Raw genomic sequence first — 57671 nt, forward strand, 5'->3', positions numbered from 1 at the left:
TGCAGTCAGACCGCGACTACAGCGGCTGTGCCCTGGCTGGCTCCCCGGACTCTTTCGGTTGCGGTGGCTCCGCCACTCTGCCTTCCGGTTTCTTCTCTCCGTTTGACGGAAACTACTACACCGTTTCCGGTGATCAATTCGTTGATTGGGATGGCAGCTACTACAACTACGGCCCCCTGAACTACTTCCAGCGTCCCGACGAGCGCTGGACTATGGGCGTATTCGGCCACTACGACATCAACGAGAAGGCCACTGCCTACACCCAGCTGTCTTACGCTGATGACCGCACCGTGGCACAGATTGCGCCGTCTGGTAACTTCTTTGTTACCAACAGCATCAACTGTGACAACCCCCTGCTGTCCGACCAGCAGCGTGACCTGATCTGCACCAGCGCAGGCCTGGGTCCGGACGATGATGCTCCTTACTACATCGGACGTCGTAACGTTGAAGGCGGTCCGCGCCAGGATGACCTGCGTCACACCACCTTCCGTGGCGTATTTGGTCTGCGCGGCGACCTGAACGACACCTGGGCTTACGATGTATATGCTCAGTACTCTGAAGTGAGCATGGAAGAGACCTACCTGAACGACCTGTCCGCAACCCGCATCGGTCGCGCGATTGACGTTGTTACTGACCCGGCGACTGGTGAGCCGGTATGTCAATCCGTTCTGGACGGCAGCGATCCGAGCTGTGTGCCCTGGAACATCTTCCAGGAAGGTGGCGTAACCCAGGAAGCTCTGGATTACCTGGTACTGCCCCTGTACGCCCGCGGTACCACTGAGCAAGAGATCTACTCTGGCTACGTGACAGGTAATCTGGGTGACTACGGTGTGCAAATGCCGACTGCTGACACTGGTGTAGCCGTTGTCATGGGTCTGGAAAGCCGCCGTGAAGCCCTGAACTACAGCCCGGACAATGGTTACCAGTCAGGTGACGGCGCTGGCCAGGGCGGCCCGAGCAAGCCGGTAAGCGGTTCCCTGAGCGTTAAGGAAGCCTTCACCGAGATGAATGTACCGCTGGTTTCCGGCAAGCCTGGCGCCGAGTACCTGGGTCTGGAACTGGCATACCGCTACTCCGATTACTCAACCGACGTAACCACCAACACCTACAAGGTAGGTGCTGACTGGCAGCCGATCGAAGACGTTAAGCTGCGTGCCAGCTTCCAGTCCGCCACCCGTCACGCCAATATCCGGGAACTGTTCACCGGCCAGGGCATCGCACTGTTCGACATGGACTTCGACCCGTGTGGCGGTGAAAACCCTGAGGCGAGCCTGGCTGAATGTCAGAACTCCGGCGTAACCGAAGCTCAGTACGGTAATATCCCGAACAGCCCGGCCGGTCAGTACAACTACATCCAGGGCGGTAACCCAGAGCTGGATCCGGAAGAATCCGAAACCTACGCACTTGGTTTTGTTTACACTCCGAGCCAGATCGACGGCCTGAGCGTGAGCCTCGACTACTTCAACATTGAAGTAACTGAAGCAATCTCCGCTGTTGATCCGGGCTTCCTGCTCGACCAGTGTATTGCTACTGGCGACAGCTCGCTGTGCGGTCAGATCGACCGTGGCCCGAATGGTAACCTGTGGATTGGCAGCGCTGCCGTTGTCTCCACCAATGTAAACATTGGCTACTTCGAAACTGCAGGCGTTGACATCAATGCCAACTACGGTTTCGAGATGGGCAGCATGGGTACCATGGACCTCAACTACATCGCCACTTACCTGACCAAGTATGACCAGCAGGAAATCGTTGGTGCAGAAGTTGTCGACTGTGTTGGTAACTGGGGCGGTTCCTGTGGCCAGCCTACTCCGGAGTACGTCAGCACTCTGCGTGCAACCTGGGGCACCCCGGTCACTGGCCTGGATGTAACTGGTGCTTGGCGCTACATTGGCGAAGCTCAGGACCTCGGCGCGAACGAGGCCAATTTTGATGCCATGAACTACTTTGACGTGTCAGCAGCCTGGGCTGCTACCGACACCCTCACTGTTCGCAGTGGTATCAGCAACGTCCTGGACGAAGAACCGCCTCTGACCGCTGACGCGGGTGCAGGCATCTACGGCAACGGCAATACCTTCCCGGGCGTTTATGATGCCCTGGGTCGTTACGCCTTCCTGGGCCTGACTGTAGATTTCTAACAACAACTAGATAAAATCACAGTCTCTAGCGCGGCGGGTTTCCCGCCGCGCTTTTTTTTGCCCTCAAGATTTTTTTTCCTGCCTTATTTCGCGATATAGTTATCGCAAACATCATCACTTAGCACACCATCAGGTAATCCCGAAGTATGCCTAAATCGTCGCAGAACCAGACCGATCAACTGTTCATCGAAGCACGTCAGGCAATCTCCCAGGGGCGCCCACGGGCGGCTATTGAATACGCCCAGAAGGCCATCTCGATTGACCACAGACAGTCTCGCCTCTGGCATCTTTTGGCAGACGCGATCTCTATCAGCAAGGGCCCGGCCGCTGGAATTACCATCCTTGAGTCAGCGCTCCAGGATCACCAGGATATACCTAATGCCGACCGCGCCTCCCTACAGATTCATCTCGCATCCAGCTATTTGAAAACCAGCGATCTCGGCTCTGCTGCCACCAGCATAGACCTGGATCTAGTCACCGCACTGGACGACCCGAAGCTGGCGGCGAGAGCTGGCTACCTGCTAGCCCTTTGCGAAGAACATAGTGGAGCACTGCGAGCGTTTGAATGCGCGCTCGCAAAAGACAAGGAAAACCCGGAGCTGCTTTTCAATGCGGCGGCGGCCCACCGTTCAATGGGCAACCTGAAAGCAGCTGAGAAACTTTACGACCAGGTAATCAAGCGAGCCCCGGACAGCTATCCCGCCTACTGGCTCAGGTCCTCGCTCCGAAAGCAGACCCCGGGAAATAATCATATCGCCGCACTTCAGCGAGAGCTGGCTAAAGATTCTACCTCCGTTGAAGGTCGAACCCACCTGAATTTCGCCCTGGCCAAGGAGCAAGAAGACCTGGGTAACTATAACGAGAGCTTTGCAGCTCTCAGTTCAGGTGCCCGCCTCAGGAAATCTGAGTCGCAATACAATGTCGAGGGGGACATCCAGGCGATCGACACCATCCGCAGGTCATACAGTGCCGAGCTATTAAGCCAAGCCCCCGGAGAGGAAAACCGTGCAGGCGAGGGAATAATCTTTATTCTGGGAATGCCAAGGACAGGTTCAACCCTGGTCGACAGAATCCTGTCCAGCGATGGGGCAGTTGACTCCGCCGGAGAACCCGACACATTTGCGCAACTTTTCTACCGTGACGCCATGCAAGCAGCAGGGATCAGAATACTGAATGCGGAAACCCAGCTGAAAGCCATTGAAAAAAGCACGGAAATTGATTTTGCGAAGCTGGGAATCAACTATCAGGAGATGCTATCAAGGAGAGCAAAGCACAAGAAGAGTCAATATATCATCGACAAGAACCCCAGTAATTTCCTTTACCTCGGGGCAATAAAGCTCGCCCTTCCTGGGGCAAAGATCATTCATATCCAGCGTAACCCTATGGATACCTGTTACGCCATATTCAAGACACTCTTCAAGAGTGCCCATCCGTATTCGTACGATCTGGCAGATCTCGCCGAATACTACAGTGCATATGACAGCCTGATGAAGCACTGGCGCAGCACAATCGGTAACGGCTTCCTCGAAGTTCGATACGAGGATCTGGTGCAGGCCCCGGAGGCCACATCACGGGTTCTTATGGAATACTGTGGCCTGGAGTGGCGGGAGTCATGCCTGCAATTCCATAGCAATAAAGAAAAGGGCACCGCAACTGCCAGCGCGGCCCAGGTGCGCAGGCCTATCTATGCCGATTCCGTGCAGCTCTGGGAGCGATATGCAAGCCAGCTAGAGCCGCTGAAAGTGATTTTGGAGAGAAAGGGTCTGCTATGAGCAAACACCGCACCCAGCCGGGAATTAGGGGAAGCCACTGGCCAGATCAGTGATCTTCCCCAAGCCCCTGCAGGAACTTTCGGTAATGGACAAAACGCCCCGAAGAACGCTGGTAGAGGGGTTTACGAACCTGCCAGATACTTGCCGTTCGCACATGCCCCTCGCTGCGAGTAAAGTCCAGGCAGGCATCCTCCCAATCCAGCCCAAGGAAACCCAGCACCCTGCCAAGCACATCCCTTGGGGACTGGACAAACTCCTCGTAATGAACCTCTTGGATGCTATCGGGAAACAGGGATTTCCAATAATCCATGAGGCGAACCTGCTGCCGGTAATAATGGCCAATGGACTCCAGGTCAACAGAGTAGCTCATCCCGCCACCCAGTTGCTGAAAATAAATCGACAGGCAGTTATCCAGCACTCCCCTTCGCGTCCATAGGATTTTCGCTTCGGGAAACATACTCTTGATCAGGCCCAGATGCAGGAAATTGTCCGGGCGTTTGTCAGTAAAGACCGATGGATTCCCGAGCCGCTCACGCACAAACTCTTGGTATTCCTGTGCCGTGTGCCGCAGGAATTCCTCCCCCCTTTCAGGCAAGCTCAAGGGGTACGCATCCCCCAACTGTTTCACCAGGCGAGGAATAAATTCGAGCTCGCCACCGGCACGTACCCGCGAATGACCTGCTAGTACACGCTCCAACAAAGTTGATCCAGAGCGCAGCATACCGCAGATAAAAACCGGGGCCAGGTCCGATATCACCGGCAGGCGGCCGTACCATTCCCGGTCGAAGGTGGCGATGATACTGTCGACAAGCCGCTCCTGAGCCACAGGATCGTAGGGCCGAAAGCGTCGGCGACCAAGGTTATTGGCCGACTGATATGCAGCGAAAGCGGCGTCATACTCCCCACACTCATCCAACACTTTGCCAAGGGCAAAGCCCAGCTCTTCCCTCTCCAACGGCGGTACACCTTCCTGCTGCAAGGCACGCCTTAGCCTGGTGATCAGAGGGTCATCAGCCTTACTCGTATCATTAAGGTAAGCTAGCCGACTGAGCGCGGGAAAATAATTTCCGTCGATAGACAGGACTTGTTCATAGAGCCTCCTGGCTGCATCCTTGTGGCCGCGCTCCTCCTCCAGGGATGCCAGGTTAAATATTGCGGGAATATAGTCAGGGTTTACAGACAGGGCATGCTGCAGGCACTTCTCCGAAGCCTCCTGATCCTGCAGCTCAGAGTAGACAAGCGCCAGGTTGTTATACACTTCCTCCTGGCTAGAAACACCACGCTCGATTGCCAACTCATAAGCAGCTGCTGCCTCGCGGTACTGTCCAAGCTTTTTAAGCTGCCGCGCCATATTAAACAGGCTGTTTGGCAAATTGGCATTTATCGCCAGCGCCTTTCGGTAAGCGGCAATACTGTCCTCTGGAAGGCCAGCAGCATCACACTCCGAAGCCAACCTCAGCAGATAGTCAAGGGAACGGGGATTGATATCCAGCAGGTCGTGAAGAGTCTTTATCGCTTTTTGTCGCTGCCCAGTGTGCAGATAGAGCTGGCAGAGTTCACCGAGTACGCCTTCGCGCTCCATACCGGTCTCGAGGAGCTGAAGATAACAGGTCTCTGCTTTCTCCGGACGAGAATTGGCAATGGCTTCTCTAGCTTCCTTGAGAGTCGCGATAAATACTGCTTGATCCATGAATTACCCGTCGAGTGGAAGACTCCCAATTTAATAAACAAGAGCAATTTGCTGGCGGCAGTGCGATTCAGGGAACAATATACTCTAAAAGCCTGAATTCGCTGGCTGCCGCCTTCAAGTATCAACCTCCGGCGGGATTTCCCTGCACGGATCTCCTGTTCGCGTTCCCTACCATCGTCTTAGAGCCCCTGGCCATGTTTCCCCACTGCTCAGCGGTCATACAGGCCTCCTGCTTAAAACGTGACCCGGTTATCTGTCGCTTCTTGCAGAGAAGTCGATCTTTCGGATTGGCAGAGCTGGCACCCGGCGGGCCCTGCATTTCACCAGGACTCGACAATTCAGCGCCGGCATCGCTCCCCCCCGGGAGTGGTGCTGGCGCATGCGGTAACCAGGAAGCCGGTCAATGCCAGGCAAGCTGCTCTTCTTATAGGCACTGAGACAACTCCTTATTGTTACCACTTGATATGAACATATGAAGGGTTAGATTCTATACGCTTGCAGTACACCAAGTACACAGCGCTATACGAAGCTTTTTCGGTATACTGTGCAAGATATTTGCTTTCCCTTTCCCGACGCAAGAAGGATAACCATGGATGCCTTTACCGCCTTTTTGACATTGCTATTCGTTATGGATCCACTGGGAAATATACCGGTGTTCCTGGCAGCACTGAAAAATGTCCCGCAGCGCCGACAACTTTTTGTGATCATGCGAGAACTGATCTTTGCGCTGATCGTTTTACTCGTGTTTCTTTACGGCGGCAGATTTGTACTGGCCTGGCTTGGACTGTCGCAGGAAGCTATCCGTATCGCCGGGGCAATCATTTTGTTCCTGATTGCGATTCGCATGGTATTCCCCAGCGAGGGCGGCATCATGGGTGAACGACTTGACGGGGAACCTTTCTTTGTGCCACTCGCAGTCCCCCTCGTCGCGGGCCCCTCTACCATGGCTATCCTGATGCTGATGACAAACAGCGAAGGCGAACAGCTAATGGACTGGACGCTGGCACTGCTCGGGGCCTGGGGCGTGTCTGCGGTTATCCTGCTGGCATCAGCGCCATTGGCAAAGCTCCTCGGCGGACGCGGGTTGATCGCCGTGGAGCGGCTGATGGGCATGGTACTGGTTATGCTCGCGGTACAGCTGTTCCTCGATGGAGTGAAACAAAGCCTTGCGTAATATAAACAAGTGCAAGTGCCCTCATGATTTGCACTGAATTCACCGGAGCTGGCCCGTTGCGGCAGCTCCGGCAGCCACACTGCTCAATCATCAGCCAATTCGACAAACCGTTTTTCTTTTTGCAAAACAAAGCAATCATCCTAAAAAAAATCTCTTCTTAGTATGAGCTTTCGATTTTAATCATTTTGCAACACACCCATCCTACCCGGCCGCCCACTTTTTGCACCACTCGAACAACATTTCACCAGCCCTCACCTGCCAACATCACTCCCGCATAGTCAGGTAAGTTCCATTAATCATTTTGATACATTAAAGTCAGCTCGCGCATTAAGGGCACGAACCGCACAAGGTCATGCAAATACCTTGTAGCGCAAACCAAGCCGCCTCAGAGCGCGGCGCCAATAACGGCAAGCAGTCCTCACTGTACGGGGTGCCGTTTAGATCATTCGCCTCATAAGGCTGAATCACTATAAATCCAACGATTCAAAAGAGGATTTACAATGAAAAAGAACCTCCTGTCAGTAGCTGTTAAAGGCGCTGTTGGCCTTACCGCAGCCGCAGTTATGGTTCCCGTTATGCCCGCCTTCGCCCAGGGAGACGCGACCCTGGTTGAAGAGCTTGTTGTGACTGGCTCGCGCATCAAGCGCACAAATTTCGACCAGTCCGCCCAGGTTGTCAGCATGGACCGCGCCGATATTGAGGCAACCGGCAGCCTGATGATCTCCGACACCCTGCGTGCCACCCCGCTGAACTCCCTGGGCTCCTTCAACGAGCGCTCGGGCAGCTCCGCCCAGTCCAACGCCACTGTCGACCTGCGGGGACTTGGCTCCCAGCGCAGCCTGGTCATGGTTAATGGCCGCCGCCTGCCGGGCTCCCCGAACCTGGGCGCCGCATCCGTCAACCTGAACATGATCCCGATGACCGCCGTTGAACGGATCGACATCCTGGCTGACGGTGCTTCCGCTGTTTATGGCTCCGATGCGGTTGCCGGTGTTGTCAACCTGATGATGCGCGAAAACTTTGAGGGCCTTGAGTTCACTGCCCGTCGCGGCGAGCGCTCAAACGACGACGGTATTGAGGAGTCCTTCGGCTTCATTTCCGGTATCACCAGTGATCGTGGCAACGTAACCTTTGCCGCTGAATACAACCGTCGCGACCCGATCTTCGACGCTGACCGTGACTACACAGCAGCCTGGGTTCGCGATAATAATGGCGACGGACGTATCGATTCCTACCTGGATACCGATGGCTACTCCTACTACGGCAAGTCCATCCAGATCTCCGATCCGAATACCAAGTATTACGACATCCAGGCCGCCAACAGTTGCGGCAACGATTCTGCTTTCCTGGAAACCGGCGCCCTGGCTTTCAACGAGCCCGAAGGCACCCTGTGTAACTACAACTATGCGAACGTCGCGGCCAACAAAGCCGAGCTTAACCGCGTCAATACCTTTCTGAGCGCAAATTACGACATCTCTGAAAGTGTCGAGTTTTTCACCAACATCCTGTTCTCGAAGGTAGATTCATTTGGCCGTTATGCACCGCCGGCTGCCAAGTGGGAAGACATGCCAGCCGACTACAGCGACGTTCCGTTCGATGTTGACGCCCTTCTGGCCAGTGGTGACATCACAGAAGACTACGAGATCACCGGTTATTACCGCTGGACCAATATTGGCCCGCGCGATAATTTCGTCACCGACACCCAGTACGATTTCACTGCAGGCTTTCGCGGCGACCTGCCCAATGGCATGAGCTACGAGACTTACGCCCAGAAAGGCCGTTACGAGTCCAAGGAAAACGGTAATTACTACCTGTCGTACCCGGGACTGGACTATGTTCTGGCCGAGGGTATTGACCCGCTTTCCGCCGAAGGCGCAACCAACATGCGCGCTACCACCAGCCAGGACAACTTCACTTCACTGTCCAAGGTCTACGGTCACTTGCAGTTTGACGCCGGCGACTGGTTCGGCGCCGGTGAGACCATCGTCCTGAGTGGTGCCGAGGCTTACCAGATTGAATACGCAAACCAGTACGACGCTGCCTCTGAGGCGGGCCTCGTAGGCGGAAGCTCTGGCAACTCCGCCGCTGGTGAACGCGATGTCGCCGCGGTGTTCGCAGAAGCAATCATTCCGGTCACCGATATGATCGAGATGAATGCGGCTGTTCGTTACGATGATTACAGCGACTTCGGCTCGAACGTTGCGCCGTCCCTGTCTGCCACATACAACGTGACCGACACTCTGAGCCTGCGTGCACGCGCCGGTAAGGGCTTCCGCGCCCCGGCTCTCGATGAGCTGTACGGCCCGTCTGCCTTCTCCGCAGAAAGTGCTACCGATCCGGCGTCCGGCGTTTCCCGCCAGTGGGACACCTACTACTCCACCAACGAAGACCTGGACGCGGAAACTTCCACTTCTCTGTCTATCGGCGGTAACTGGGAATTCGTCAGCGGCTGGAACCTCGACGTGGGCGTTTGGAACGTGGAAGTTGAGGACGTAATTGTCCAGCCTTCCACCCAGGAGATCTTCTGGGCTCGTGCTGGCGGTGTGGAGCTGGATCCGTCTACCGGTATTTATATCACCGGCTCTGGCGCTGATACCGAGGTGTTCTCCAAGACCACCAACGCGGGTATCCTGGACGTTACCGGTGTAGATGTGAAACTGGATGGTGGCTTCGACACCGAGTTCGGCATGATCACCGTAGGCGGGCTGGTCAGCCAGCAGCTCTCTTACGAGAAAGATGCCTTCTATCTGGGACCGGTACAGGACGTTTCCACCTTTAACCTGTACCCTGACATGCGCGGCCAGTTTATTCTGGGCTGGAGCATGGGCATGCATGCTGTTGACCTGACCGTCGACTACGTCGCTGCTCATGATGAGCTCACAGAGATCGCTGACAACGGCACCCTGTCCAAGAGCGGTGAAGATCTTGATGACTGGACCACCCTGAACCTGTCCTATCGCCTGGACACCGAGTCGCTGGGCTCCATCAAGGTCGGTGCCCGCAACCTGACCAACGAGGACCCGGTACTCGACAAGGACGGCAAGTACGCTCGCGAGCACTTCAACCTGTACGACAACACCGGTCGTATGGTTTACGCCGAGTACTCTGTTGCCTTCTAAGGCACACAGTGATTCTTAAGATAACTTAGGAAGGAAAAGGGCCAACTCAGTTGGCCCTTTTTTTTGGAAACTTGTGTATATCTATGCGCTTGCACCCAAATACTGTCTCCCTTAATGAAAAAAGCCCCCTGCATATGCAGGGGGCCCACGTTGAAACAATTACTCCTGACCGCCTTTATCAACCATCAGAAATCATAGCTGACTCCGGCAGTTACATAACGCCCGAGAACGTCATACAGACCAATTGCACTAAATGAGTTCACAGCAGTCGGCGGCTCCTCATCAAAGACATTACGGACAGACAGGCTGGCCCGCAGGTTGTCGTTGAACTGGTAACCCAGGTAGGCGTTATTCAACCAGTAATCCGGTACAACGGGGATGTCACGGGACTCAGGCGTATCGTCGTTGTCGACATTGGCCTCACCAATGTACTGCGCCTGCCAGCTGGCGGTCAGGTTATCAAGGTTGTATGCCAGGCTGAACTGCCCCTGCCACTCCGAGAAACCGATCTCGCCAGCGTCGACTTCAAGGTCCTTGCCAGTAACGGAGAACTGCTGTTCTTTGATGTGGAACGCTTTCATACCAACATCAAAAGAGCCCGGGATACTCCAGTTGGCCAGGTCGAAATTATAGGTCAGATCGGACTGGACACCGCGGAAGTTGTAAAAGCCAGCGTTGCGGAAGCCAGTAGTGAAATCCACGACCTGGAAGCTCTCATCGCGGGTAAAGTTATCACATGCAGCATTATCCTGGTCACCGTCGTAACAGGCTTCCATCAGCACCGTCAGCGACAACTTCTCAATTGCATCTTCGATGTCAATGTTCACCCAATCGACTGTCAGCTCGAGACCTTCTGCAAACCCGGGAGCCCACACAAAGCCCCAGGTAGAAGCATCAGCACGCTCATTCAACAGGTCCGGATTACCACCGGTGAAGCCCTCTTTGGAGGCATTCACAATCTCAGACTGGTACGAGTCGGGATCGTATGCGTAACCCGCTGCCGCCGCTTCCGCCTCACAGTTTGCACGACGCTGGGCAGGATTCTCGCCTTGCCCCACATAGCGCTCATCACAAGGATCATTTGCAGATGAGAAGGTCTCAGACAATGGCAGCAGAGCCTCGGTTACAGCCGGTGCACGAATCGACTCCGTTACGTTACCGCGCAGTGTCAGTGCGCCGACAACCGGAATATCGAACATAATGCGTGTACCAATACTCCAGGTGTCATCCTCACCAGCCTGGGAGTGATCCACCGTACGCCAGGCACCCTCAATCTCCATACCTTCCAGAGCGGGCAACAGATCCGCTGGGAGCACCGGGATTAACGCTTCGGTGTAAAATTCCCTGGTGTCGAAGCCACCGGAGAGCGGTGAAAGTGCGGCGCTCCGGCCGAGCCCCTGGCGCATGAAATCGTCGGGACGGAACACGGAGAATTCGTCTCGTATTTCATAGCCGAAGCCCATGGAAAGTGGTCCCGCCGGAAGGTCAATCACATCACCATTGGCGTTCAGGCTGATAATCTCCTGCTCCAGGTCCCCCCAGGTAACCGCTTGGGTAGTGACATAGTTGATCGCTGCCTGGTCGGTAACCGTACCCATTACATTTAGCGGCACACAATCTGGATCACCGGAAACACACACGATATTGCCGTTGGCGTCGGTGGTGACATCGATAGCCTTTTCGTAATTAGCCTGTACCAGCTGTGTTCTAGTTGTCGTGGAAGAGCTTTCACCCTTGTTGTAGGTAAATTCCCAGTTCCAGCCCCTCCCGGCCAGGTCCATATCCCCTTTAAGCCCCAGGACATAGCGGAACATCTCGTTCTCACCACCGGTACGGCCACTTTGCGATAAATCGTTCATACCCTTGTGCAGGTAAAAAGTGCCCCCTGCAGGCACATCATTCGCCATTAGCAGCTCGCGATCACGGGCATTCAGGTATGGATTATCAATAGAGAGCGGCAGGGCAGCCGCGTCGCCACCAAATATGCCGGACTGGTAGAACGGCTGGGCGTTGGGATCACTGGACTCCGCGGTGTAGTAGTTGATCTCGGCAAAGGCCTGCATGCTATCGCTCAGGTCGTAGTGACCCATGGTATTAAACAGGTTGCGCTCGATTGGCGCACGAATCGAGTCGTAATTCTGCAGCAGCAGGCCGTCACCACCAATAAAGTTGATGATGTTACCGGATGGCTCACCGATATTGATCTGGGTCAGGTGGCCGTCGCTGCCAAAGCCGATCGGGTTGCCATCCTCGTCTGTCATATTCTGACCGATTGCGAACAGGGGCAAACCACCCGTGGCTGTGGGGATGCCTTCTTCCGTCAAAACGGCAATTGATCGCCCTTTGTCAAAAATCTTGTCTGGTATTCCGTCATCGGCACCCTGGCTTTCCGGATTCTCGAAGAAGTAGTAGTAATCACCGGTAAAGTCACGGTCGTTCATAAGTACGGCATCAGCCTTGTTGTACTCATAGCTTGCCACTACATTACCTCGGCCATTCGAAAAATTCTGACCGATAGTGATAGAGGCCTTGTGGTCACCTGCATCGTTTTCGCCATGGGCAAAACCACTGGAAAACTCGGTTTCTACACCTTCAAAATCATCACGCAAAATTACATTGATCGTTCCAGCAATTGCATCTGAACCATAGATCGGCGCACCGCCCACAGAAACCACATCCACGCGTTCAATCAACGCAGTCGGCAGGGAGTTCAGGTCAACCTGAAGCCCGCCAGTCGCACCAAATGCAGTGGGGGCATTGGCAGCAACTACCCGCCGGCCGTTCACCAGCGTCAGCGTACGCTGGGAGCCCAGGCCATAAAAGTCAGCGAAACTCTGGCCAACGTTATTCGGGTCTGATTCAGCAAGGCTGGTACCTGACGGAACCATCATCGGCAGACTGTTGAGGGCGTCAGCCACATTGGTATAGCCATTGGTATCGAGGAAGTCCTTATCAAGGCTGGAGGCGGGCTGCATGGTGTCATAACCGGCACGGGCAATCCGGGACCCCGTCACATACACCTCTTCAATCAGCTCCCTTTCACCGGCCTTCTTGACGCCTTTCTTCTCACCGGAACTCATGTCTTGAGCCATGGCTGGCAACATAGCCACAACTGCGGTAAAACCAATGGCAGCCCTGATTGCGCTCACGAGATTTTTTTTATGCATAGAAAAACCTTTCCATTTGTTTTTTTGTTATGTGGCAATTGTACTAACGTGCTATCTCAAACCATGACAGTAATCAATGGCCGCTTTAAATCGCCAAACAAACAAATCATACACCCGCACAACTTTACTTAGCCACCCTACTTTTTATTAGCGATATAACCTGTAAAAAATAGACATCTCCAATATTCAATTAAATTTTCGTAAAACTTTTATTAATTTAATTAACACTAAAATTCCATGCAGAGACAAGACACTGGCAGAGTGACAACTACAGCCTTACTTGCTGCTGAAGTTTACAAACAGGATGTCATTGCCAATGATGAGAAAAAGAGGAAACCTGGTAGGACCCGGCGCCAGAAAATATAGCTGCTGTCCGCTCTGAATCTACAGCTCCTTTTAACCATGACCGGACACTCGGAACTTATCAGGCAGAGAAAACATGATTTTAGTAGCGGGGGGAAGCAGTGGCTCGCCCGATGGATTAGGCTGGCAAACCTGGCTGCAGGGCCCCCTCAGGGACATAGCCATTTGACATATGTCTTTTTTACCCCTGGGATGTTAAGAAGAAGTGTGCATCCCGGATCAGCGCCCGAGACAATGGCCGGCGGGGTATCGAATTGCCTGTTGATCCGCAACTCTCCGGAGCTGGACTTGTTGCAGGCTGGACGGTAGTCCGCGGGTTCGGCCAGCAGCAGTCTCCGTTTATTGTCAGGAGGCACTCATGATTTCATTTGGGGAGGGCACCGGCGCTCTGCAGCTTCAGGTAATGGAAGCGGTGGGTGTAATCTCACCATCGGGAGTGCGGCAACAATATCGCTCTCGCACTGCGCGAGTGGCCCGGTACTTTGGAAACATAACTCCACGACCCCGTGCCCGTTGCGCGGGCCGCACTGCAACAGCCGGGGACGCGGTTATACCCCACGATGTACTGGAGCCGTGTGGTCTATCCCCCGGAATCGAGCAGGCACTTCGCCGCGGGGAGCCTCGCTCCAGCCTGTATTGCAAGAGCACCTGGCCTGCTGCCGCCTGCGGGATCAGGATGTCGCCAGGCTCATCAGGGGGGCGGGTCCGGATTGCCAGTGTGGAAACACTCAGCCACGCGATGACGATGAAAAAAGCGGGCAATGAAGAGGGCTTCCCGCAATTCAACCACCCGCTTTAAGCAGACTCTCAAAATATCATCGACAAAGCCGGGCACCCCGATCTGCCAAAAATTCAGAATGGCATGACACCGTCGGGACTGACTCACCTCCACCAGGGATGCCCCAGCGGTGCCTGCCCTCGCCCTTAAAACTCAAACTGTAGCTCGCCACGAGATATGGCCCTGAGTTTCCGTGCGTATGCATTTTCAGTACTGGGGTTGTCAGCCAGGAGGAATGCCTGGGTGAAGTGTTCGCGGGAGTCTTGTACATCCCCCAACCTCAGGCTGGTAAGCGCCATAAGGAAATGAAAGCGGTGATCATCCCCATGTTTCCACAACGCGCGCTTGAGCTGGTGGCGCGCCTCCTGATACTCCCCACTCTCAAAGGCATAGCGTGCCTGCTGGTAGAGGTAATAAGGGTTTCGCTCCCGGTGGTAACGCGCCCGCCGGGCATAGTCATCAGCCAGTGCCGTACGGCCATCAGCACGGTAAAGCCGCTCCAGGTTACTGGTGGCCACCAGGTGACCTGAATCCAGCAGCAGGGTCTGGCGATAGCTCTGCTCCGCCTCATTCATATGCCCTGCCCGGCTGTACAGCGCCCCCAGGTTTGACCAGAGATCAGCACTGGCAGGCTGCAGGTCGATAGCCTTTCGCAGGTACAGGAACGCTGATTCTATGTCCCCGGCCTGCATCAGCTCGACACCGCGATTGCTGTAAAACTGGGCAAACGCCTGGCGGTCGCTCAGGCGGCGCTGGTCATACACCGGATCGTAGGCCTCCAGGTTGAAGTCGACCACCCGGCGGCCGCGCTTGCCTTCGGACACCATATTGATGTGCCGGTAGACCACGAATGTCTGCTCCTCGGCACTGTCCCAGACCGGAGGCACGTCCACCTCGTTAAAATAGGCATCCGCCCCGAGCTGTCGCGTCATGGCCACCATCATCAGGGTAAACGCCAGGCAGTTGCCTCGCTGCTGGTGGTAAGTGTCGCTAGCGCCCAGGGTACTGTTCGCATCGTATTGCACGGCAAACTCCTGCTGCCCGAATGCGCGGATCAGTGCCGCCAGGCGTGCATCCGGTCGAGCCCCCGGCGCGACCCCGGCCAGGTAGTCACGCATTGCAGGGGACAGTGCCAACAGGTCGTGGTCCGGCAGGCGATCAATGCTGACCGGCTGCCCAAGGATGGGCTCCCCAGAGAGGACAGCGGAGATATCCCGAGGCGGCTCGGGTTCAGGCAGGCTGGCACAACCCGCGAGGACCAGCAAGGCAAGGAAGATCAGTGGGGTTCTCATGTCATTTTCCCCTGTCATAGAGCAGCCATACAGCATTTAACACCAATTCTCGCGGATTTGAATAGCCGAATGCCAAATTGGGCGGTTTCAATTGCAACGAGTCGCCTGCCTACAAGAGTGCTGTTAAACTGCGATGGCTTGTTTTGGAAGTCTCCGTGACACCTTCTGCGCCCCCCCGGCCAGGCTGGTGCTCCCGTGTGACTGCCGATAACCACTGCAGACTGAGGAGTACCATGCATCCACCAGTAGTCGTCGCGATCGCGACCAATACTGACGGATCGGTCGGGTTTTTCCGCCGGTTCGCGCTGGCTCGCTCCCGGATACTGCCATTCAACAACCGGCAACCGGTCCGGCTATGTGCCGGCCCCGGGTCTCACGCCTAAAGCTATAACAACTGGAATTTCAGGTTATGTCGTCCAACACACATCAGAACAGCGATGGCTTCTTTGGCCATCCGAAAGGGCTCTCGACCCTGTTCTTTACCGAAATGTGGGAGCGCATGAGCTACTACGGTATGCGCGCGCTGCTCGTACTGTTCATGACCGCGAGCCTGCAGGAAGAAGGCCTGGCCTTCACCGTGGCGGCCGCAACCGCCATCTACGGCCTGTACACCGGCGCGGTCTATTTCCTCGGCCTGCCAGGCGGCTGGATTGCTGACCGCCTGCTCGGTGGGCAGAGGACGGTCTGGTATGGCGGCATCATTATCATGTGCGGCCATATCGTGCTCGCCATCCCCAGTGACAGCACCTTCTTTGTCGGCCTGATCCTGGTGGCCTCCGGTACCGGCCTGCTGAAACCCAACATCAGCGCCCTGGTCGGTCACCTGTACGCCTCCGACGATGTGCGCCGCGACAGCGGTTACGCCCTCTACTACATGGGCATCAATATCGGCTCCGTACTCGGCTACATGATCTGCGGTTACTTCGGTGAGAAAGTCGGCTGGCACTGGGGCTTCGGTGCCGCTGCGGTGGGCATGGCGGTTGGCCTGATCCAGTACCGCAAGACCATCGGCAACCTGGGCGATGCCAGCCTGAAGCCGGAACATCCGATGACCCCGGCGGGCGAAAAGAAGGCCTGGAGCACCATCTGGGCGATCGTCGCCGCGGTGGTGGCGATCACCGCCCTGACCATGACCGGCATCATCTCCATCAACCCGGTTGCAGTCGCTCAGTATGTAGCGATCGCCTTCACCCTGATCTTCTTCGTCTACTACGCCTACATCTACTTTGGGGGCAACCTGAACGAGTCGGAGAAAAGGAAGCTGTGGGCACTGTTCCTGGTGTGTATCGCGTCCGCCTGTTTCTGGGCCGGTTTCGAGCAGGCGGGTTCCTCCCTGAACCTGTTCGGCCGCGACTATACCGACCGCATGATCGGCTCCTTCGAGATCCCGGCCTCCTGGTTCCAGAACGTCAACCCGATGTTCATCATCATCCTGTCGCCGTTCTTCGCCGCACTGTGGATCAACCTGGGCAAGCGCATGATCACCCCGTCCTACGGCATGAAGTGCGCCGTCGGCCTGATGATCATGGCCAGCGGGTTTATCGTCATGTTCTTCGCTTCCCAGTACGCGGCCGAGGGCCTGAAAGTGGCACCCTACTGGCTGGTGACCACTTACTTCCTGCATACGGTGGGTGAGCTGTGCCTGAGCCCGGTGGCCCTGAGCGCCGTCAGCAAGCTGTCCCCGCGCCGCTTCGCCGGCCAGATGATGGGCGTGTTCGTACTGACCTACTCTATTGGCAACATCATTGCCGGCCTGCTGGCAGGTAATTTCGACCCGGAGAACGTCTCCGAGCTGCCGAACCTGTACCTGCAGATCGCGGTATTCAGTATCGGTATCGGCGCCGTGATCGCGCTGATCAGCCTCAAATCCAAGAAATGGGAAGGCCACAGCGAGGTGGCCCAGCCGGTGGAGCCGGCCGAGACCGCCGCCAGAACCACCTCCTGACCCGGATACCGGGCAAGGAGCGACATTCTGTCGCTGCAAGCGAGGGCCGCTGGCAACAGCGGCCCTTTTTTATGGCCAGTCCCCAGTCATCACAATCGCCCCCTCGTACCAGCAGGCCACAGGCAGGCTGATACTAATGAGTGAGCAGCGGAGCACTGGGATGACTATGCCCCCAGCCTGCAGGGGCCGGGGCAGTCAGGTGAACAGGTGAAGGTTCAGCCAGATAAACCGCAGCCCGATCACAAACAGCAGGCCGCCGAAGCAGTTCTTGAGTAGCGGTGGGGACAGGCGGTGGGCCAGCAGCGCACCGAAGCGGGCGAAAATTGCGCTGGCGAGCACAATACCCAGAAAAGCAGGCCAGTAGATATAACCGGTACTCCAGTCAGGCAGCAGCGGGGCCGAGGAGCCCTGAACCGCGAAACTGATCGCGCCTGCCACCGCAATGGGCAGTCCACAGGCGGCGGAGGTGGCCACGGCTCGCTGGATCTGCACATGGCAGCGGGACAGGAAAGGTACGGTCAGCGAGCCCCCACCGATACCGAAGATCGCCGACGCCCAGCCGATCACGCCACCCGCACCACTGAGTATCCCCCCCCCGGGCAACCTGCCGCCGTCCTCGGGCAGCGGCACCGAGCGCAGGCCGTCCAGCCACATTTTGCAGGCGATGGCCACGGCGAAAATACCGATCAGCATCTGCAACCAGGCCCCAGGCAACAGGTGTGCGGTAACGCCGCCGAGCCAGGAGCCCAGCAGGATGCCCGGCGCCATCAAGCGGAACACGCGCCAGTCCACCGCCCCCTTGAGGTGATGCGTGCGAATAGAGCTGACAGAAGTGATGACGATGGTGGCCAGTGACGTAGCCACTGCCATATGGGTGAGAATCTCCGGCGAGATGCCCTGGGCGGCAAACACCAGCACCAGCGCCGGGACAATGACCAGTCCCCCACCAACTCCAAAGAGGCCGGCGATGGTGCCAGCGACCGCGCCCACGGCGAGATAAACCAGAAGTGTTTCCATTACTACCCTCCCCTCTTAAATTCCTTCTTGTGGGCCAGCTGGCTGATGTGAGCGGGAACAGGCCGGTCTCCACCACGCGAGCCGGGCGATCGCAGGATTGTCCCTGGTTATCGATTAATTTCCAGCCAGTCGAAACCCTGCTGCTGGCAGGCGAATATACAGTTGTCGACCTGCTCTGCGGGGACCGCCAATGCAGTCCGTGCCAGCTCGACGGTATTGTTCTTTTCACTGATATGAGCCACCACCAGGTGCTGCAGTTGCTCGTGGCCGACGCGCTGCAGGAATCCCGCAGCCTGCTGGTTGCTGAGGTGACCGTAAGCACCGCCCACACGTCTTTTGAGTGAGGGGGGATACGGCCCCTGGGCCAGCATCAGCGGGTCGTGGTTGGCCTCCAGCACCAGGGCGTCACAGCCACTGTAGTGCTCCTCAACGTGCGGGGTGACCGTCCCCAGGTCGGTAAGCAGCCCAAGGCTGCGGCCATTTCGGCGGAAGACGAACTGCGCCGCCTCGCGGGCATCATGGGGCACCGCTACGGGAGTAACCTCGATATCCGCTACCGCAAAGGGCCGGTGCCCCTCGATCAGGTGGATCTCTGGCAGCTTGCCGATATCCCGGGCCCGCAGGGTGCCCGGCGTCAGGTAAACGGGGAGCTTGTACTTGCGCGCCAGCGGCGCCACCCCGGATAGGTGGTCGCTGTGCTCGTGGGTGACAAGAATTGCCGACAGGTCTGCCGGCGTCATGCCGAGCCGCGCCATACGCCGCTCGGTTTCCTTGATGGTAAAACCGCAGTCCACCAGCAGGCAGTGGTCGCCACTGGCGACCAGGGTGCCATTGCCCTTACTGCCACTCCCCAGGGAAGCAAAACGGAGAGACGAACCGGCCGGCATTATTTTGCCAGCCCCTTAGATCAGGTTCTGGCGGATAGCCATCAGCAGGTCAGAGGCTCTCGCGCGCTTCAGGGGCTTGCCGCTGGTATCCCGTACCCGGACTTCCACGGCGTCCGGCGTGCTGCGCACCACGACGATATACCCGGGAATATCGGCACCGGTGGCGCCACCCAGGCCGGTCATGCCACCGAACAGGGCCGGGTCGGTGGTCGGGTCCACATTGCCCAGGAGTTGCTGCAGGGTCACCTTGGATGCCGACTGCGCCAACTTGTCCTCTTCGTCCGAGGAACCCCAGGAAAACCAGCCGCCGTCTTCCTCTCCCTCGGTCAGTTCGCGATCCTGATCGAAGGTCACATAGAAAATCCGTCGCTCTTCATCTTCCAGGTGCATGCGGTAGGCACCGGAATTCACCGCGTGGGCCACTGTTGCCCAGGCCCGGTCCATGGACAGGTCCAGAGACAGGAAGGGGTCACGGCGGGCCGGCTCGAGCAGCTGCACCTTGACGCTGCCGCCACCAATAGCCTGTGCCACCAGGGACGCCGCCGCACCGGAAGCCTCCGCAGCCAGGGCGGTGGACATCTCGTCAATCATCCAGCCCTCGCGCTCCGGGCTGGTGGATTGCTCGGGCCAGGTCACCTCGTTGCGGGGATCATCCTTGGGCAGGGAGTAGTGACGCACATGAATCTCGGTGGTGTCCGGCTGCACACCGGATTCCACCCGCAGGCGGTACTTGTCCTTGGTTTCCGGGCTCTCGCGGAAGCCCAGCCAGGTCGTTTCCATAATGCCTGCGTTGGCATCGGACCTTGCCAGCTGCAGCCCAGAGGTGCGCAGGAAATAGTGAAGCTGGGGCCAGACCTCCTCGGGCGGCTGGGAGACCAGCACCCAGCGACGACTGCCGAGTTTCTGGATCTTGACCCGGTCCAGGCCGACATTAACCGACAGCGCCTGCGGCCGCGGCACCTCGAACTCGCTCGGCTCCACGTCACCACTGCTGACCTGGGGAACCTCGTACAGCTCTTCCTGCTGCTTCGGTGTCACCCCTTCGGGCATGCGCAGGGGCGGCAGGCTGTCTGCCATCTGGTAGTCATCACTGCGATCGCGGAAATAACCGTCGTCGCCGAAAATACCGCAACCCGAAAGCGCCACGCTGGCGATACACAGCGCAGCTCCGGCAGTCAGTCTTGTCATTATTGGTTCCTATGCATTAAAGCTTGTTACGCCGGCCGGCCACTGTGGCCACCGGTGATTGCGTCTCCCCGGGGCCGCAGCCTCAGAGCACACCGGCACTGCGCAGGGCCTCGCGCACGGTTGCGTGATGTTCCGGCGAGAGCGGTGTCAGCGGCAGGCGGATGCCACTGTCGATCCGCCCCATCTCCCGCAGCGCCCATTTCACCGGGATCGGGTTCGATTCCAGGAACAGCGCCCTGTGCAGCGGCTGGATCCGCTGGTCGATGGCCCGGGCTTTCTCTGCGTCGCCCTGCAGGGCGGCCTCACATACCTGGGACACCGCTGCCGGGGCCACGTTCGCAGTCACGCTGACATTGCCGTGGCCGCCGGCCAGCATCAGGTCCAGGGCGGTGGCGTCATCACCGGAGTAGATGGCGAAATCCTTCGGCAGGATTTCAAGCAACTCGCGGGCGCGATCGATGTTGCCGGTGGCTTCCTTGATGCCCACGATATTACTGATTGAAGCCAGTCGACGCACGGTTTCCGGCTGCATGTCCACGGCGGTACGCCCCGGCACATTGTAGAGAATCTGCGGAATGGCCACGGCCCTGGCAATGGTCTTGTAGTGCTGGTACAGGCCTTCCTGGGTGGGCTTGTTATAGTACGGGGTCACCAGCAGGCAGGCATCGGCGCCACACTTGGCGGCGTTTTCGGTCAGCTCGATCGCTTCAGTCACGGAATTGGCACCGGTTCCCGCGATCACCGGAATACGGCCACCCACCTGGTCCACCACTCGGCGAATGACCTCCAGGTGCTCGTTCACGCTCAGCGTGGCGGACTCACCGGTGGTACCCACAGCCACAATGGCCCGGGTACCCTGCTCGATATGCCACTCCACCAGGTTGTGCAGGCTGTCCCAGTCCAGGCCACCATCTGCATACATCGGGGTGGCCAGGGCCACCAAACTGCCGGAAAACATCCTAACTCCTTAAATTCTACCCCGTTTGCGCGAGGAAAGGCCGCCGCAACGAAACCGGTATGTTACTGATGGCGCCCGGTCGATGCCAGAGGCGGGCCGCCCGGGGATCAACGGCGGTCACGACGCCGTTTTTTCTTGCGCTTGCGCACCCCGTCATAGATGCCGGGCTCGCCCGGTGGGCGCGTCTTAAAGCGCCGGTGCACCCACATGTACTGCTCCGGCAGCTCACGCATACGCGCCTCCACGAACTGATTGACCAGCACAGCGTCCCGCAGTTCGTCGCCGGAAGGTATTTCCTCGATGGGTGGATACACTTTGACCGCATATCCGGCGCCATTCTCCAGGCGTCGCACAATATAAGGCACCACCAGGGCCCGCCCCACACGCGCAAAGCGCGAAGTCCCGGTCACGGTGGCCGCCGGCTGCCCGAACAGGGGCGCAAATACTCCCTGTTTGATCCCGTAGTCCTGGTCGGGGGCATACCAGACTGCCCGCCCCCGCTTGAGCGCCCGCAACATGCCGCGTACGTCCTTGCGCTGGAATACCTCGGAGTCCTCACCGTGGCGCTCCCGGCCCTTGCGCTGCATGTAGTCGTATACCGGGTTCTTGTGCGGTCGGTACATGCCATCCACCGGGTGGCACAGGGACATAAACTGGGCACCGATCTCCAGGGTGGTGAAGTGCATGGCCAGCATCACCACGCCCTGTCCCCGCTCCGCAGGCCCCTGCAGGTGTTCCAGGCCCTCGATCGTGAAAAGCCGGCGCAACCAGTCACTGCTGCGGAACCAGGCCATGCCGGTTTCCATCAGTGCGATACCGTTGGACTCAAAATTGCGCCGCAACAGGGAAGCCCGTTCTTCATTAGACATTTCCGGGAAACACAGGGCCAGGTTGCGCTCGGCGATCAGGCGCCGGCTGGGCGCGAATCTCAGCATGACCCGGCCCAGCGCGCGGCCACAGGCCAGCTGCCAGCGATAGGGCAGCTGTGCCATCAGGAACCAGAGCCCGAACAGCAACCAGGTGGGCCAGTAACGCGGATGCAGCAGGCCCGCGCGAAAATGCGGTTTTTCCATGGTTCAGGGTGTACTCGCCGCCAGGTGAAAGAAAGCCGCGCATTATAGCGGATATCCGGCGCCTGTTGCGTCGCTGAGTGCCGGGAATTCACCCGGACAGGCCCCGTTGGCGCCGCAGGGCTACCAGCGCGACCCCCCCGGAAATGCCAACCGCCGAGACTGTACAGGCAAAGGCGGCAGCCATCGCTTCCAGCTGCGGCGCCGGAAGGACCAGGAGCAGCCCTTGCACTACGGCAAAGCCGGTGAGGCCGCGAGCGGGATGCGATTTTGCGGCTGGTACTCGAGGTGGGTCGGGCCCACCGCCTGCATGAAGGTGGCAGCAGCGACAGGGTACTTGCTACGCCCGTTGCGCTGCTGTGCGCATTGGGGCACCAGGGTACAGGGGAAGGGGCAGGACGAGGGTAATACTGCCCTCTCCAAGGCAACCGCTGGCGTTATAGGTAAGTCTGGGCAAGCCCGCTATAGGGCCATGCAGGCATTTACCGGGAGCGGCCTAGCCTGCATGGCATTGCAGGCGATGCGGCAATTTCATTCAGGGCTTCCTCGCCCAGCCCCCTGACTTCCGGCGTTCCAGCAGCGAACGCTGGACCGCGCCAATGGGTATCGGTACCGGGCAGAAACCCATGCTCCACGAGCAGTCCATAACGGCTATCCGCCAGGCGGCCTGAGCTTTTGAGCCGCTATCGCCGGGAACCGGGAGGCTTCTCGCTTTCTGCGGCACTCCTGCTGCCGCAGAGCAAGTCCCATGGCATCAGCCCCCGGGCAGGCCTCAATGGCGCAGCAGCGAATCCAGTTCGTCCACCACCTCACACCAGTCGGAATCATCCTCTATTGCCTGCTCCAGGAAGCGGCGCTGGTTATCCGACCAGAAAGGGGCGGCAGCAAGCTTTTCATCTCCCGCCAGGTGATGCCGTGCCAGGAATTCATCGATGGCCGCATCTTCAGACGCAAGTCCCAACTGTGCAAACAGGTCGTTGAGATTGTGATGGGTAGAAGTATCCATTGCTGCTCCATCTGACTTGGATTTACAGCGTGGTTTTACACGCCGGCGTGTCTCTGTGTACCGCGAATTTACCTGAGTATAGTGGCCTGGTTAAAGCCGTACTCTCTCCGGCCCCGCCTATCAGCGCATGAGGCGGAATACCGGCACCAGTATTGACTTGGGTCAGGACGGCTATTTTTCAAGATCTTTCGATTTCGAGCCGTCGACAGACTGATGTTTGACACAGCGCACAAGTTTGGTCGCCCCCTGGTCTCACTTTGGCGCTCTACTCCTCCCCGACGCCCCACCAGGCTGATAGTCTCGAACCCGCTGTAAAAATATAAAAAGTTTTCCAATAAAAATGCATAAAGAGGACAAACCTATGGAAAGGTACCAATTCAAGAAAACGCCGATCGCACTTTGCCTTTCGGCACTGCTGGCCAGTGCCCCGTCACTGGCGCAAACCACCCAGACCGGCGGCGATGCCGCCGAACGGGAACTGGAGCTGGTGGAGGTCACCGGCTCCCATATCAAGCGGGCCCAGATGGATGGGCCCTCGCCGGTGGCCAGCCTCAACGCCGAGGACATTGCTGCCACGGGTGTCACAGACCTGATCGGTCTCTTTAGCAAGCTGCCCATCTCCGGGCAGGGCACTTTCTCCACCCAGGCCAACAGCAGTGACGACACCGCCAATGGCGGCTCCAGTGTCTCGTTGCGTGGGCTGGGTGCCGACTCCACCCTGATCCTCGTCAATGGCCGCCGGGTATCGGTCAGCCCCTTTGCCAAGAATATCGATACCGCGTTTGTGGATATCAACAACATCCCACTCGCAGCCATCGAGCGTGTCGATGTGCTCAAGGACGGCGCCTCGGCCACCTACGGCTCCGATGCCATTGCCGGGGTGATCAATGTCATCCTGCGCGATGATTTCGACGGGATGGAACTGTCCGGCAAGGTCGGTGGCACTTCCGCCGGCGGCGGCAGTGAGAGCAACCTGAGCATGGTCTGGGGTAATGTGACTGACAACAGCAGCCACACCGTGATCGTGGATTACTTCAACCGCGAGGAAACCCTCTATGCGGATCGCGATTATGCCCGCTCCGCCAACCAGGCGGCACTCCGCCCCAATGACCCCTTCGCCACGGACTTCCGCAGCTCCGCCGGCATCCCGGGCACCATCGCCCTGGCCTCCGACCCGACAGTGCGCCTCGCGGACACTTTCGGCAATGACGTCTGTGCCCCCGAGGATATCGACGCGGCCAACAATCTCTGCCGCTACGACTATGCCCCGTTCATGAGCATGGTGCCGTCCACCGAACGGGTCAGCTTCAACTACCTCGGTCGCTACACTGTCTCCGACCAGGTGGAGGCGTTTGCCGAAATCAGCGGACAGAATTCCAAGACCACCGTCAAGGGTGCCGGCAGCCCGAGCTTCAACGAGCTGTTCATGTCCGGCGACAACCCGAACCACCCGTTCGCCGATATGCCGACACACCCATTCTATGGGCAGGACCTGACCATGCGCCGGCGCACGGTGGATATCGGTAACCGCCGCAAGGAGGTTGACTCGGACTACTTCCGCAGCGTGTTGGGCCTCGAGGGCGAGCTGGGTAGCAGCTGGAACTGGGAAGCGGCCTACAGCTATATCAAGAGTGATGCTGTCGAGCGGGGCGTGGACGGCTTCCCGAACTCGCGCCGGGTACAGGAAGCCATCGACAGCGGCCTGTGGGACCCGTTTGAACCCTCCTCCAATTCAGCCGAGGCGCTCGCCTATATCGAGACCACCACCACCCGTGTGGGCAAGTCGACCACCCGCTCTGTCGATGCGCAGTTCTCCGGGCCCATACTCTCCATGCCCAGCGGCGACCTGATGCTGGCTCTAGGTGCGGAGCATCGCCAGGACAGCATCAGCGACAATCCCGACGACCAGTTCCTGCGCGGCGACATCTTCGGTACCGAGGCCACCCAGGCCAACGGCAGCCGCGACAACACCGCCGTGTTTGCAGAACTCGCGGTACCCGTACTGGATACCCTCGAGTTGCAGGTGGCAGCGCGCCACGAGGACTACAGTGATTTCGGCACCACCACCGACCCGAAGGTGTCATTCCTGTGGTCGCCGCTGGACAGCGTCTCGTTCCGCGGCTCCTGGGGCACGGCCTTCCGCGCACCGTCGCTGTCGCAACTGGGACTGGGCCGCACCGATGAATCCCCCAACCTGGTGGACAGTATCCGCTGCGAGGCGGTGGGCAACATCAACAAGGCCTGCGAGCCGCAGGAGTACACCGCAGTCTTCGCCGGTAACCCGGACCTGGGCCCGGAGGAATCCGAGAGCTACAACCTCGGCATGATCGTCAACCTGGACGAGCAGCTGCTGCTGACAGTGGACTACTACAGCTACGATATCGAGAACATCATCGATTCCGACACCCAGTATGTGTTCAGCAACTTCGGCAATGATCCGGAAGTGGTCGTCCGCCTCCCGTCCTCCGATGAAGATGACCCGGGCGAGGTAGTGACCATTTACGATTCGTTCCAGAATATCGGTGACCTGTCCACCAGCGGCATCGACCTGGATCTGCGCTACAACCTGGACACCGACTACGGCAGCTTCGGCTTCTCCTATGTCATGAATTACATGCTGGAATATGAGGAGCTGCGCCCGGCCGCAAATGGCGGTAGCCGCATCAACCGCGAGGCTGGTGATTACGAGCTGCCGGAATTGCGCTGGACCACCGCGATGGACTGGAGCCGCGATACTGTTTCCGCGCGCCTGGCGGTGAACTTCATCGACAGCTTCGCGCAGGATGCCGCGGTGGCACAGCCGGGCATGGGTGATATCGACTCCATGACCACGGTCGATACCACGGTGAACTATTTCGGCTTCGAAAGCGTTACAGTCACACTCGGGGTAACCAATCTGTTCGACGAGGAGCCGCCAATGGATTACGCGGACTTTATGGGCTTCACCCCCAGCGTACATAGCGGTCAGGGGCGCTTCGCCTACCTCTCATCCACCTACACGTTCTGATCGTGCTAAACCACCCGGCCGGCGTGCCGGGCACCAATAAAAAAAACCGCCGTTGCCAGCTGGCAGCGGCGGTTTTTTTCTGCCCTCGCGATGACCGGCTCAGGGCGCCGGATTGGGATTGTCCGAGTGGATCGCCTCAATCGCCTGCAGCAGGTCGTCACCGAGTTCCAGTTCAGCGCTGGCGATGTCACTCTGCAGCTGTTCCAGGTTGGTCGCGCCGATAATATTCGAGGTGACAAACGGCTGCCGGTTAACAAACGCCAGCGCCATCTGCGCCGGGTCCAGTCCCGCCTCCCGCGCCAGCGCGACGTACTCTTCTGTCGCAGCGACGGCACGCGCCCCGCTATAACGCTGGAAGCGCTCGAACAGTGTCAGGCGCGCCCCCTCCGGCTTCCTTCCGCCCAGGTATTTACCCGACAGGGCGCCAAACGCCAAAGGCGAATAAGCCAGCAGGCCACACTGTTCGCGGATGGCCATTTCCGCACACCCCACCTCGAATGTACGGTTCAGCAGGCTGTAGGGATTCTGGATACTGGCGATTCGGGGTTTGCCATGTGCGGCAGAGAGCTTAAGGTATTCCATCATGCCCCAGGGCGTCTCATTGGAGATACCGATGTGGCGCACCTTGCCGGCTTTAACCAGCTCTTCCAGCGCATCCAGGGTCTCGGCAATGGCGATACCGTCATCATCGCCGTGCTCATAGCCCAGGCGCCCGAAAAAGTTGGTCTGGCGCTCAGGCCAGTGCACCTGGTACAGATCGATATAATCGGTGCGCAAGCGTCGCAGGGATTCCTCGCAGGCCGCAAACACCTGCTCGCGGCTGAGGCGCGGACCACCGCGCACATGCCCCACACCCGAGTTCGCCGCACCTCGGCCGGTTACCTTGGTGGCCAGGACAAACCGGTCCCGGTTGCCGCGGGCCGCGATCCAGGTGCCGATGTACTCCTCCGTACGGCCACAGGTTTCGGGGCGCGGGGGCACCGGATACATTTCCGCACAGTCGATAAAGTTCACCCCATTGGCCAGCGCATAATCCAGCTGTTCGTGGGCCTCGGCTTCCGTGTTCTGCTCACCAAACGTCATGGTGCCCAGGCAGATTTCACTGACCCGGAGATCGGTGGTGCCGAGCTGGCGATATTCCATGGGAGTGCTCCTGCAATTTCTCCAAAAGGGGGATTATGCAGGTTCGGGGAAGGTAAATGTAGGAGCGGCCGGCGGCCGCTCCTGCAAGAAGGTCAGGGGGAACGCGGGGTTACTTGAAATCCGCTTCCACAACGGGGCTGGTATCGGCCTCGTAATCGACACCGTTCACACCGAAGCCGAACAGCTTCAGGAAGTCTGCCTGGTAGCCCTTATAGTCGGTCAGGTCGAACAGGTTTTCCTCGGTGACCTGGGGCCACAGTTCCTCGATGCGCGCCTGGGTCTCCGGGCGCAACTCCTTGTCATCCATGCGGTAGCGATTTTCGCCGTCCAGTCGCGGACTATCCGAGTACAGCCCCTCGGTGTAGAGGCGATAGAGCTGCTCGATACAGCCCTCATGGGTGCCCTCTTCCTTCATCACCTGGTAGACCAGGGAGATATACAGCGGCATCACCGGGATAGCGGAACTGGACTGGGTCACCAGGGCCTTGAGCACCGCCACATGGGCATCAGCCTGACCCTTGCCGCTGATCTCTTTAGCCGCGCGATCCAGGTCCTCCTTGGCCTTGCCGATGGTGGCGTGGCCGTAGATCGGCCAGGTGAGCTTTTCACCGATATAGGTGTAGGCCACGGTCTTGCAGTCGTCGGCCAGCACACCGGCATCGCCCAGGGCCTGCAACCACAGTTCCCAATCCTCGCCGCCCATGACTTTTACCGTCGCATCAATCTCTTCCTGGTTGGCGGGCTCCAGGGTGATATCGGAAATCTCCAGTTTGTCGGTATTCAGGTTGCGAGCGGTATAGGACTTGGCCACCGGCTTCAGCACCGAGGAATGGAGTTCACCGGTTTTCGGGTCCTTGCGCCGCGGGGAAGCCAGGCTGTAGATCACCAGGTCGACCTTGCCCATGTCCTCTTTGATCATGTCGATCGCCTGGGCCTTTACCTCATCGGAAAAAGCATCGCCATTAATGCTCTTGGCGTACAGCCCTGCCTTGTGGGCCTCTTCCTCGAAGGCGGCAGAGTTGTAGTAGCCGGCAGAGGCGGTGCGCTTTTCCGTCGGCGGCTTCTCGAAGAACACCCCCAGGGTCTTGGCGTTGCAGCCGAACGCGGCTGTGATCCGCGAGGCCAGGCCGTAACCGGTGGAGGCTCCCACTACCAGCACGTTCCTGGGGCCATCCTCGATGGCCGGCTGTGACTTGATGTACTCGATCTGTTCACGCACGTTGGCGGCACAGCCCTGCGGGTGGGCGTTGGTGCAGATAAAGCCACGTACTTTGGGCTGGATAATCATGCCTGAGTCTCTCCCTTCAGTTCTGGGATGCGGGGTGACGGCAGCCAGCGGCTGCCATCACCGGTTATTCTGTTCCGGCGGGTGCCGGTGGGGCGCATACGACGCCCGGGTCACGGTGGCGAGTCATTCTATCGGCCCTGCGTAGCCAGTCCATAGCGGCGGCCACAACCACCCCAGCAACCTGTCCAGAATATCCCGATGGCCGGCCAAACCGGCCAAGCTGCACCGGGAAATACCTCCCCAGGGAACCGGGGTCCCGATTGGTGCAACCGTCCAGCCGGCTGCGCCCCCGAGACGCAACGATTGCGGTCGACTGACGCCCGATTCCCCAGCGGCATCACCCTCTCTGTCATCTGCCGTTGGCACACTCTGTGCACCATCAGTTTTGACCGGCCGACTATCACGGCGACGACTCGGTCGTCGGAGGCCCCGGTTTTTCACGGGCATGTTGCACGCCGACAGGCGCAATGGCCCACAGGCAGCAACGAGAGGTAAAGAGAGGTAATCATGAAATACTATTCCCGCCACTTCGTAAAACCCGGCGATCTGAACCCGGCACAGCGGCTGTTCGGCGGCCAGTTGCTGGCCTGGATCGACGAGGAAGCGGCCATCTTTGCCGGCTGCCAGATGGGCACCCCCATGGTGGTCACCAAGCTGATGTCGGAAATCAACTTTGTCAGCTCCGCCTCCTGCGGGGATGTAGTGGAATTTGGCTTTGAAGTGGTGGCCATCGGTCGCACCTCACTGACTATTCACTGTGAAGTGCGCCGCAAACAGGACCGCGAGCTGATCCTGCAGGTGGATCGCATCGTCTTCGTTGCCCTGGATGCGGAGGGCAGGCCCACGCCGCACCGGAAAGCGGGCATGACCGTTGAGCAGGCACGGCTGGCCACCGAGCGGGAGCAACGCCTGGCGAGCTGAGGCAGCCGCGGAAGTGCGCCCGCAGTTTATCCTGCGGGGGCTTCCGGCAGGGACCGGCCAGAGCGGTCCCTGTCTCCCGCCACCTCGTCCCGGTACAACGTGCCAAACAACCAGTCGCCGATCGGGTAAGTGATATTGAAGTTGTACCGCCCCATCAACCGCGGGTCGTGGTGACTGGTATGCAGCCGCCGCAACCGCGCCATCCCGGGCAGGCTTCCGACAAAAGCATCTGCGCGGGTGTGGTAGGCAAAGTGCAGCAGCTCGTAATTCAGGAAGTAGGCAAAAACTGTCGCCGCGTACAGCCAGCCCACATTGGGACCACACAGCCAGGCCACCAGGGCCCCGGACGGAACCACTGTCACCAGCAGGAAGAACACCACCAGCACCGGCGGGAACAGCACGGCATGGAAGTCGTGGCTGCCGTCGAAAGCCATTGCATCGGCATGGAAGAAACGGTGGTGGCGCAGGGTATGGCGACGATAGACACCAGACAGGAGTCGCCGGCGCCAGCCCCGGGGCGGGTGGTGCATCGGCCCCCGGTGTCCCCAGTACTCCATCAGGTTGATGTACACAAACGTCAGGGGTACTGCCAGCCACACATACCAGGCCGGGTCCTGCAGCTGGAGCAGGCACAGGATGCAGACGGCCAGGCTGGCAGTGACGGTAAATGCGAGATGTAGCCAGCCACTATAGAAGCGGCCGATATGGCGCTGGCGGTAGCGGTGGCGAAAGGAGCGGACCCGGGCCGGCACTGCGGTCTCGGGCACCGGACGGGCTTGATTCTGCAACTGGCTCATGGCGACCCTCGATTTCCATGTGCTTGTTAACGTGCCTGCCCGGGCATTGGCACCGGGCGGGCGGGGTCAGCGCATTAACTGCAGCGCGGCGGATTGTTGGTTAGCGGAGCAGTAACACAGGCTGCTGCGTCTTCAGCAGCATTTTCGCCGTCACGCTCCCCATCAGCAAGTCACGCAGGCGATTGTGGCTGAAGGCCCCCATCACCGTGAGGTCGATATCGTGCTCTTGCTGGTAAGCGGTCAGCGCCTCAACGATATTGCCCTTGAGGTTACTGGCGGTAACGGCCAGCCCGGCCGAATCCAGCTGCCTGCTCGCCTCGGCCAGCAGGGTCTCCGCCTTTTCGGGGTCGCCCACAAACACCAGGTGGCAGGATACCTCCTGGAACACCGGGCTCTCGGCGACCATCTGCAGGGCCTTGCCGGCCGCTTCACTGCCGTCATAGGCCAGCATGATCCGCCTGGGCTCGGCGAAATCCCGGTTGACCACCAGAATCGGCCGGTGCAGGGAACGCACCACATTTTCCAGCTGCGAACCCAGCCCCTGCTCGGAATCGCCGTGCTCCTCACCGCGGATGCCCAACACCAGCACGCGGATGGAGTCTTCCAGCTCGATCAGGGACTCCGCCAGGCTGTCGTGACGCTGGCAGGTCTCCACCTGCTGCACACCGGCCATGGTGGTCCGCTCCCGCGCCGCCTGCAGCATCAGCTTGCCCTGCTGGACCATCAGGCGTGCGCGCTGCTGTTCCAGGGCCGTCAGCTCTTCCAGCAGCTCCTCCTGGCTTCCCAGGCCGATGCTGCCGGTCAGGTCGGCAACCGCCGGCACATTGCCGCGCTCGATATTGTGCAGTAGCTTGAGCGGCGCACCGGTCCGCAAAGCGATCCAGGCCGCGTAGTCACACACGGCGCTGGTATGGCGGGAGCCATCGATGCATGAGAGCACCATCGGCTCGCGCGTCTTCCCATTCACCTGGTTTTCGTTATTGTTATCTAGACTCTCGGTCATCAGTGTCCTCCCAGGACCCGCTCGATTTCTTCCGGCTTGTCGTGCACACCAAAGCGGTCGACGATGGTCTCACTGGCCTCGTTCAATCCCACCAGCTCCACCTGGGCGCCCTCACGGCGGAACTTCACAACGGTCTTGTCCAACGCGTATACCGCCGAGACATCCCAGAAATGCGCCCGGCTCAGGTCGATGACAACCTTGTCCATCACTTCCTTGAAGTCAAAGGCAGCGACAAACTTGTCGGCAGAGTTGAAGAATACCTGCCCCACCACGCGATAGGTGCGGGTGGAAGACGCCTCATCCAGCTCCGAGGCCACGTACATGAAGTGGCCGACCTTGTTGGCGAAAAACAGGGATGCCAGCAGCACGCCGACAAATACACCATAGGCCAGGTTGTGGGTCCACACTACCACAATCACGGTCGCCAGCATGACCAGGTTGGTGGAGAGCGGGTGCTCTTTCAGGTTGCGGATCGAGTCCCAGTTGAAGGTACCGATAGACACCATGATCATTACCGCTACCAGCGCAGCCATGGGGATGACTGCCACCAGATCACTCAGGAACACCACCAGGGTCAGCAGGCCGACACCTGCCACCAGGGTGGACAGGCGGCCCCGCCCACCGGATTTCACATTGATCACCGACTGGCCGATCATCGCGCAGCCGGCCATGCCGCCCATCATCCCGGTAGCAATATTGGCCACCCCCTGGCCCTTACACTCCCGGTTCTTGTCACTGGGTGTGTCGGTCAGGTCGTCGACGATGGTTGCGGTCATCAGGGATTCCAGCAGGCCCACCACCGCCAGTGCGGCGGAGTAGGGGAAAATGATCCGCAGGGTCTCGAAATTGAGCGGTACTTCCGGCCACAGGAATACCGGCAGGGTATCCGGCAGGTCACCCATATCACCCACGGTGCGGATATCCAGGCCCATGTACACCGCCACGGCAGTCAGGGCAAGGATGCAGACCAGCGGCGAAGGCACCACCTTGCCGATCACCGGAATGCGCGGGAACAGGTAAATGATACCCAGGCCGGCGGCGGTCATCGCATACACGTGCCAGGTGACATTGGTCAGTTCCGGTAGCTGCGCCATGAAGATCAGGATCGCCAGCGCATTGACGAATCCCGTCACCACCGCCCGCGACACGAAGCTCATCAGGCTACCCAGCTTCAGGTAGCCGGCGATGATCTGCAGCACCCCGGTCAGCAGCGTGGCCGCCAGCAGGTACTGCAACCCGTGCTCTTTCACCAGCGTCACCATCAGCAGCGCCATGGCACCGGTGGCGGCCGAGATCATGCCCGGGCGCCCACCCACAAATGCGATAACCACGGCAATACAGAAGGAAGCGTATAGGCCAACGCGCGGGTCTACCCCGGCGATAATGGAGAAGGCAATGGCCTCGGGAATCAGGGCCAGGGCCACTACGAGGCCCGCGAGCACATCGCGGCGGATATTGCCGAACCAGTCGGCCTTGGTCGAGGAGAGCAGCATAGCGATCGGGTTCCAGGGCGGAATCAGGTAATCAGTCGGGTTAAAAACTGGTCAAAAAAAAGGCCGCGCACTCTACCACGGGCCACCTCTCCAATAAAGGTGCGGCACCCTAAGGCACACCTGTCCGAACCGATCTCTGGCCGGACAGCGGACACCTGCAGCGGACACCCACCATCCCAGGCCCCTGCCAAAAAAATAAAAATAATCCTTTATTTTCAGTGCCTTACAAAACTCTCCAGACATGGCACACCCTTTGCTCTAAAGCCCTGTAACAGTCACCTGCACACCGGTTGCCACTTACCCTGTGTGCATCCACCAAGGGCAGTCATAGCGTCAAAGGCCTGCAGGCACCGGCGCCAACTGACAAAAAACAAGCACGCAGCGATAAAGGACCAGACCAGAACAATGATAAGAGATACCTCGGGACAGGATATCCAGCTGGACACCGCCCCCCTCTGGAAACGACCGAAAACCCTGAAGGCCTGCGGCATCACCCTGCTGGCCCTGGTCCTGGTGGGCTGGGGGATCAAATCCTGGCACGACACCGGCAGCGTGGACGGCACCCTGTCCCTTTCACAGGTCAATATTGCCGAGGTACAGCGCGGCGACCTGGTACGGGACCTGGTGGTCCAGGGAAAGGTCGTGGCCGCCAACAGCCCCACCCTGTTCAGCCCGGCCCAGGGCATTGTCCGGTTTATGGTCAAAGCCGGCGATATCGTCGAGCAGGGCCAGCTGCTGGCCGAGGTGGACAGCCCGGAGCTGTCGAACCAGCTGGCACAGGAACAGGCGCTACTGAACAAGCTGACCGTCGAACTGGAGCGCCAGAAAATCCAGGCCAAGCGGCAGCGCCTGGAGAACCAGCAGAAAGCGGACCTGGCGGAGGTCGACTTGGCGGCCGCCAAACGCGAGTTGCGGCGCGCGGAACTGTCAATTGAGAAGCAGATCATCTCCCGCCTCGACTTCGAGAAAGCCTCCGATGACCTGGCCCGCGCCGAGCTTGAGTACAAGCAGGCCAGACAGAACGCCCAGCTGGAGAAAGAGGCCCTGACCTTTGAGACCCGCACCCTGGAGCTGCAGGTATCCCAGCAGAAGCTGAAAGTGGAGGAGCTTAAGCGGCGGGTCGGCGACCTGCGGATCACCTCTCCGGTTGACGGCACTGTCGGTAGCCTGGCCGTGGCGCAGCGCAGTGCCATTCCCCCCAACGCCCCCCTGATGACCGTTGTCGACCTGAGCAGCTTCGAGCTGGAGGCCGCCGTACCGGAAAACTACGCCGATGACCTGGGCCTGGCCATGAGCGTGGCCATTAACCTGAGCGGCCGGGAAGTGCCGGGTGAAATCACCGCCATCTCCCCCGAGGTGATCGACAACCAGGTGGTGGCGCGGGTGCGTTTTACCGACCACCAGCCGGAGAAGCTGCGCCAGAACCTGCGCCTCACCGCGCGGATCCTGCTGGAAAACCGTGACAACGTCATCCTGGTCAAGCGCGGCGCCTTCCTTGACCAGACCGGCGGGCGTTACGCCTGGAAGCTGACCGATGACAGTCAGGCGATCCGCGTACCGATACAGACTGGCGCCCTGGGCCTGAACCAGGTGGAGATCATCTCGGGCCTGCAGGAGGGCGACCGGATCATCACTTCCGCAGCCGATGCGCTGGAGAACGCACAGCTGGTGGCGCTGAAGCAATAAACACAGCTCTCTCAAATTGATTATTAACGACAAAGGAATTCCCACGATGCTCAAGATGCATAACATTCGCAAAAGCTACCGCACCGACACCATCGAGACCCACGCCCTGCGCGACTTCAGCCTCGAGGTGAATGAGGGAGAGTTTGTGTCCGTGACCGGCCCCAGCGGCTCCGGCAAGACCACTTTCCTGAATATCGCCGGCATGCTGGAAACCCCTACCGGGGGCGAGTACCTGCTGGATGGGGATAATGTCAGCCACCTGAACGACCGCCAGCGCTCGCGCCTGCGCAATGAAAAAATCGGTTTTATTTTCCAGGGCTTCAACCTGATCCCCGACCTGAACCTGTTCGACAATATTGACGTGCCACTGCGCTACCGCGGCTTCAACAGCAAGGAACGCCGTCGCCGCATTGAAAAAGTGCTCGAGCAGGTGGGTCTGTCCGCCCGGGCCAAACACCTGCCGTCGCAACTCTCCGGTGGTCAGCAGCAGCGTGTGGCGATTGCCCGCGCCCTTGCCGGTGAGCCACGCTTCCTGCTGGCTGACGAACCCACCGGCAACCTGGACTCCCTGATGGCCAGGCAGGTGATGGAGCTGCTGGAATTTATCAACGAGTGGGGCACCACCATCGTGATGGTTACCCACGACCCCGACCTGGCCCGCCGTGCCCACCGCAATATCCAGATTGTCGATGGCCAGGTTTCCGACCTGCAGCGTGCCGTCGCCGCAGCGGAAGCCGCTACGGCTTAAGGAGAGCGAACATGTTTGGATACTACGTTTCACTCGCGATCCGGAGCCTGCGCGGTACTCCGGTGCTGAGCGCACTGATGGTAGCCGCCATCGCAGTGGGTGTGGGGGCGTCGATGACGGTACTCACCCTGAACTACATGATGTCGCAAAACCCCCTGGCCCATAAGGACAGCGTTCTGTACGCAGTCCAGCTCGACAGCTGGGACCCCAACGAGGCATACCAGCGCAGCAGCAACGAGATGCCGGTCCAGCTTACCTACCGGGATGCCACCGCCCTGCTGCGCTCGGACATCCCCGCGCGCCAGGCAGCCATGCATCGCTACGGTTTCACGGTGAGCTCCGACGATTTCGAGCTGCGTCCCTTCAGTGGGGAAGCGCGTATCACCACGCGGCAGTTTTTCGCACTGTTCGACGTGCCTTTTCTCTACGGCGGCACCTGGGACGCTGACGCCGACAGTTCGCCGGTGCAGCAGGTGGTGCTGTCCAAAGCTACCAACGAAAAACTGTTCGGGGGCGAGAACAGTGTCGGCCGGTCAATCGACCTCAACGGCGAGCCCTTTACCGTGGTCGGCGTTATCGACAAATGGAATCCGTCGCCGAAGATCTACGACCTCAACAACGGCCCCTTCAACGAAGCGGAGGAGCTCTACATACCCTTTGGCCTCCACCGCAAATTCGAAATCTACAGCTGGGGCAACACCAACGGCTGGGCCAGCGGTGACAGCGGCGAGGGCTATGAAGGTCACCTGCAGGGCGAAAGCGTGTGGATCCAGTACTGGGTGGAACTGCAGAGCGCAGAGCAACTGGAGAACTACAGGGACTTCCTGACCGGCTATATCCGCGAACAGAAGCAGCAGGGCCGCTTCCAGCGCCCGCTGAAGTTCGCCCTCACCAGGCCCTCGGAATGGCTGGTACTGAATGAAGTGCTCAGTGACGACAACCGCGTGCTGGGCTGGCTGTCGCTGGCATTCCTGCTGGTATGTGTGGTCAATGCGGTGGCGCTGATGCTCGCCAAGTTCCTGCGCAAGGCGCCGGAGGCCGGCGTACGCCGCGCCCTGGGGGCGAGCCGCCAGGCGGTGTTCGTACAGCATGTGATCGAGAGCGGCTGTATCGGCGTGTTCGGCGGGCTGTGCGGCATCCTGCTGGCGCTGGTCGGCCTCGGCACCATCCGCCAGCTCTCTTTCGGCTATATCGACCAGGTTGCCACCATGGACTGGCTGATGATGCTGGCCGCCGTGGGCCTGGCGATTCTCGCCAGCCTGCTGGCCGGTATCTACCCCGCGTGGCGGGTCAGCCGCACCAACCCTTCCCTTTACCTGAAAACCCAGTGAGGACAGCACCATGTTGGAACTGAAACCCATGTTGTCCGCCCTTTGGCGCAACAAGATCTCGGCGATGCTGATTGCGCTGCAGCTGGCGCTGACCCTGGCGATTGTCAGCAATGCCAGCATTATCGTGCAGGACCGCATCGAGAAGATGGCTCGCCCTACCGGCATGCCCGTAGAGGACCTGATCGCGGTCACTTTCCAGCCGATCGCGCAGGATTACGACATGCACGGTGCGGTGCTCGCAGACCTCGACCTGCTGCGCTCCATTCCCGGAGTGGTGGACGCCACCCACACCAACCAGATCCCGGTGTCGGGGTCCGGATCGGCCAGTGTGTTCCACAACCAGCCCAACCAGGAAATTGGCGGCGAGGTGTCCAACTATTACGAGACCGGCCCCCACTTTATCCAGACCCTGGGCATGAACCTGGTCGCCGGTCGCAACTTCACCCCGGCCGACATGCAGGTGGTCCAGCCCAACGAGGATTCCCGCACCCGGGTGGCCATCATCACCCGGCAGATGGCGGATGCGCTCTACCCCGACGGCAATGCCCTGGGCAAGTCCTTCTACAACTCCAATGGCACCGACCCGGTAGAGATTGTCGGCATAGTCGAGCGTCACCTGGGCGCCTGGGTGAGCTGGTCCAAAGCGGGGAACGTGATCTTCTTTCCCCGGCTGGTAGAGACCAACTTCAAGCGCTATATGGTCCGCGCCGAGCCCGGCCGGCGCGACGAAGTACTGAAAGCGGTGGAAAAGCAACTCGCCGAGCGCGATCCACAGCGGGTGATGCATATCGAGACGCTGGCCGAGCGGCTCGAGCGCAGTTACATGAGCGACAATGTCATGGTCAAGGTACTCTCGGCGGTCGTGACCCTGCTTACGTTTATCGTCGCCCTGGGCATCGTGGGCCTGACAGTGTTCTGGATCAACCAGCGCCGCAAGCAGATCGGCGTCCGTCGCGCACTGGGCGCAACGCGCCTGAACATCAGCCGTTACTTCCTGGTAGAAAACACCCTGATTGCAATCACCGGCGTGGCGCTGGGCATGGCCGGGGCCCAGATCGCCAACCACTTCATGGTGTCCTCCTACTCGCAACCCGCGCTGTCGTTGCCCGTGCTGCTGGTCTGTGCGTTAATACTGGTGAGCGTCAGCCTGGCGGCCGCCCTGGTCCCCGCCCTGCGCGCTGCCAATATCTCTCCGGCCACGGCCACCCGCAGTGTGTAGTTGAGACCCTCCAGGCTCACTGGATAACGGGCGCTCGCGCCCGTTTTTTGTTTGACCGAGCGATACCGGTAATGGACAAGATCCTCATTATTGATGACAACCCCGGCGTCGTCTCCGCGCTGGAGCTGCTGCTGTCGCTGCACGGCATGGAGACAGTCAGCGCGGTCACCCCGACCGCCGGCATCCAGCTTTTGCAGCAGCACCGGGATATCCGCCTGGTGATCCAGGATATGAACTTCACCGCCGACACCACCTCCGGTGAAGAGGGGCGGGAACTGTTTTTTGCACTGCGGGAGATAGAGCCGGACCTGCCGGTAATCCTGCTCACCGCCTGGACCCAGCTGGAGATGGCGGTGGAGCTGGTCAAGGCCGGCGCGGCCGACTACCTGGGCAAGCCCTGGGATGACAACAAGCTGATTGCAACAGTTAACAACCTGCTGGAGCTCCGAGAACTCCAGGAGCAGCAGCGCCAGGCTCAAAGCCATGCACGGCGCGAGCGCCAGGAGCTTGAGCAGCAGTTCGACCTGCAGGGCATCGTCTATCGAAGTAACGCCATGCAGAAGCTGCTGGAGATGGCCACCCAGGTGGCCCGCTCGGACGTGCCGGTGCTGATCACCGGCCCCAACGGCGCCGGCAAGGAAAAGATCGCCGATATCGTGCAGGCAAACTCTCCCCTGCGCGACGGTCCCTTCCTCAAGGTGAATGTCGGTGCGCTGCCGGAGGACCTGATGGAAGCCGAACTCTTCGGTGCCGAGGCCGGCGCCTACACCGGTGCCGGAAACCGGGCGCGGGTGGGGCGCTTCGAGGCTGCCGACGGCGGCACCCTGTTTCTGGACGAAATCGGGGAGCTCTCCGCCAGCGGGCAGGTAAAGCTGCTCCGTGTACTGCAGACCGGCGAATTCCAGCGGCTCGGCAGCAGCCAGACGCGCCGGGTAAAGGTCCGTGTAATCAGCGCCACTAACGCCGACCTGGCACGCCAGATCGCCGCTGGCGAATTTCGCCAGGACCTGTTTTACCGCCTCAACGTCATCGAACTGAAGCTCCCGCCCCTGTGCGAGCGGCCCCAGGACATACTGCCGCTGGCTCGTCGGTTCCTCGGCGAAGAGGGGCAGAAACGTCTCTCGCCGCAAGCAGAAAAGGCGCTGCGGCAATACGACTGGCCGGGCAACGTCCGCGAGCTGCAGAACACCATGCAGCGCGCAGCGGTGCTGACCAGGGGGGACACCATCGATGCGGATACCCTTTCGCTACCCGAGCCGAGCAGCAGCACCAGCGTGGACCTGAGCTTTGAGCCCGACCGCGAACTGCTGGAGCGCACCCTGGCCGGGTGTAACGGGGTCATCGCACAGGCCGCGAGGGAGCTCGGGCTCAGCCGGCAGGCCCTCTACCGGCGCCTGGACAAGTACGGGATTTCCTACTGATGCGATTGCGCCTGAGCCTCGAAGCCCGTCTGTTCGCTTGCGGCACGCTGGCGGTGCTGGTCGCCGCAACCCTGCCACTGTTACTGCTGGGCATCGGCACCGGCCCACGGCTTGCCTGGAGCGCGGGCCTGGCCGCGGCGCTGGTCGCACTGGTCTTGCTGCTGCGGCTGGTGACCCGGCCGCTGAACCGGACCCTGCAGGCGCTTGAGGGCGGCCTGCTGAATTTCCGCGACGGCGATTTTTCTGTCTCCCTGGCCATCAAGGGTAGCGATGAGCTGGGGCGCCTGGCACTGCTGTATAACGACGCGGGCGAGATACTGCGGCGTGAGCGAGCCCATATCTACCAGCGCGAGCTGCTGCTGGACACCATGATCCAGAGTTCCCCCCACACGCTACTGCTGGTGGACCAGGGCGGCCGCGTCATCTATGCCAATACCAGCGCCCGCCACCTGCTGCATCGGGGCAAGCCCATCACCGGCATGCTGCTGGCGGACCTGCTGAAAACCTGCCCGCCCGAACTGGGGCGGGCGATCCGCAGCGGCGAGGACGGCCTCTACAATTACAGCGATGAAAACGGTGGCCATTCCCAGCATGTCAGCAACAGCGTCTTTGTGCTGAACGCCCAGCGGCACCGGCTGGTCCTCATTCGCGAAATGACACGGGAACTCACCCGCGCAGAGGTGCAGGTGTGGAAGAAAGTCATTCGCCTGATCAGCCACGAACTCAACAATTCACTCGCCCCCATCTCCTCCATGGCTCACAGCGGCAAGCTGCTTGCCCGGCAGCCCGACAAGCAGGAGATCCTGGAACGGGTCTTCGACACCATCGCCGAGCGCTGCCAGCACCTGACCGAATTTACCCAGGGGTATGCGCGCTTCGCCAAGCTGCCGGCGCCCAGCCGCGAGGAGGTCGACTGGAAAAAACTGATCGAGCGGATCGAGCCTCTCCACCGATTTACCCTCTGCGACAAGCTACCCAGTCGGCCGGGGTATTTCGATCCGGTGCAGATGGAGCAGGCGCTCCTCAATCTGCTCAAGAACGCTACCGATGCCGGCACCCCAGCAGGTAAGACCGAAATCGAAATCCGGACAGACCGCCACGGGCAGACAATCATCGTTCGTGATTGCGGCACAGGGATGGGAGAAAAGGTGCTGCAGCAGGCACTGTTGCCATTCTACTCCACCAAACCGGACGGCATGGGACTGGGCCTGGCACTCTGTCGCGAGATCGTCGAAGCACATGATGGCACCATCCAACTGCACAACCGGGCCGGCGGTGGACTGCAGGTAAACCTTTTTATCCCCTGGGCGGAAAATATCAGCCCCCATCGCCAGTAATGTCGTTCGCTGAAGGCCCCCCCAACCAGCGGCTTTGAACCTGACACCTTTGTATCTAACGCCGGTGCATTTAATAACGGTGAACCTGACACTGCCGCCTCTCTAGCACACTCGAGCTCCCGCGCCCCGGTTGCCAGATGCTTCCCGGCTATTTTTCATCTAACACTTTATTTCTGCCACGATTTTCATTGCGTCCTTTCTCACTCCGTGCGCCATAAGCCAGGCGGTCAAATGAGCTGCCCGCTTCCTCAAAGGCAAACGCGAGCGATTTGCAATTGCGCTGAGTTTCGCAGCCATGCGGATTGATTACTTGTTATGCCCGGCATGAACTAACCTAAAATCGGACATCAACCATTACGTCGTTTTCCGAAGAGGTTATTCGATCATGAGTGATGAAAAGCGGGATATCTCGCGACGGAAGTTTCTCAAGCTAAGCGGTTGCGCCGCCATTCTGGTTCCGGCGGCAATCATCGCCACAGACAGGGCCATGGCCCAGGGCAAGGCCAGCAAAGATTCTGTCAAATACCAGGACTCCCCCAAGGACGGCCAGAAATGCAAGGACTGCCAGTTCTTCACTGAACCCAATGCCTGCCAAGTGGTAGAGGGGGAAATCAGCCCGGAGGGCTGGTGCAACCTCTACGTCAAGAAGCAATAGGGTTCCGCCATGATCCCGGCCTTCAGGCCGGGATTGACGGCTCACCCCGCAACTTGCTTACGTCCGCGCGCGGCGGTGCACCAAACATACGGCTGTACTCACGACTGAAGTGCGACGGGCTCTCATATCCCACCCTGTAACTGGCCGATGCGGCCTCCAGCCCTTCCGCCAGCATCAGGCGGCGAGCCTCGTGCAGGCGCAACTTCTTCTGAAACTGCAGCGGTGACATACGGGTCACCTGCTTGAAGCTATGGTAGAGCGACGACTCGCTCATGTTCGCGTATTCAGCCAGCTCGCGAATTCGCAGGGGCTCGGCATAGCGCTCCTGCAGTATGCCGATCACCCGCGAGACCCGGTTTGACTGGCTGTCCGCCACAGAGAGCTTGCGCAGGTGCGGCCCCATTTCACTCATCAGTACGCGGTAGAGCAGTTCCCTGCGCACCAGGGGGGCCAGGATCGGGGCATCTTCCGGGGATTCTGCCAGGGCAACCAGCCGGCTCAGGGCATCCAGGATGCCTCGATTCATCGTCCCCGCCCGCATACCACAGGAACTCTCCTCACATTGAAACCCCTGAAAACCAGCCTCCAGGATCGGGGCGCGGTCACCCAGCTCCAGCACCAGGTCACTGACCTCGTTGGGGTCGATATTCAGCTTGATGCCCAGGTGCGGGCTTTCCGGGGAATCGGCAATCACTCTCGCGGTAACCGGCATATGCACAGAGCAGGCGACAAAGTTAAGTGGGCCATACTCAATCTCCCGGTCGCCGAACTGGACCGCTTTTTTTCCCTGCACGATAAAGCCCATGCAGGGTTCATATACTGAAGACGTACAGGAGAGGTCCGAATTGGCACGGAACATGGCAAGGCCATCGAGTGTTGTTTCCAGTATCCCCTCATTCGGCATCAGTTGCAGCATGCTGGCTGCCAGCTGCTGGCGCGCCCGCTCCATGCCGGCATCAACGACCCCGGGCTGCAGAAACTGTCTTTGCGTGGCACCCATTACTGGTTCTCCCCGGCCGGTATCCAGCCCCGTCAATTCAAGGACGGCTAGTATACGTAGTTTTGAGCAACCGGCTTAGATCAATGCAGCATTAGGCAATGACTAAACAGGATTAAGCAACACCGTCTCTTACACCGCAAAAAAGATAGGCAATAATTGCCATTTTTCAGGCCGAAAACTGCGAACAGAAACTCGCCCGCCGCAAAGGGGCAGGAGTTTCACGACAGCGCGATAGTAGAATCAGGCAATCACACCACAGTAACCGGATACCGCCGAAAAGCCTCCCCCCCCTATGGTTCACAACCTCCGGAAATGTCCCCGCAGCCCGGGAAAGGCTTACCGCCTGCCATGGGAACAGATTTCCCCCACTGAACCGAATTTCGAGGATGGAAACCCGATATGACCAAGCTCCTGAAACTTGCTTCCGCGCTCCTGCCGGCGGTGGTACTTGCCGCCTGTGGTACAGGTGAACAGGGCGGCCAGCAAGCGCCGCCCCCGGCCGTTGAAGTGGCCGAGGTACTCGAGGAATCCACCACCATCTGGGGCGACTTCACCGGTCGCGTGTCGGCACCGCAGACCGTTGAGTTGCGCCCCCGGGTCAGCGGCTATATCGAGGAGGTCGCCTTTACCGAGGGCAACCTGGTGCTAAAAGGTGACCTGCTATTCCGGATCGATCCGCGGCCCTACCGCGCCCGCGTCCGTGCAGCAGAGGCGCAGCTGGCTCGCGCCCGCAGTGACCAGGAACTGGCTGACAGCCAGGCCGGCCGCGCCACCCAGCTGCTGCAGAGCCGCGCCATTTCACGGGAGGAGCACGACCGCCGCAAGTCGGCCGCGGCATCTGCCCGTGCCGCAGTCGATGCCGCCCGCGCCGAACTGGAAAATGCAAAGCTGGACCTGGAATACACCAGGGTCACCGCACCGATCAGCGGTCGCGTCAGCCGCGCCTTCATCACCCGTGGCAACCTTGCCAGCGCAGACCAGAGCCTGCTCACCACCCTGGTATCCGTGGACCCGATGTATGTCTACTTCGAGGGCAGCCAGGAAACCCTTGTCAGTAACCAGGGTCTGGCCCAATCCGGGAATGAACCTCCCGTGCGCGTTGCACTGGGGCACTCGGTTGACTTTACCCACAGCGGCAAGGTCAACTTTGTCGACAACCGCCTCAACAGCAATACGGGCACGGTGCAGTTCCGCGCACAGGTACCCAATCCCGACGGCACACTGCGGCCCGGGCAATTTGCCCGGGTGCAGATGCCCGTGGAACAGCTTGCTAACGCCATCCTGATCAATCGCAAGGCGGTGTTGACCGACCAGGACCGCCGCTACGTTTATGTAGTGAATGCAGACAACACTGTCGCACGCCGGGACGTTGAGCTGGGTCCACAGCAGGGTGAGCTGGTACTGATTCGGGACGGGCTGGAGGATCGCGAGCGCGTGGTGGTCAATGGACTGCAGAAAATATTCGCGCCCGGCATGCCGGTGCAGCCACAACTGGTGGCAATGCGCAGCCGGCCGACGGACCGGCAGGTCGCAGTGCGCTGACCTGCCGGTGGCGCTGCCACCAATCCAGCAATGTTCCAGCCAGCGGGCGGAACTGCCGCAGCAACCCCTGATGCGCCCGAGAGAGACCGCATGAACTTTTCCCGATTTTTCGTCGATCGCCCGATTTTCGCCTCGGTGCTGTCGATCATTATTTTTGTCGTCGGCCTGATCAGCATCCCGATCCTGCCGGTCACCGAGTATCCGGAAGTGGTACCGCCGAGTGTCCAGGTAACTGCCCGCTACCCCGGCGCCAACCCGAAAACCATTTCCGAGACTGTCGCCACGCCACTGGAAGAAGCCATCAACGGCGTGGAGAACATGATTTACATGAAGTCAGTGGCCAGCAGTGACGGCAGCCTGACGCTCAACGTGACATTCTCGCTGGGCACCGACCCGGACCAGGCCCAGGTGCAGGTACAAAATCGCGTATCCCAGGCACTCCCCAGGCTGCCGGAGGATGTGCGTCGCCAAGGCGTCACTACCCAGAAGCAATCGCCCAACCTGATGATGGCGGTGCACCTGATTTCACCGGACAACAGCCTCGATGCCACCTATATCCGCAACTATGCGGTGCTCAATATTCGCGACGAACTGGCACGCATCCCCGGTGTGGGCCAGGCCGGCGTCTTCGGTTCCGGCGATTACGCGATGCGCATCTGGGTGGACCCACAGAAAGCCGCTTCCGTCGGTGTCACGGCCGCTGATATCGTTGCCGCGGTGCGGGAGCAGAATGTGCAGGTATCCGCCGGCCAGATCGGTGCCCCGCCGATGCCCATGGATTCCGATTTCCTGATCTCCATCAATGCGAAGGGCCGGCTGGAGAGTGCGAAGGAATTCGGCAATGTGGTACTGAAGACCGGCAGCGACGGTGAGATGACACTGTTACGGGACGTGGCGCGTATCGAGCTGGCCTCTTCCCAGGATTCCCTGCGCGCATTGCTCAACGGCCAGCAGGCGGTGGCCATTCCCATTTTCCAGGCGCCGGGTTCCAACTCGCTCGAGGTTTCCAGCGCTGTGCGCGCAACCATGGCCGAGCTGGATGACAGTTTCCCGGAGGGCCTGGAATGGGAAGTGGCCTACGACCCCACCGTGTTTGTCAGCACCTCGATCCAGGCGGTTATCCAGACCCTGCTGGAAGCCGTGTTGCTGGTGGTACTGGTGGTGATCCTGTTCCTGCAAACCTGGCGTGCGTCACTGATTCCCCTGCTGGCGGTGCCGGTTTCCATTGTCGGCACCTTTGCCATGCTGCTGATGCTGGGCTTTACCATCAACACCCTGACCCTGTTTGCCATGGTGCTGGCAATCGGCATCGTGGTGGATGATGCCATTGTGGTGGTGGAAAACGTCGAACGGAATATCGAGGAGGGGCTCAGGCCGCTTGCGGCCGCTCACCAGGCCATGCGTGAAGTCAGTGGTCCCATTGTTGCCATCAGCCTGGTGCTGTGTGCCGTGTTTGTACCGATGGCATTCCTGGATGGCATTACCGGCCAGTTCTACCGGCAGTTTGCCGTAACCATCGCCATTGCCACGATTATTTCCGCCATCAACTCCCTGACCCTGTCGCCGGCACTGGCCGCAACCCTGCTCAAGCCCCACGGCGCCGCCCCGGATGCCCCGGCGCGCCTGATCGAGCGCCTGTTCGGCTGGGTCTTCCGGCCTTTCAACCGCTTCTTCCAGCGCAGCTCCGACCGCTACGAACGGGTCGTCGGCCGCAGCCTGAACCGCCGCGGTGCGGTGTTCGCCGTCTACGCCCTGCTGCTGGCCGGTACGGTATTCATGTTCAACCAGGTCCCGGGCGGCTTTATCCCCACCCAGGACAAGACGTACCTGGTGGGCAGTATTCGCCTGCCGGAGGGCGCCTCACTGGACCGCACCGAGGAGGTAGCGCGCCGGGTGAGTGGGATTGCACTGGATACGGACGGGGTTTCCCACGCGGCAGCTTTTGTGGGCTTCAATGCACTGCAGAACACCAATACGCCGAACGTGGGTACCGTGTTCGTGCTGTTCGACGATTTTGCCATACGCGATCGCAGCGCGCCGGAGATTGCCGCCGAGCTCAACGGCAAGCTGGCTCAGATCAAGGAAGGCTTTGCCGTCTCGTTTATGCCGCCGCCAATTTTCGGACTGGGTGCCGGTTCCGGCTACTCACTCTATATCCAGGACCGTGCCGGTGCCGGCTACGGTGAGTTACAGGTGGCGACCAACCAGCTCGCCGGTGCGCTGAGTCAGGCCCCGGGACTGAGCTACCCGTTCAGCTCCTACCAGGCCAACGTACCGCAAATGGATGCAGAAGTGGATCGCCTGCAGGCCAAGGCGCAGGGGATCCGGCTGGACGACCTGTTCGGCACCCTGCAGTTGTATTTCGGGTCCATGTACATCAATGACTTCAACCTGTTCGGTCGCACCTACCAGGTACTGGCCCAGGCCGATGCCCCCTTCCGCGATGAGGCCGGGGACCTGGACCACCTTTACACGCGCAACCGCGACGGGGACATGGTGCCCCTCAGCACCATGGTCGAGCTGGTGAAGAGTTACGGGCCCGATCCCGTCATTCGCTACAACGGCTACCCCGCGGCCGACCTGATGGGCCAGTCCGATCCGAAGACACTCTCTTCGGGCGAGGCACTGGCCGCAGTGGAACAGGTAGCGGGCAAGGTATTACCGCCGGGTATGCAGGTCGAATGGACCGATCTGAGCTTCCAGCAGGTCAACCAGGGCAACGCCGCCATGGTGGTGTTCCCGCTCGCCGTGCTGCTGGTATTCCTGGTGCTGGCGGCACTTTACGAGAGCTGGATCATGCCGCTGGCTGTGATCCTGATCGTGCCCATGTGCCTGCTTGCCGCACTGTTCGGTGTGTGGCTCACCGGTGGTGACAACAATATCTTTGTCCAGGTGGGGCTGGTGGTGTTGATGGGACTGGCCTGCAAGAACGCCATCCTGATTGTGGAATTTGCCCGCGAGCTGGAGCAGCAGGGCCGCGATACCGTCAGCGCCGCACTGGAAGCCTGCCGCCTGCGACTACGCCCGATCATCATGACATCCGTGGCGTTTATTGCCGGTGTGGTACCGCTGGTGCTGGCCGGCGGCGCCGGTGCCGAGGTGCGCAACGCGATGGGTATCACCGTGTTCACCGGCATGATTGGTGTGACCCTGTTCGGCCTGTTCCTGACGCCGGTTTTTTATGTGGCATTGCGCCGGTTCAGTGGCCGTGGTGACAGCGGTACCCCAGGTACCAGTGAAACCGCCAGTTCACAGCCAACGCGTGCGAAAGCGCAGAATACAGTGCAGGAGGACGCCCATGCGTAAATACAGAATCGTGGCCGGCGGGCTGCTCGCCGGAAGCATGATCGCCGGCTGCGCGGTCGGGCCCGAGTATCGTGTCCCTGTGCCGGATGTCGGCGAAACGTTCGCCGCTGAGCAGGGTGATCAATCATTTGATGCGACCGCAGAGCAGCAATTCTGGCGCGGCTTTGATGATCCCCTGCTGGCACAACTGGTGCGCCAGAGCCTGGATGCCAACCAGGATATCCGGGCGGCAGTATCCCGCTACCAACGGGCGGCCTCCCTGCTGCAACTGGCGCGACGGGAGCAGCTGCCCGGGGTAACCGCGGCCGCGTCGGCGGGCGAATCGCAGCCTGCACTGGTGGATGACCCAGATGGAAATCGTCGCGAGCGCTACGAGGCCGGTATCGCACTCGATTGGGAACTGGACCTGTTCGGCCGGCTCCAGCGCGCCAGTGAGGCCCAGCGGGCACGGCTGCAGGCAGCCGAGGCCGACCTGGGCGCGTTACAGGTGAGCATGATCGGCGAGCTTGCTGCCAGTTATTTCGAACTGCGCGGTCTGCAACAGCAATTGCTGGTGGCGCAGGGCAACGTGGACAACCTGCGTGACTCGCTCGACATTGTGGAGGCGCGACTCGCAGCCGGTCGCGGCACCGAGCTCGACCGTTCGCGCGCCCAGGCACAGCTGGCACAGACCCGTGCCGCCATTCCCGAATTGCAGGGGGCGATCCGTGTACGCATGCACCGCATTGCGGTGCTGAGTGGCCAGCAGCCCGCTGCACTGGTGGACAGGCTGCAACCGGCTGCCGGCCTGCCGCAGTCACAGCCCGCGATCCCGGCCGGCAGCCCCGTGGACCTGCTGCGTCGCCGCCCGGATGTGCGCGCCGCCGAACGGCGCCTGGCGGCCGCTACAGCCGACGTGGGCATCGTCACCGCCGACCTGTTCCCCCGCCTTACCCTCGGCGCCCTGCTGGGCTCAGTCGCCGGCGACTCGGGGAAACTGTTTTCCGGCCCGGCGGAATCCCGCAGCGTGGCCCTAGGGGTCGACTGGAGTTTCCTCAACAGGGGGCGAGTGCGCGCACGTATCGATGCCGCCGGTGCAGAGGCACGGGCGGCGCTGGCCGATTACCGCCAGTCAGTGCTCAATGCCCTGGAGGAAACGGAAAACAGCCTGGTACAGCATCGGCGCAATCGCGAGCGCGCCATGCAGTTGCGTCATGCACGCTCTGCCGCGCAGAGGGCAGAGCAACTGGCCCGGGCCCGCTACGACGAGGGCCTGAGCAGCTACTTTGAGGTTCTCGACGCCCAGCGCCAGGCCAACGCAGCCCGCGATGCAGAGGTCCGGGGCCACACCGCGGAGGTGGTATCGATGGTGAGCGTATACCGGGCCCTGGCGGGAGCACCGGCGCCGGCAGCACACTACGCGCAAAACCAGGGGGCTAGCCAGCCCCCTCTCCCCTGATGTCGCAGCGCCACGGTGGTTCAGCCCCGCTTGTCGCGATCCGGTTTCGCCCGGGGAAACACCTTCACATAGAGGCGGGTAATTACCGACAGGGGGATACAGGTGACGATGATCAACAGGCTGAGAACCAGCCGCATCAGGTCACTGCCCTCCCGCATTTGCTGGCGATCCTTCAGGTAAGCGAAGTGGCAGTGGCGGGGGCCATCGATGGGGAGAAACGTGAAATCGATCACCCGCTCCAGCAATCGCCAGTAGGGCCACAGTGGCTGCTCGTGATGACCGGCAAAATACCCGACCCGGGCAGAGATTGTGGCATCTGGATTGCCGCCGGCAATCGCATTCCCGAGCTGGTCGATCGCCACCAGCACCCCACCGATCCAGCTCGGGTTCCGGGTCCGGGGCAACCCCGGGCCCGGATCGTCAGGAGTCACTTGCTGGCATTCCCTCGAAGAACTCAACACGGCCAGTTTCCAGGGAGTACTCTGCGCCAACAATAAGCAGGCCATCCTGCTCTACCAGGCGCTCCAGGATCGAGGAACCATGGCGTAACTGGTTGGCCGACGCACGAATATTGGCGCGTACCGCCCGCTCGGCAAGCTCATCGGGCGCAACACTGCTCTCCACCAGCGGCTCAACCGCCGGGCGGATACGGTCAACAATCGAATACAGATTGGGCGAGCGGGTTTCACTGGGCTGGCGCAGCTGCTCGATCGTCGCCGCGACCGCACCGCAGTTCGAATGCCCCAGCACGACCACCAGGCGCGTGCCAAATGCTTCCGCCGCGAATTCGATACTGCCGACCTGCGACGGTGCGACAACGTTGCCGGCGACCCGGATGACAAACAAATCCCCTAGCCCCTGGTCGAAGACCATCTCGGCCGGTACCCGGGAGTCTGAGCACCCCAGGACTATCGTGTGGGGCGCCTGCCCCGCCAGCAACTCACTGCGACGGCTTTCATCCACCTCAAGGGGGCTTTGCGGTTCTCCCTCGACGAACCGGCGGTTGCCCTCCTGCAGGCGGCGCAGGGCCTCATGAGCGGACAGCATTTTGCACCTCCAATCTAGTCAGTTTCTGGAACTTTCAGAGAGAGGATACAAAACTCATTCGACCTGGCGCGTCGTGCCACTGCTCACTTTTCCACTTTCCCCGGCTGCGTGACGATATCCCCCACAAGAGCGCTCGCGCCCCCTTGTAATCCAGAGCTTGCGGACAGAAAACACGCGGCACCAGCCATCCCGATAGCCAGGACAGGTAACAGTGTTACTTCGACCAGCCCTGCAAATAGGCGTGCCTGGCAGGCTCGAGGGCGAACGGGGAAAATGGACCCATACACCAGTCTCCCGTGTCCAGCTGGTAACAGTGCGTGCCGCCCTCCAGGCACTGGGCAAACTCCGGCACCACTGGATCATCCGCCAGGCAATAGCGCGGGAATGCCGGCATCTCTTCGATTGGTATCGACTGATAACTGTAGGCCTGTGGAGTTCCCCGCAGGTCATTCCAGAGACCATCAAAACTGGAACCCGCACAGCCGGAAACCACCAGGCTGGCCCCGAACAGGTACAGAATTTTATTTTTCATAGACGATGCACCGCTTGCCCCCGGAAATATCGAAGCATTGCGCAGTTGGCGGGCAGATGGAGCCCTCGGCCAGCTCTTCCGCATCGCCGGGACAGGATGCATAGTTGGTGCGCGGCGAGGTATTGGTGGGCGCCGGCGCACGGTATTCCGCGGCACGGGGTACAGGCTTGCTGTAGGGATAGACAACGTCATCGCGCGGGTCGGTAGTACCACAGCCACCCAGCAGCGCAGCACCAAGCGCGGACAGGGCTATCGTTCGAATCTGCATGAACCTGAACCTCCAACATTGCGGCGGGGAAATGGCGACTGCTACGCAGACAGCACAACCCCGCGATCACTTTCCAGACCGCCATCCGTCGCGTAAACAGCGCGGCAATCCCTCGCCGAGTTCAATTCTGCTGCGCTCTCCTCGCGAAAGAGAACTGTCCCGCTGATCGGTCAGCCGGCTCAGTAAACCCGCATTATGGGGAAAAACCAACAGGGTGAGCCCACTTTCCGCAGTTCCGATTCCGTCGAGCACTGCCGGCTACTGGCGGGAGGCAGGTAATTGTTGGGCATGTAGTTACCCACCTCGACAAAATTTGCACTGGGCCGGACATCGTCCGGGTTGAAGTAAAAGGGGTCATTGCGATCACTGGACTCGACGGGTACGAAGATACAACCCTGCAGGGCCGCTGCCAGTGTCACAGACAGAGCGAACATCCCTATGCGCTTCATTTCCGAATACCTCTGATTTTCGAACGGCGCTTCCCGCTGTTACACCTTCAGTTTAGCTGGCGTGCGAAAAGCCTTGCGACAGCGGGGCCAGATTTGCGCGGTATTCAACATCAAAAGGTAAATGACACAGCGGATCCCTGGTGAGACGGCTGCGAAACCCGACAGGACCAGGGCAGTCAGGGGATCGAGTAAGGCGGGAGGGAGGCGACCGGTACTGCACGTACCGGTCGCACGAGGGTTACGACGCCGCTACAGCAGCAGGCGCCGCACGTCCGCGAGGACACTGACCATGTAGGTGAGGAAGCGCCCGGCATCTCCACCATTCACGGCACGGTGGTCATAGGACAGAGCCAGCGGCAACATCTTGCGCGGCACGAACTCCGAACCATTCCATACCGGCTTCACGCTCAGCTTGGATACTCCCAGGATACCCACCTCCGGCGAGTTGACGATCGGGGTAAAGCCGGTGCCGCCGATCGCGCCCAGGCTGGAAATGGTAAAGCATGCGCCCTGCATTTCCCTTGGTTTCAGCTTGCCATCGCGGGCAGCGACAGCCATCGCACTGGCCTCTTCCGCCAGCTCGTACAGGCCCTTCTTATCCACGTCGCGGATTACCGGCACTACCAGTCCCCTCGGGGTATCAACAGCCATACCAATATGCACGTAATCCTTGCGCACGATGTGCTCGCCATCGTTATGCAGCGACACATTGAAGCTTGGCTCGGCGCGCAGTGCTGCGGCCGCGGCTTTCAGCAGGAACGGCACCGGCGTGAGTTTCACCCCGCGCTTTTCAGCCTCTGCCTTCATGGACTTGCGGAAATCCTCCAGTTCGGTGATATCAGCATCATCGAACTGGGTGACGTGCGGCACATTGAGCCAGTTGCGCGACATATTCGCCGCGGTGATCTTGTGGATCTTGCTCATCGGCTCTGTGCTGACCGGGCCGAACTGGCTGAAGTCGATCTCCGGCATCTTCGCCACGCCCAGGCCACCACCAACGCCCACGGCACCGCTCTCGGCCTTCTTCACCTGCTCCTTGATATAGGCGTGCAGGTCGTCCTTGGTAACACGGTTGCGCGGACCGCTCGGTTTAACCTTGGTCAGGGTCACACCCAGCTCGCGCGCCAGCTTGCGTACCGCCGGACCGGCATAGACTTCTGCGGAGACAGTCAGGTCCCGGTGCAGGGCGTGGTCTTTCTGCGGCGCTGCAGGCGGCTCGGTGGTGGCACCGGACTCCTCCGCCGGCGCTGCAGAAGCGGGCTCCTTGGCCGGAGCCTTCTTTTCCGGCTTGGCTGCGGATGGCGCACCGCCGGAAACCACCTTCATCACGCCCAGCTTGTCACCGGTGGAAACCTTGTCACCTTCCTTGACGTCGATGGAGACCACGGTACCGGCGAAGGGTGCCGGCACGTCCATGGAGGCCTTGTCGCCCTCCACAACGATCAGGGAGTCGCCTTCTTCAACCTGGTCACCGGCCTGAGCGGTGATTTCAATCACATCTACCGCATCGGCTCCACCCAGGTCCGGCACCTCGACAGTTTCTTCCTTCTCCTCCCCGGACGCTGCCGACGCATCTGAGGGCTCCTCACCGGTTTCTTCTTCCGCTTCGGCGGAGGGTTCCTCGGCGCTCTCTTCGGTGGCATCTGCGGACGGCTCTTCGTCCTTATCGCCGCTGTCTCCCGCAGCCTCGGTTTCCATCTCACCGATCACATCGCCCTCGGAGACCTTGTCGCCCTCGGACACTGAGATGCTGGTGATCTTGCCGGCGTAGGGTGCCGGCACATCCATGGAGGCCTTGTCGCCCTCCACCACAATCAGTGAATCCTCTTCCGCAACGGTATCACCGACTGCCACGGAAATTTCAATCACGTCTACCTGATCGGCGCCGCCGAGATCAGGCACTTTAATGACTTGTTTTGCCATGCTTTCTGCCTTCCTTTTCCGGGGTGCCTTAGCTGATGCGCGGATTTGCTTTTTCCGGGTCAACGTTCAGTTGCTTGATCGCCTCGGAAACTTCTTTCTCCTCGATCACCCCCTGGTCCGCCAGGCCCTTCAAGGCAGCGATCGCCACGTAGTTGCGATCCACTTCAAAGAAGCGGCGCAGCTGTTCGCGGGTGTCACTGCGGCCGTAACCATCGGTACCCAGTGTGGTCAGGTCGCCATCGATAAACTCACGCAGCGGCTCCACATAAGAGCGGATGTAGTCGGTGGAAGCGATAACCGGGGATTCGTTGCCCTCGAACTGCTCGGTAATCCATGCCTTGCGGGGCTTTTCGCCCGGGTGCAGCATGTTCCAGCGCGCCACGTCCTGGCCCTCGCGCGCCGCCTCCGTGGCGGACGTCAGGTTCCATACATCGGAGGTCACGCCAAATTTGTCGGCCAGCAGGTCCGCCGCTGCCAGCACCTCGCGCAGGATGGTGCCGCCTCCAATCAGCTGGACGTGCTTCTTGGCCGCCTTGCCCTTTGCGCTCTTCTTGGCATTGGATTGCAGCTTGTAGATACCGCGGATAATGCCTTCTTCGACACCCTGCGGCATTTCCGGCTGGAAGTAGTTTTCGTTCTCGATGGTGATGTAGTAGAAGACGTTCTTCTTGTCTTCGTACATCTCTTTCAGGCCGTGCTGGATGATCACCGCCAGCTCGTAGCCATAGGCCGGGTCATAGCTCTTGCAGTTGGGGATGGTGGATGACAGCACATGGCTGTGGCCATCCTGGTGCTGCAGGCCCTCACCGTTCAGCGTCGTACGGCCGGCGGTGGCACCAATCAGGAAGCCGCGCGCCTGCATATCACCTGCTGCCCAGGCCAGGTCGCCGATGCGCTGGAAACCGAACATCGAGTAGTAGATGTAGAAGGGCACCATCGGCACGCCGTGGTTGCTGTAGGCGGTGGCCAGCGCCATCCACGCGGACATGGCACCAGCCTCGTTGATGCCCTCTTCCAGCACCTGGCCCTTCTTGTCCTCCTTGTAATACATGATCTGGCCGTGATCCACCGGGGTGTATTTCTGCCCCTGGGAGGAGTAGATACCCAGCTGGCGGAACAGGCCTTCCATACCGAAGGTACGCGCCTCGTCCGGCACGATGGGGGCCACGTTCTGGCCCATGTTCTTATCTTTCACCAGCGCGGAGATGGCACGCACAAAGGCCATGGTGGTGGAAATCTCGCGATCGCCGGAGCCCTTGGTCAGGGCACTGAAAATGTCCAGGCCGGGGACCTTGAGGGCCGGGAACTCGTTCTGGCGCGAGGGTACCGGGCCACCGAGGGCCTTACGGCGCTCTGCCATATACTTCATTTCCGGGCTGTCCGGGGAAGGACGGTAGTAGGGGACCTCTTCGATCTCCTTGTCGGTGATCGGGATTGCAAAGCGGTCGCGGAAGCGCTTCAGCGCCTCAGTATCCATCTTCTTGACGTTGTGGGTATCCATCGCCGCTTCACCGGCGGCACCCAGGCCGTAACCTTTCACGGTCTGCGCCAGGATCACAGTGGGCTTGCCTTTGCTCGCCATGGCTTCCGCGTAGGCTGCGTAGACCTTGTAGGGATCGTGACCACCGCGGTTGAGCTTCATGATCTCGTCGTCGGAGAGGTCTTTGACCATCTCCAGCAGCTCCGGGTACTTGCCGAAGAAGTGCTCGCGAGTGTAGGCGCCGCCGTTGGCCTTGAAGTTCTGCATTTCGCCGTCGACGGTCTCGTCCATGACTTTCTGCAGCAGGCCCTTGTCGTCTTTCTCCAGCAGTGGATCCCACAGGCGACCCCACAGGACCTTGATCACGTTCCAGCCGGCACCACGGAAGACACCTTCCAGTTCCTGCACGATCTTACCGTTGCCGCGCACCGGGCCGTCCAGGCGCTGCAGGTTACAGTTGACTACGAATACCAGGTTTTCCAGGTTCTCGCGGCCCGCCATGGAAATGGCGCCCAGGGTTTCCGGCTCATCGCACTCACCGTCACCCAGGAATGCCCAGACCTTGCGGTCGCCGCGGGGGGACAGGCCACGCGCGGACAGATAACGCATGATGTGCGCCTGGTAAATTGCCTGGATCGGACCCAGGCCCATGGAAACAGTGGGGAACTGCCAGTACTCCGGCATCAGCCAGGGATGCGGGTATGAGGACAGGCCGTTGCCGTTTACCTCACGGCGGAAGTTGTCCAGCTGCTCCTCGTCGAAACGGCCTTCCAGGTAGGAGCGGGCATAAATGCCCGGTGCGCTGTGCCCCTGGAAGAAGATCAGGTCGCCACGTTCGTCGCCCTCGTTACCGCGGAAGAAGTAATTAAAGCCGACATCATAAAGTGTCGCGGCAGAGGAAAAACTCGCGATATGGCCGCCCAGGCTGTCACTGTTGGAGTTGGCGCGCACCACCATCGCCAGCGCATTCCAGCGGATCAGCGAGCGGATCCGGCGCTCCATGAAGAGGTCGCCCGGCATACGCTTTTCGGCGCTCGGCGGGATGGTGTTGCGGTAGGGCGTGGTGATGGCCGCCGGCAGCTTCACCCCCACGTCCGTGGCGCGATCAGACAGCTGCTTCAGGATGAACGCCGCGCGCTCCTTGCCGCTGTAGCGGATCACCGCCTGCAGCGCATCCAGCCATTCCTGCGTTTCCTGGTTGTCGGTTTCTTCGTGCATCAAGTGCTCCTCGGCGATTTATGCGACGTCGAGTCGGTGTTTTTTCTACTCTCAGATAATTTCTTGGCAATCTGGCGCAAACGGGCAAAAGTACCTTGCGGGAAGAAAATTGCTTCCTTTTTTCAGCAAAAGCGCCAATTTACCGCCAACGCTGGCGGAAATGCAGAGTCTAGTATTATCCACTGCTGCGGCGGCAACTGCGGATGATTCCCCGCCAGTCTGCCGGCAAACTTGTCTCATTTGATTATGAGGCGGCTTCCCGGGCGCTGGCTTTCTGTGGCCAGTTGGTCAATCGGGAGCCGGGGCGCGGGCGATTGTAGTATTACTACAAAAAATTTTCCAGAAAGGACATTTAGTAACAATTAAAACCAATTTCCAAAACAATTCTGCTCTAAATTGCGACTTTAACGGAGAAATTTGCGGCAAAAAAACGAAAATCAATTACAAAATGCAGTCCGAATTTGTCATTTGAGTCACGCCTCTTGCGACCTGCCGGCACCGAGATACTCCGCATGAACCACGAAGCGCAATGGCCCACCGGCAGATAGTGCATCAAACGGGTAACAGGTCACCAGTACCAGTCCGGGTCCCGCCTGGATGGGCATCTGCTCGCGGCGACTGTCCACGACCCGACTGGAACTCACCCGGTAACGATACCAGCGCCCACGGATGTCCTGCAGCCTCACCACCTGCCCCGCACGCAGGTCGCGCAGGCCGTTGAAATGGGTATCCCGATGGGCCGCGATGACGGTGTTCCGGTCCCGGGCGCCGGGCGCTCCCGAGTTTTCCACCAGCCCGGGACCGAAAGCCAGTGCCTGGCCGCTGCTCCCGGACATAACCAGCAGCGGGCGGCCGCCCCCCAGGCTCAGGCGGGCCACCGGCCAGGTATCGGCCCAGGGCCAGGGGCGGACAGGCTCCCCGGAGCGCAATTGTTGCTCCCAGGCATCGTCGATCAGGTAATGGGCGAGGTGGGCCTTTGCCAGCAGCCAGGCGGCGCCTCCCAGCTGCCAGGCACCGGCAAGCAGGAACGACATCACCAGCAGGAACCGTAGCATCAGCGAGCCCTCACCAACTGCTGCTCCAGCGTCAGGCGTGCGCGCCGTGGATCGGGTAGCCACCGGCGCAACCAGTGCCGCAACCGCCGGCCGACTGATGCGCGCAGTGCGCGCCAGCTGCTGCGCCGCGGCGGGCGCTCCCATCCCAGGCCGGCGCCCAGGCCAAGCAGGCCGAGCGCCACCAGCAGCTGGGCATGGATACCGGTAGCCGTGGCTGGATAGCTCTGGCGCTGCAGGACCTGCCCGCGCGCCACGGCATTGGGGACCGGGCTGTTCGCGAGCCCCGCCACCTTCGGTCGCACGGGTGCCTGCTCGACAGCAACGAAGCTGGTGTAAGGACTGACCAACTGGAAAGCCAACGCCAGCTGGAGGATGTTATCGCGAAGTTTCTCCCCGGCAGCACTGCCCTCCCCCACGGTGCGCTGCCGATCCCGCAGCGCCTCTATACGGCTACGCGCCCAGAGACTGCCCAGCCCTCCCTCCTCCCTACCCGGGGTAAGCGCCAGCTCACGGCGGAATTGCCGGCCGGCGAGACGACCGCTCACCATCAGCTTGCCGTGCAGCTCCGGGCCGCGCACCCGGGCCACCAGCCGCAGCGGCTCACCCCGGTAGAGGTCCGGGATCTTCTTCGGGTAGGCATCCACATGCAGGCCCTTCGGCCAGGTGACCTGCAGGTCGGTAACCAGCGGGTGCTCCAGCTTGGCGAACAGCGATTGCATCCGCGCACTGACCTCACCGATATCACCGATGGTGATCGATGCACCCCGACCAATCTGCGCCGCCTTGCGCATGAAATGGCGGTT

General features: G+C 60.1%; 41 protein-coding genes (2 of these 41 cut by a window edge). 17 read left to right on the top strand and 24 right to left on the bottom strand.

Annotated elements, in window-relative coordinates; translation table 11 throughout:
• Together LVD11_RS08645 and LVD11_RS08650 are read left to right on the top strand one after the other, a co-directional pair.
• On the top strand, positions 1–2135 hold the 3' portion of the coding sequence (locus LVD11_RS08645; RefSeq protein ID WP_237057976.1) for a TonB-dependent receptor plug domain-containing protein. It extends 742 nt beyond the left edge of the window; only the last 2135 of its 2877 coding nucleotides appear in the window; the start codon falls outside the window, past its left edge; the stop codon is at positions 2133–2135.
• Positions 2136–2281: 146 nt separating this feature from the next.
• On the top strand, positions 2282–3907 hold the full coding sequence (locus LVD11_RS08650) for a tetratricopeptide repeat-containing sulfotransferase family protein (RefSeq protein ID WP_237057984.1): 1626 nt from the start codon (positions 2282–2284) through the stop codon (positions 3905–3907).
• A 46-nt stretch (positions 3908–3953) separates the two neighbouring features.
• Here the strand turns inward: LVD11_RS08650 and LVD11_RS08655 are convergent, their stop codons facing one another.
• A complete protein-coding gene (locus LVD11_RS08655) occupies positions 3954–5597 on the bottom strand; it encodes a tetratricopeptide repeat-containing sulfotransferase family protein (RefSeq protein ID WP_237057986.1) in 1644 nt (547 codons plus the stop codon).
• A 589-nt stretch (positions 5598–6186) separates the two neighbouring features.
• On the opposite strand from LVD11_RS08655, the gene LVD11_RS08660 reads away from it, so the two are divergent.
• Both LVD11_RS08660 and LVD11_RS08665 read left to right on the top strand, forming a co-directional pair.
• Positions 6187–6771, top strand: coding sequence for a MarC family protein (locus LVD11_RS08660; protein WP_237057988.1), 585 nt, complete (start codon positions 6187–6189; stop codon positions 6769–6771).
• 500 nt (positions 6772–7271) lie between these two features.
• On the top strand, positions 7272–9890 hold the full coding sequence (locus LVD11_RS08665) for a TonB-dependent receptor plug domain-containing protein (protein ID WP_237057990.1): 2619 nt from the start codon (positions 7272–7274) through the stop codon (positions 9888–9890).
• Positions 9891–10075: 185 nt separating this feature from the next.
• Here LVD11_RS08665 and LVD11_RS08670 read toward each other — a convergent pair whose 3' ends face one another.
• The gene (locus tag LVD11_RS08670; RefSeq protein WP_237057998.1) at positions 10076–13057 is read right to left on the bottom strand and encodes a TonB-dependent receptor domain-containing protein; all 2982 of its coding nucleotides are present in this window, start codon (positions 13055–13057) and stop codon (positions 10076–10078) included.
• A 1287-nt stretch (positions 13058–14344) separates the two neighbouring features.
• On the bottom strand, positions 14345–15490 hold the full coding sequence (locus LVD11_RS08675; protein WP_237058000.1) for a tetratricopeptide repeat protein: 1146 nt from the start codon (positions 15488–15490) through the stop codon (positions 14345–14347).
• Between the two features lie 409 nt (positions 15491–15899).
• Here LVD11_RS08675 and LVD11_RS08680 point away from each other — a divergent pair, with 409 nt between their 5' ends.
• Entirely contained in the window at positions 15900–17435 is a 1536-nt protein-coding gene (locus tag LVD11_RS08680; RefSeq protein WP_237058002.1) for a peptide MFS transporter, read from the top strand.
• 195 nt (positions 17436–17630) lie between these two features.
• Here LVD11_RS08680 and LVD11_RS08685 read toward each other — a convergent pair whose 3' ends face one another.
• The 6 genes from LVD11_RS08685 to LVD11_RS08710 form a co-directional block, all read right to left on the bottom strand.
• Complete coding sequence (locus LVD11_RS08685; RefSeq protein WP_237058005.1) at positions 17631–18452, bottom strand: sulfite exporter TauE/SafE family protein; 822 nt, start codon at positions 18450–18452, stop codon at positions 17631–17633.
• A gap of 107 nt (positions 18453–18559) precedes the next feature.
• Complete coding sequence (locus tag LVD11_RS08690; RefSeq protein ID WP_237058007.1) at positions 18560–19339, bottom strand: MBL fold metallo-hydrolase; 780 nt, start codon at positions 19337–19339, stop codon at positions 18560–18562.
• A gap of 15 nt (positions 19340–19354) precedes the next feature.
• The gene (locus tag LVD11_RS08695) at positions 19355–20527 is read right to left on the bottom strand and encodes an NlpB/DapX family lipoprotein (protein WP_237058009.1); all 1173 of its coding nucleotides are present in this window, start codon (positions 20525–20527) and stop codon (positions 19355–19357) included.
• Positions 20528–20609: 82 nt separating this feature from the next.
• Positions 20610–21485, bottom strand: a complete 876-nt coding sequence (dapA, locus tag LVD11_RS08700; RefSeq protein WP_237058011.1) for a 4-hydroxy-tetrahydrodipicolinate synthase — start codon at positions 21483–21485, stop codon at positions 20610–20612.
• A 107-nt stretch (positions 21486–21592) separates the two neighbouring features.
• Positions 21593–22558 (bottom strand): LpxL/LpxP family Kdo(2)-lipid IV(A) lauroyl/palmitoleoyl acyltransferase, encoded by a 966-nt coding sequence (gene lpxL, locus LVD11_RS08705; RefSeq protein ID WP_237058013.1) that lies wholly within the window; start codon positions 22556–22558, stop codon positions 21593–21595.
• 769 nt (positions 22559–23327) lie between these two features.
• Positions 23328–23561 carry a DUF2789 domain-containing protein gene (locus LVD11_RS08710; protein WP_237058015.1) on the bottom strand — a complete coding sequence of 78 codons (234 nt, stop codon included), beginning with the start codon at positions 23559–23561 and terminating at the stop codon, positions 23328–23330.
• A 361-nt stretch (positions 23562–23922) separates the two neighbouring features.
• Here LVD11_RS08710 and LVD11_RS08715 point away from each other — a divergent pair, with 361 nt between their 5' ends.
• Positions 23923–26568, top strand: a complete 2646-nt coding sequence (locus LVD11_RS08715) for a TonB-dependent receptor plug domain-containing protein (RefSeq protein ID WP_237058017.1) — start codon at positions 23923–23925, stop codon at positions 26566–26568.
• Between the two features lie 99 nt (positions 26569–26667).
• Here LVD11_RS08715 and LVD11_RS08720 read toward each other — a convergent pair whose 3' ends face one another.
• Both LVD11_RS08720 and fabV read right to left on the bottom strand, forming a co-directional pair.
• Complete coding sequence (locus LVD11_RS08720; protein ID WP_237058019.1) at positions 26668–27711, bottom strand: NADP(H)-dependent aldo-keto reductase; 1044 nt, start codon at positions 27709–27711, stop codon at positions 26668–26670.
• 109 nt (positions 27712–27820) lie between these two features.
• On the bottom strand, positions 27821–28999 hold the full coding sequence (gene fabV / locus LVD11_RS08725; protein WP_237058021.1) for an enoyl-ACP reductase FabV: 1179 nt from the start codon (positions 28997–28999) through the stop codon (positions 27821–27823).
• A gap of 507 nt (positions 29000–29506) precedes the next feature.
• On the opposite strand from fabV, the gene LVD11_RS08730 reads away from it, so the two are divergent.
• A complete protein-coding gene (locus LVD11_RS08730) occupies positions 29507–29920 on the top strand; it encodes an acyl-CoA thioesterase (RefSeq protein WP_237058023.1) in 414 nt (137 codons plus the stop codon).
• A gap of 26 nt (positions 29921–29946) precedes the next feature.
• Here LVD11_RS08730 and LVD11_RS08735 read toward each other — a convergent pair whose 3' ends face one another.
• The 3 genes from LVD11_RS08735 to LVD11_RS08745 form a co-directional block, all read right to left on the bottom strand.
• The gene (locus LVD11_RS08735; RefSeq protein ID WP_237058032.1) at positions 29947–30717 is read right to left on the bottom strand and encodes a sterol desaturase family protein; all 771 of its coding nucleotides are present in this window, start codon (positions 30715–30717) and stop codon (positions 29947–29949) included.
• 100 nt (positions 30718–30817) lie between these two features.
• Positions 30818–31720: a universal stress protein gene (locus LVD11_RS08740; RefSeq protein ID WP_237058034.1), complete on the bottom strand. Its 903-nt coding sequence runs from the start codon at positions 31718–31720 to the stop codon at positions 30818–30820.
• A complete protein-coding gene (locus tag LVD11_RS08745; protein WP_439651279.1) occupies positions 31720–33213 on the bottom strand; it encodes a SulP family inorganic anion transporter in 1494 nt (497 codons plus the stop codon). Before LVD11_RS08745 ends, LVD11_RS08740 begins: the two co-directional genes overlap by 1 nt.
• 405 nt (positions 33214–33618) lie before the next feature.
• Here LVD11_RS08745 and LVD11_RS08750 point away from each other — a divergent pair, with 405 nt between their 5' ends.
• The 7 genes from LVD11_RS08750 to LVD11_RS08780 all read left to right on the top strand — a co-directional run bounded on the left by LVD11_RS08750 (position 33619) and on the right by LVD11_RS08780 (position 41610).
• Positions 33619–34899, top strand: a complete 1281-nt coding sequence (locus LVD11_RS08750; protein ID WP_237058036.1) for an efflux RND transporter periplasmic adaptor subunit — start codon at positions 33619–33621, stop codon at positions 34897–34899.
• 46 nt (positions 34900–34945) lie between these two features.
• The gene (locus tag LVD11_RS08755; RefSeq protein ID WP_237058038.1) at positions 34946–35647 is read left to right on the top strand and encodes an ABC transporter ATP-binding protein; all 702 of its coding nucleotides are present in this window, start codon (positions 34946–34948) and stop codon (positions 35645–35647) included.
• A gap of 11 nt (positions 35648–35658) precedes the next feature.
• Entirely contained in the window at positions 35659–36978 is a 1320-nt protein-coding gene (locus tag LVD11_RS08760) for an ABC transporter permease (protein ID WP_237058040.1), read from the top strand.
• 10 nt (positions 36979–36988) lie between these two features.
• Positions 36989–38197 carry an ABC transporter permease gene (locus LVD11_RS08765; RefSeq protein ID WP_237058042.1) on the top strand — a complete coding sequence of 403 codons (1209 nt, stop codon included), beginning with the start codon at positions 36989–36991 and terminating at the stop codon, positions 38195–38197.
• A gap of 71 nt (positions 38198–38268) precedes the next feature.
• Positions 38269–39618, top strand: a complete 1350-nt coding sequence (locus tag LVD11_RS08770; RefSeq protein ID WP_237058044.1) for a sigma-54-dependent transcriptional regulator — start codon at positions 38269–38271, stop codon at positions 39616–39618.
• Positions 39618–40955 carry a sensor histidine kinase gene (locus tag LVD11_RS08775; RefSeq protein WP_237058046.1) on the top strand — a complete coding sequence of 446 codons (1338 nt, stop codon included), beginning with the start codon at positions 39618–39620 and terminating at the stop codon, positions 40953–40955. The genes LVD11_RS08770 and LVD11_RS08775 overlap by 1 nt, the downstream gene beginning before the upstream one ends.
• A gap of 385 nt (positions 40956–41340) precedes the next feature.
• Complete coding sequence (locus LVD11_RS08780) at positions 41341–41610, top strand: high-potential iron-sulfur protein (RefSeq protein WP_237058048.1); 270 nt, start codon at positions 41341–41343, stop codon at positions 41608–41610.
• A gap of 22 nt (positions 41611–41632) precedes the next feature.
• On the opposite strand, the gene LVD11_RS08785 is transcribed toward LVD11_RS08780, so the two are convergent.
• Positions 41633–42610, bottom strand: coding sequence for an AraC family transcriptional regulator (locus LVD11_RS08785; protein WP_237058051.1), 978 nt, complete (start codon positions 42608–42610; stop codon positions 41633–41635).
• A gap of 399 nt (positions 42611–43009) precedes the next feature.
• Here LVD11_RS08785 and LVD11_RS08790 point away from each other — a divergent pair, with 399 nt between their 5' ends.
• The 3 genes from LVD11_RS08790 (at position 43010) to LVD11_RS08800 (ending at position 48896) form a co-directional block, all read left to right on the top strand.
• Positions 43010–44152, top strand: coding sequence for an efflux RND transporter periplasmic adaptor subunit (locus tag LVD11_RS08790; RefSeq protein WP_237058053.1), 1143 nt, complete (start codon positions 43010–43012; stop codon positions 44150–44152).
• Between the two features lie 90 nt (positions 44153–44242).
• Entirely contained in the window at positions 44243–47458 is a 3216-nt protein-coding gene (locus LVD11_RS08795) for an efflux RND transporter permease subunit (protein ID WP_237058055.1), read from the top strand.
• Entirely contained in the window at positions 47451–48896 is a 1446-nt protein-coding gene (locus tag LVD11_RS08800; RefSeq protein WP_237058057.1) for an efflux transporter outer membrane subunit, read from the top strand. The genes LVD11_RS08795 and LVD11_RS08800 overlap by 8 nt, the downstream gene beginning before the upstream one ends.
• A 20-nt stretch (positions 48897–48916) precedes the next feature.
• Here LVD11_RS08800 and LVD11_RS08805 read toward each other — a convergent pair whose 3' ends face one another.
• From LVD11_RS08805 to LVD11_RS08845, 9 genes are all read right to left on the bottom strand, one after another.
• A complete protein-coding gene (locus LVD11_RS08805) occupies positions 48917–49327 on the bottom strand; it encodes a hypothetical protein (protein WP_237058059.1) in 411 nt (136 codons plus the stop codon).
• Positions 49317–49943, bottom strand: coding sequence for a carbonic anhydrase (locus LVD11_RS08810; protein ID WP_237058061.1), 627 nt, complete (start codon positions 49941–49943; stop codon positions 49317–49319). The genes LVD11_RS08805 and LVD11_RS08810 overlap by 11 nt, the downstream gene beginning before the upstream one ends.
• Positions 49944–50157: 214 nt before the next feature.
• Positions 50158–50475, bottom strand: coding sequence for a hypothetical protein (locus tag LVD11_RS08815; RefSeq protein ID WP_237058063.1), 318 nt, complete (start codon positions 50473–50475; stop codon positions 50158–50160).
• Positions 50465–50743 (bottom strand): hypothetical protein, encoded by a 279-nt coding sequence (locus LVD11_RS08820; RefSeq protein ID WP_237058065.1) that lies wholly within the window; start codon positions 50741–50743, stop codon positions 50465–50467. Before LVD11_RS08820 ends, LVD11_RS08815 begins: the two co-directional genes overlap by 11 nt.
• A 179-nt stretch (positions 50744–50922) precedes the next feature.
• Positions 50923–51192: a hypothetical protein gene (locus tag LVD11_RS08825; RefSeq protein ID WP_237058067.1), complete on the bottom strand. Its 270-nt coding sequence runs from the start codon at positions 51190–51192 to the stop codon at positions 50923–50925.
• Positions 51193–51441: 249 nt separating this feature from the next.
• Positions 51442–53115, bottom strand: coding sequence for a dihydrolipoyllysine-residue acetyltransferase (gene aceF / locus LVD11_RS08830; protein WP_237058069.1), 1674 nt, complete (start codon positions 53113–53115; stop codon positions 51442–51444).
• A gap of 28 nt (positions 53116–53143) precedes the next feature.
• Positions 53144–55813, bottom strand: coding sequence for a pyruvate dehydrogenase (acetyl-transferring), homodimeric type (gene aceE / locus LVD11_RS08835; protein ID WP_237058071.1), 2670 nt, complete (start codon positions 55811–55813; stop codon positions 53144–53146).
• Between the two features lie 473 nt (positions 55814–56286).
• Entirely contained in the window at positions 56287–56868 is a 582-nt protein-coding gene (locus LVD11_RS08840; protein ID WP_237058073.1) for a class GN sortase, read from the bottom strand.
• Positions 56868–57671: the 3' portion of a marine proteobacterial sortase target protein gene (locus LVD11_RS08845; RefSeq protein WP_237058075.1), read on the bottom strand. 1572 nt of this gene lie beyond the right edge of the window; only the last 804 of its 2376 coding nucleotides appear in the window; its start codon lies off the right edge, out of view; it ends in the stop codon at positions 56868–56870. The genes LVD11_RS08840 and LVD11_RS08845 overlap by 1 nt, the downstream gene beginning before the upstream one ends.

Source organism: Microbulbifer sediminum, assembly GCF_021729035.1.
Taxonomy (GTDB): Bacteria; Pseudomonadota; Gammaproteobacteria; order Pseudomonadales; family Cellvibrionaceae; genus Microbulbifer; species Microbulbifer sediminum.

Bases quoted from the DNA above. Each gene is read 5' to 3' on its own strand.
- LVD11_RS08650 (WP_237057984.1), top strand. From the start codon at position 2,282: ATGCCTAAATCGTCGCAGAACCAGACCGATCAACTGTTCATCGAAGCA.
- LVD11_RS08655 (WP_237057986.1), bottom strand. From the start codon at position 5,597: ATGGATCAAGCAGTATTTATCGCGACTCTCAAGGAAGCTAGAGAAGCC.
- LVD11_RS08660 (WP_237057988.1), top strand. From the start codon at position 6,187: ATGGATGCCTTTACCGCCTTTTTGACATTGCTATTCGTTATGGATCCA.
- LVD11_RS08665 (WP_237057990.1), top strand. From the start codon at position 7,272: ATGAAAAAGAACCTCCTGTCAGTAGCTGTTAAAGGCGCTGTTGGCCTT.
- LVD11_RS08670 (WP_237057998.1), bottom strand. From the start codon at position 13,057: ATGCATAAAAAAAATCTCGTGAGCGCAATCAGGGCTGCCATTGGTTTT.
- LVD11_RS08675 (WP_237058000.1), bottom strand. From the start codon at position 15,490: ATGAGAACCCCACTGATCTTCCTTGCCTTGCTGGTCCTCGCGGGTTGT.
- LVD11_RS08680 (WP_237058002.1), top strand. From the start codon at position 15,900: ATGTCGTCCAACACACATCAGAACAGCGATGGCTTCTTTGGCCATCCG.
- LVD11_RS08685 (WP_237058005.1), bottom strand. From the start codon at position 18,452: ATGGAAACACTTCTGGTTTATCTCGCCGTGGGCGCGGTCGCTGGCACC.
- LVD11_RS08690 (WP_237058007.1), bottom strand. From the start codon at position 19,339: ATGCCGGCCGGTTCGTCTCTCCGTTTTGCTTCCCTGGGGAGTGGCAGT.
- LVD11_RS08695 (WP_237058009.1), bottom strand. From the start codon at position 20,527: ATGACAAGACTGACTGCCGGAGCTGCGCTGTGTATCGCCAGCGTGGCG.
- dapA (WP_237058011.1), bottom strand. From the start codon at position 21,485: ATGTTTTCCGGCAGTTTGGTGGCCCTGGCCACCCCGATGTATGCAGAT.
- lpxL (WP_237058013.1), bottom strand. From the start codon at position 22,558: ATGGAAAAACCGCATTTTCGCGCGGGCCTGCTGCATCCGCGTTACTGG.
- LVD11_RS08710 (WP_237058015.1), bottom strand. From the start codon at position 23,561: ATGGATACTTCTACCCATCACAATCTCAACGACCTGTTTGCACAGTTG.
- LVD11_RS08715 (WP_237058017.1), top strand. From the start codon at position 23,923: ATGGAAAGGTACCAATTCAAGAAAACGCCGATCGCACTTTGCCTTTCG.
- LVD11_RS08720 (WP_237058019.1), bottom strand. From the start codon at position 27,711: ATGGAATATCGCCAGCTCGGCACCACCGATCTCCGGGTCAGTGAAATC.
- fabV (WP_237058021.1), bottom strand. From the start codon at position 28,999: ATGATTATCCAGCCCAAAGTACGTGGCTTTATCTGCACCAACGCCCAC.
- LVD11_RS08730 (WP_237058023.1), top strand. From the start codon at position 29,507: ATGAAATACTATTCCCGCCACTTCGTAAAACCCGGCGATCTGAACCCG.
- LVD11_RS08735 (WP_237058032.1), bottom strand. From the start codon at position 30,717: ATGAGCCAGTTGCAGAATCAAGCCCGTCCGGTGCCCGAGACCGCAGTG.
- LVD11_RS08740 (WP_237058034.1), bottom strand. From the start codon at position 31,720: ATGACCGAGAGTCTAGATAACAATAACGAAAACCAGGTGAATGGGAAG.
- LVD11_RS08745 (WP_439651279.1), bottom strand. From the start codon at position 33,213: ATGCTGCTCTCCTCGACCAAGGCCGACTGGTTCGGCAATATCCGCCGC.
- LVD11_RS08750 (WP_237058036.1), top strand. From the start codon at position 33,619: ATGATAAGAGATACCTCGGGACAGGATATCCAGCTGGACACCGCCCCC.
- LVD11_RS08755 (WP_237058038.1), top strand. From the start codon at position 34,946: ATGCTCAAGATGCATAACATTCGCAAAAGCTACCGCACCGACACCATC.
- LVD11_RS08760 (WP_237058040.1), top strand. From the start codon at position 35,659: ATGTTTGGATACTACGTTTCACTCGCGATCCGGAGCCTGCGCGGTACT.
- LVD11_RS08765 (WP_237058042.1), top strand. From the start codon at position 36,989: ATGTTGGAACTGAAACCCATGTTGTCCGCCCTTTGGCGCAACAAGATC.
- LVD11_RS08770 (WP_237058044.1), top strand. From the start codon at position 38,269: ATGGACAAGATCCTCATTATTGATGACAACCCCGGCGTCGTCTCCGCG.
- LVD11_RS08775 (WP_237058046.1), top strand. From the start codon at position 39,618: ATGCGATTGCGCCTGAGCCTCGAAGCCCGTCTGTTCGCTTGCGGCACG.
- LVD11_RS08780 (WP_237058048.1), top strand. From the start codon at position 41,341: ATGAGTGATGAAAAGCGGGATATCTCGCGACGGAAGTTTCTCAAGCTA.
- LVD11_RS08785 (WP_237058051.1), bottom strand. From the start codon at position 42,610: ATGGGTGCCACGCAAAGACAGTTTCTGCAGCCCGGGGTCGTTGATGCC.
- LVD11_RS08790 (WP_237058053.1), top strand. From the start codon at position 43,010: ATGACCAAGCTCCTGAAACTTGCTTCCGCGCTCCTGCCGGCGGTGGTA.
- LVD11_RS08795 (WP_237058055.1), top strand. From the start codon at position 44,243: ATGAACTTTTCCCGATTTTTCGTCGATCGCCCGATTTTCGCCTCGGTG.
- LVD11_RS08800 (WP_237058057.1), top strand. From the start codon at position 47,451: ATGCGTAAATACAGAATCGTGGCCGGCGGGCTGCTCGCCGGAAGCATG.
- LVD11_RS08810 (WP_237058061.1), bottom strand. From the start codon at position 49,943: ATGCTGTCCGCTCATGAGGCCCTGCGCCGCCTGCAGGAGGGCAACCGC.
- LVD11_RS08815 (WP_237058063.1), bottom strand. From the start codon at position 50,475: ATGAAAAATAAAATTCTGTACCTGTTCGGGGCCAGCCTGGTGGTTTCC.
- LVD11_RS08820 (WP_237058065.1), bottom strand. From the start codon at position 50,743: ATGCAGATTCGAACGATAGCCCTGTCCGCGCTTGGTGCTGCGCTGCTG.
- LVD11_RS08825 (WP_237058067.1), bottom strand. From the start codon at position 51,192: ATGAAGCGCATAGGGATGTTCGCTCTGTCTGTGACACTGGCAGCGGCC.
- aceF (WP_237058069.1), bottom strand. From the start codon at position 53,115: ATGGCAAAACAAGTCATTAAAGTGCCTGATCTCGGCGGCGCCGATCAG.
- aceE (WP_237058071.1), bottom strand. From the start codon at position 55,813: ATGCACGAAGAAACCGACAACCAGGAAACGCAGGAATGGCTGGATGCG.
- LVD11_RS08840 (WP_237058073.1), bottom strand. From the start codon at position 56,868: ATGCTACGGTTCCTGCTGGTGATGTCGTTCCTGCTTGCCGGTGCCTGG.